The organism is Microvirga sesbaniae, assembly GCF_025460805.1.
Classification (GTDB): domain Bacteria; phylum Pseudomonadota; class Alphaproteobacteria; order Rhizobiales; family Beijerinckiaceae; genus Microvirga; species Microvirga sesbaniae.
Window position 1 is genome coordinate 1 of record NZ_JAMXFJ010000024.1, and the last position, 56,783, is coordinate 56,783.

A 56,783-nucleotide genomic window follows, 5' to 3' on the forward strand; every position below is an offset into this window, starting at 1 on the left:
GGCAGGTGGACCGCATCCGGTCGCGGGTCGCCATGGTGTTCCAGAGCTTCAATCTCTGGTCCCACATGACCATCCTGGAGAACGTCATCGAGGCGCCCGTGCACGTGCAGAAGCGCCCGAAGGCCGAGTGCATCGCCGAGGCCGAAGAGCTGCTGAAGAAGGTCGGCATCGTCGACAAGCGCAACCAGTATCCGTCCCACCTCTCCGGCGGTCAGCAGCAGCGCGCCGCCATCGCCCGCGCGCTCGCCATGCACCCCAAGGTGATGCTGTTCGACGAGCCGACCTCGGCGCTCGATCCGGAGCTGGTGGGCGAGGTCCTGCGCGTCATGCGCTCGCTCGCCGAGGAGGGCCGCACCATGCTGGTCGTCACGCACGAGATGGGCTTCGCCCGCGACGTATCGAACCGGGTGGTGTTCCTGCACAAGGGCGTCGTCGAGGAGAACGGTGCGTCGGCCGAGGTCTTCGGCGCTCCGAAATCCGAGCGCTTCAAGCAGTTCATCTCGAGCCATCGATAGACCGTAGTTGGCTCAAAGGGCGTCAGGGAAGGCGGCCTTCGTGCCTGCGCCTCAGGAGATCACGTTCCTGACGAAGCGAACCCGGACCTGCCCCAGATTCTCATAAGAATAGACCTGGGCCGTACCGTACACTGCGTAGGAGCCCGCCGGATAGTCCTTCGGCTGCCCTGAGAGAGTAAGGCGGAGAACTCCTTCGACCACATAGATCGACTCGTGCCAGCCCTCGGGATCCGGTTCGGCATCGTAGCGCTCGCCCGGCCCCAGGGACCAGAGCCACATCTGCGACTCGACCGAGGCTGGAGCCGAGCACAGCAGGACCGCTGAGCTCTCGGGAGACACACCACGCCAGGTGACCTCGTTGATGTCGGAACGGGACTCGCGCGTCGGGTCGCGGACAAGGTCGGCGAACCCAACACCGATGGCCGCTGCCAGCTTGTCGAGGCCGGACAGGCTGATATTGGCGTCGCCCGACTCGACGGAGACGATCGTGCGTCTGCTGATCCCGGAAGCCTGGGCAAGCGCGGTCTGGCTGAGGCCCACTGACTGGCGCAGGCGTCGCAGGTTCTCGGAGACATGTTCCAGGACAGTGCTGGGGGCTGGATTGTGCAATATTCTGCTCACTGTGCTTGACTGCGCAATATCTTGCGCATAGGGTCCGGTCAAATCAAGCAGGATTCCGGTTCAACGGCTCGGTGCGCGCGTCGCACTGGCGAGCGCGATCGAGAAGGCTTGCCCGACGCTCCGCACGGACGGTCGGCTGGAGAATGAGAATGCTGACACCTGTTACCTTCGACGAGGGTGCGATCGAGCGGGTTCTGCCTGATATCGATATCCGTGGCGCACTCGAGAACATGTTCCGTGCCCTGGCCGACGGCAAGGCCACCCAACCTCCGCAGACCCTGAGCCTGTTCCCGAACGGTGCCGGTGATTTCATCACCTATCTCGGCGTCCTGGCAGATGAGAAGGTCTTCGGCGCCAAGCTGTCTCCTTACATCCCCGGCGATGGGACTGCCCTCGTAACGGCCTGGACGCTGCTCATGTCGATGGAAACCGGGCAGCCATTGCTGCTGTGCGATTCCAAGCGGTTGACCACTGAGCGCACGGCGGCGACCACAGTGATCGCGGCCGACCTCCTGGCCCGAGACGATGCGAGGGTGCTGACGATCATCGGAACGGGCGCTGTCGGCCTGGCGCACCTGCGCTATGCCCAGACGATCCGCCCGTGGACCGAGGTGCGTCTGTGCTCGCCTCATATCCATGACAAGAGTGACCTGCCGACGTCGCTCTGCACCGGCTGTCCTGTCAGGCACTTCACGGATGCCGATGCCGCTTCCGCAGGTGCCGACGTGATCATGCTCTGCACCTCCTCGGGCACGCCGGTCATTGGAACGAATGATCTTGCCAGGGACGTCCTGATCACCTCGATCAGCACCAATGTCGCCCATGCTCACGAGGTGGATCCCGCTGCCTTGTCCGGCTTCGATGTCTACTGCGATTACCGTGCGACCACCCCGGCCTCGGCCGGCGAGATGAACCTCGCCATCGCCGCGGGGACGTGGAATGCCGACCGCCTGCTCGGCGACCTCCCGGAACTGCTGGCCGGCCGCGCGCCGAGGCCGAGCCGCGAGAGACCCGCTTTCTTCCGCTCGATCGGTCTCGGCCTGGAGGACATCGCCGCCGCCGTTGCCCTGCTCACCGTCGCCCGGGCCTGAGCCCTTAACCTCGAACCCAAAAAGGAATTGTCCGATGAAGATCCGTCATTTCGGCGTCGAGATCTGGATGAACCGCTACGAGACCAAGTGCGAGTGGAACCTTGCCGAAACCTGCGTCGAGTCCCTGACCGTCGCGGAACTCCTTGAGATGGCGGGCAAGACCAACACGATCCTCTCGGAGTTGCTGCCGCTCAAGCTGACCTATGGTGCGATCGAGGGCAGCGAGAGGCTGCGTGGACTGGTCGCGGGCCTGTACGCCCAACAGGCGATCGAGAACGTCACGATCACCCATGGTGCCATCGGTGCGAACGCGCTCGTGCATGAAACCCTCGTCGAGCCGGGCGACCGGGTCGTCTCCGTGGTACCGACCTACCAGCAGCACTATTCGATCCCCGAGAGCTACGGTGCCGACCTCCAGATCCTGAAGCTGTCCGAAGAGACGAACTTCCTCCCCGACCTGGATAAGCTGAAGCAGTTGGCGACTCCTGGCACGAAGCTCATCGCCATGACGAACCCGAACAATCCGACCGGCTCCCTGATGGATCGGGCCTACCTGGAAAAGGTCGTCGAGATCGCGCGCGCCTGCGGAGCCTGGCTCCTGTGCGATGAGGTTTACCGGGGCACCGATCAGGATGGGGAGGGTATGACGGCCTCGATCGCCGATCTCTACGAGAAGGGCATCAGCACAGGCAGCATGTCGAAGAGCTACTCCCTGGCAGGACTGCGCCTCGGCTGGATCGTGGCGCCCGCAGAGTTGATCCATGCCATCTCGATCCACCGCGATTACAACACCATCAGCGTCGGCATGCTGGATGATCATTTCGCGGCAATCGCCCTGGAGAACCGCGACAAGGTCCTCGCCCGCAGCAAGGACATCACCCGGACCAATCTCGCGATCCTGTCCGATTGGGTCGATGGCGAGCCGCTGATCTCCTGGGTCAAGCCCAAGTCGGGCACGATTGCGCTGCTCAAGTACGACCTGCCGATCTCCTCGGAGGAATTCTGCGTCAGGCTGCTGGAGAAAACGGGCGTGATGCTCACCCCGGGCAGCGCGATGGACATGGAGGGCTACCTGCGCATCGGGTACGCCAACAACGAGCACATCCTGCGTGAGGGCCTGAAGCGTCTCTCGCAGTTCCTGGCAGCGGAGCAAGCGGCAGCCGCCTGAGCCATGGTTAGACATCCTGCCGCCTCAAAATTCGAGGGGAAGTCCATGAACTCGTTCAAGCGTCTTGCCCTGGCCGCTCCCGGCCTGGCAATTCGGAAAAGTGGTTCAAGGTCGACCTGACGCCGCAGGGATGAACTCGGTCGACGCAGGGGCGGGGGACTTTCATGATGTGAGCGCCTCGCTCAAGAATCGGGGCCAGATCGATCGGGGAACTTGAAGCGATGACTCTTGACGAACACGTGGCGCGCGGTCGGGACGACCTTCGGCGCCTTGTCGCCATTCCCTCGGTCAGTGCCCGGGGCGAGGGGCTTGGGGAATGCGCCGAGACCGTCCGTGGCCTCCTCGAAGAGGCGGGGTTCCGGACGGAGGTTCATCCAGGCGAGATCGGCCCGTTCGTGATCGGCGAGATCGGCAGCGGACCCGTCGTCCTGATGGTCTACAACCACTACGACGTTCAGCCCGAGGATCCGGTGGCGTTGTGGGAGAGCCCTCCCTTCGAGCTCAGCGAGCGCGATGGTCGATGGTTCGGACGCGGCGTTGCCGACGACAAGGGCGAGTTCGCAAGCCGCCTGGCCGGCTGGCGGTTGTTCCGCGAACGCCAGCCGGGACCATTGCCCTTCAGACTGATCTGGGTCGTCGATGGCGAGGAGGAGATCGGGAGCCCTTCGCTCGAGGTCTTCCTCAAGCATCGCTTCGACGGGCAACGGGTCGATGCCTGCTGGTGGGAATACGGCGAGATCGACTCGGCAGGGCGGCCGATCATCCTGTGCGGGTTTAAGGGCGTGCTCGGATTGGAATTGAGGTGCCGGACCGCTCGTGCCGATCTTCACTCGAGTCTCGGAGCCGTCTTCGACAATCCCCTATGGCGGCTCGCCGCTGCAACGGCATCGATGCGGGATGCCGCTGGCCGGATCCTGATCGACGGGTTCTACACGTCGGTGCGCGCACCAAGGCCCGGCGAAATGGCCATGGCAGCAGACCCGCCGTTCACGTTCGAGAGCCTGATTGCGGCGACCGGTGGGCAGCGCCCACTGGAGGGCGTGGACGCCACGACATTCTTCCGTGCCATGAACTTCGAGCCCTGCTTCAACGTGAACGGTTTCGGAGGTGGCTACGAGGGTGAGGGAATGAAGACGGTCGTTCCGGCGGAGGGCTTCGTGAAGCTCGATTTCCGCCTGGTGCCGGATCAGGATCCCAAGCTGATCGTCCCACTGGTCCGGGCCCATCTCGATCGGAAAGGGTTTCAGGACATCGAGATCGTCGTCCATGACGATGTGGTGAAACCCGTTCGGTCTGCTCCGGATCATTGGCTCGTTGGGGAGGCCAGGACGCTCCTGGAAAGGCACTTCCGGCAACCTGTCATCGTCCAGCCGAGCTCTCCGGCCTCCGGGACCGCTCACCCGTTCGTGGAGCAGCTTGGAGCGGCCGTTATCGGCATCGGCCTGACTCATCACGGAGCCATGATGCACTCGCCCAACGAGAATATCGTCCGGGAGCATTTCGGTACGATGGTGTCGTTTTCTGCCGACTTCTTCGAGGCGATGGGACGGAAGGCGGCGGCGGCGTCTGAATGATCGTCAGCCGACATCCTAAGGCAGGGAAGCAACATGGCGTTACACTCTTCGCTTCAGGCACCTGTCGCGCCCAAGCTCGCCCCGCCTGCCTCTGCGCTCCTTGCCATGGCGTCCATCACGACCGGTGCCTCCTTCGCGAAGGGATTGTTCCCGGTTCTGGGCCCCGCGGGCACGGCCGCCGTGAGATTGGGACTTGCGGCATTGATCCTTGCCGGTCTCCTGCGTGTCTGGCGGGTCAGGCCGACCTTACGGTCTTTGGGATCCGGCGCCGTTTACGGATCGATGATCGCGGGCATGAACCTCCTGTTCTACATGGCCATCGCACGCATACCCTTGGGCGTCGCCATCGCGATCGAATTCATGGGACCGCTCGCCGTCGCGATCTTCGCCTCCCGACACAGGATGCATCTCATATGGGCTGCCTTGGCGTTGGCAGGTTTGTTGATGATCCTGCCGATACGGGCATCCGAGGGCAGCCTTGATCCTGTCGGTGTCCTGTACGCACTCGGCGCCGGGGCATGCTGGGCCGGCTACATCCTGGCGGGCCGACTGGCCGGAGCCGACCACGGGATCCAGGCTCCAGCGGTCGGGATGATCTTCGCAACAATCATCGTCCTCCCAGTCGGCATCGCCGATGCAGGATCGAACCTGTTGGGCCATGGAATCCTCGGCCCGGCAATGGCAATTGCAGTCCTCTCAAGTGCCTTGCCGTACACCCTGGAGATGTTTGCTCTCACGCGCATGTCGGCTCGGAGCTTCGGCATCCTCATGAGCTGCGAGCCGGCCATGGGAGCGCTCGTCGGGTTGATGCTTTTGGGAGAGCGCTTGTCCTTCATGACGTGCGTCGGAACAGGATTGGTGATCCTAGCGCATCGGACGGAAAAGTGGACCCGGTTTTCCGTCTCATCCGATGCGCCGGTCAAGAGAAGGAGCCTCGGATGACTCCCAAAAGTGGTGTCCACTTTTGGGTCCGAGGCTCTGACTTCATTCGGTACGCTCTCGGGCGAGCGGTCAGCATAGGTCTCGAGGTCTGAACATTCCTCGATCAATGTCAGTCATGCGTTCGCGCGCCGAAATCCGAGCGCTTCGGGCAATTCATCTCAAGCCATCGAACGGGTGTCATTCTCCTGGGTTCCCATTAGGCGCTCCAGTGATTCACTCAAGTAGAAATCAAGCCATCATTCAGCGTCCGTCCTGCCATTCCCGCCTTGCTTGAGATAGTTGTAGACGGTCGCGCGGCCCACTCCGAGAACCCTCGAGATGTAGGACGCCATGTTGCGTCCACCGAATGCTCCATCCCCGGCAAGGTCTGTGATGAGCTGCTGTTTCTCGCGCCGGCCCAATTCGGCAACGGACAGTCCGCGTTCCCGGGTCCAGGACTGGATGTATTCGTTGACCCGCTCATGCCAGTCATCCCTGAACAGCGACGCCGGCCTCTCCTGAGCCTGGGGCACCGAGACGAGGGCCTCCAAGGTGCTGATGGCGGTGTGGAAATGAGAGACATCCACGTTGATGCATAGAATGCCGATGGCCTTCTCGCCGGCCCGGATCACGGCGCTAACCGACTTGATGCGCCGGCCGTCCCAATTCACCTTCTCATAGGGTCCGATGATCCTGTCAGAGGGCTTGAAGTCGATCTCATGAATGAGCGACGGCTCGCCGAGTTCCCGCTTGGAGAAGGTGTTGGTCAGGTGCACGACCGTCTCGGTGGCGAGGTCGTGGAGAACGACCTCGGCATAGGGCTGCAACAGCAGCGCGATCGCATCGCAGATATGGGTATAAGCCGCGAGTTCCGGGACCAGTCCGGACTTGGCCGTTTGCCTGGCTTTTCTCATCTCGGCAGTCCGTCGCGCGTGGGGTGGAACATGCTGTCTCGCCTGGGCACGGGGTGCTTGGGGATCGTCCAAGACTGTCTCATGCCTGAAAGTGCAGGCAAGTGGCAACGCTCGAGGGGACAGGGCATGGATCGACCAGGAAAATATATGGACGGCAAAGTCTAAATTGGACTTGACTGTTCAACATGACGACTGCCATGTTGTCAACAATCAATCCTCCAACAAGGGAACACTGATGATGAAGAAGCTCGGTCGCCTGGCCCTGGCAGCCGTCGGCATGGCGCTGGCTCCGGCCCTCGCTCATGCTCAAGTCGGAAAGGTCACAAGCCTCAAGATCGCGACGGAGGGCGCCTATGTCCCCTGGAACTTCACGGGCCCGGGCGGCAAGCTCGAAGGCTTCGAGATCGACCTCGCCAACGACCTGTGCGCCCGCATGAAGGTCACCTGCGAGATCGTCGCCCAGGACTGGGACGGCATCATCCCGGCGCTGACCGCCAAGAAGTACGACGCCATCATGGCCGGCATGAGCATCACCGACAAGCGCCTGGAGACCATCGATTTCACCCGACCCTATGCTCAGGTGAGCAACGGAATCGTCGTCGCGAAGAACTCTGCGGAAGCGAAGGCGCTTGGTCCTGTTGCGCAGTTCAGCCTCGCCTCCCAGCCGGCCGAATCCGAAGCGGCTGTGGTCAAGATTCGCGAGGCCCTCAAGGGCAAGACGCTCGGTGTCCAGACCTCTTCGTCTCACTCAAACTTCACCGACAAATACCTTAAAGGGGCCGTCGAGATCCGCGAGTACAAGACGACGGAGCAGTACGATCTCGATCTCGCGGCCGGACGCATCGATGCAGTGATTGGTGACAAGACGGCCCTTCAGGGCACCCTGGACAAGCCGGAATTCAAGGATTTCGCAGTTGCGGGACCGGGCTTCTCCGGCGGTATCCTGGGTCGCGGCGTAGGAGTGGGCCTGCGTAAAGACAGCCAAGAGCTCAAGGCCATGTTCGATACCGCCATCGCCGCGGCCATTGCCGATGGCACCGTCAAGAAGCTGGCCGAGAAGTGGTTCAAGGTTGACGTGACGCCACAGGGCTGATGAGAGGTCGCGGCGGTTGCTCTTCGGAATGTCCTAAGAGCAACCGCCGCTATGAACCGTGCGTGATGCGCCGCCGCCCGACGAAGCCGTGATCCTGGTCGTTGCGCGAGCCTGCACTTCCGGGTTCCAGACCCTACCCCGATACCTTGACCGAAGCCGAGACCCGATGATGAACACTAGCGTCCTTGAATCAGCCGCCCGCTCCGTCCAGGCGCGGCGTCGCATCCGCAGCTACGTCTACGAGACGCCGCTGCTGCCTTCGCGCCAGATCGGCCGCGACACCAATTCCTCCGTCTCCTTCAAGGCGGAGAACTTCCAGCTCACCGGATCCTTCAAGATCCGTGGCGCGGCGAGCAAGATGACCGCACTCGGCCTCGACCAGGGCGTCATCACGGCATCCTCGGGCAATCATGGCATCGGGGCTGCGCAGGCCGCGAGCCTGATCGGCCAGAAGCTGACGGTTGTCCTTCCCGAAACCGTGTCGCCCGCGAAGCTCGCCAAGATCCGCTCCTTTGGCGTGGACGTGATCCTGCACGGGGCGGAGACCGGGTTGGCAGAGCAGCACGCGCAGAAGGAGTCCCAGAGTCGGAACCTCGTCTACGTCTCCCCGTACAACGACCCCGAGATCATTGCAGGGCAGGGCACGATCGCCCTGGAGATGCTGGAGCAGGCCGACCGGATTGACAACGTCTTCGTCGCCATGGGCGGAGGCGGGCTGATCAGTGGGATCGGTTCGGTCCTGAAGTGCTTCAGCCCGAACACGCGCGTGTTCGGTGTTTCCGCGCGGAATTCGGCCGCGTTGGCAGCCTCGATCGTGGCTGGCCGCGTCGTGGAGACGGAGCATCTCGATACCCTTGCGGACGCTGTCGCAGGTGGGGTCGACGATGACAGCATGACCTTGCCGCTGTCGAGCGCCGTCATCGACGAGGTCCTGACATGCACGGAGGCGGAGATCGCCGCCGCGCTTAAGGACATGGCGGTCAAGGAGAACCAGCTCGTCGAAGGAGCAGCAGCCCTTGCTCTCGCAGGCTTCTATCAGGTGGCGAAGCGCTGTGAGGGGCAGAACAACGTCGTGGTGCTCTGCGGGGCCAATTTCGACCATGACCGGATCATGGCCGTCGTGAACGGTTGAGGGCAAGACCCCATGGCAAGTCTCGAGATCGATTGGAACAGGCATGGCCGGCAGGCCTCCTACATCCAAGTGCCGAGCTCCACGAACCAGAGCGCATGGCAGAACCTGCGAATACCCGTGTTCGTCATCCGCAATGGCGTGGGCCCAACGACGCTGCTTCTCGGGGGCAGCCATGGCGACGAATACGAGGGACCGGTCGCCCTCTCGAAGTTCGCGCATTCGGTCGACCCGGACGGGATCAAGGGCACCCTCATCATCGTGCCGGCGATCAACCTGCCGGCCGTCCTGGCAGGGGCACGCCTGTCGCCGCTCGATGGCCTCAATCTCAACAGGGAGTTCCCCGGCAACGTGCGCGGGTCGGCGACCCAGCGCATCGCGCATTTCATCACCACGGAACTGGTGCCCAGGGCCGACAACGTCTTCGACATCCATTCGGGTGGCCGCTCCCTGCGCTTCGAGCTCTGCACATTCATCCATGAGCAGCCCGACCCCGAGCGGACCCGCAGTTTCCTGGCGGCCGCCGAGTCCTTCGGAGCCCCGCTGATCGTCGTGATCCGGGAGCCGCATGCGAGCGTAATGCTGGACGATGTCGTGGAGAGCTCGGGCAAGCTCATGCTCTCCAGCGAACTCGGCGGGAGCGGCATCATCACGGCCGAGACGGCACGCGTGAGCTACGAGGGGCTGTTAGGGGTCCTGCGTCATCTGGGTCACCTTGCCCCATCCGATCAGGACGGCGTCGAAGACCGCAAGAACTCGCGCCGCGTCTCGGTGCCGGGTTCGGATTACTATATCCATGCGGACGACGCCGCCTTGTTCGAACCTGTCCTGGACCTCGGCGCGCCGGTCGAGAAAGGGACAGTCATCGGCTACCTGCACTACGTGGACCGGGTGGAAAGGGCACCTACACCAGTGCTCTCGCCCCAGTCGGGCGTCCTGCTCTGCCTGCACGGGCAGGGTGTCGTTCACCGCAACGATACCCTGGTCGTCGTCGCCAGGGACTATACGCCGTAACGCCGCCTTGTACCCATCATCTGTTTCAAACCCGGAACTGAGACCTTGACCGCCATTACATTCCTCAATCCAGACGAGATCGAACAGCGCGTCGGAAACCTCGATGTCGTCGCCCTGATGGAGCAGGCATTCGCTGCCTTCTCCAAGGGAGAGGCCGTCATGCCCATGCCGGGCGAGCTTCTGATCGAGGATCCGCCGGGCGAGGTCCATCTCAAGTACGGGTACTTCAAGTCCGGTGATACCTACGTCATCAAGATCGCCTCGGGCTTCTGGAACAACCCCGCCAAGGGGCTGAGCAGCAGCGACGGGCTTCTCCTCGTCTTCAGGAAAGAGACGGGCGAGCTTGCTGCCGTTCTCAACGATCGCGGTCGCCTGACCGATTTACGGACTGCGGCCGCCGGGGCCGTGGCCGCCAAGCATCTGGCCTCGGCGGATGTGGACACGGTCGGGGTCATCGGGAATGGAATCCAAGCCGAGTTGCAGGTTCTGGCCCTTCAAGCCGTCCGTCCCTGCAAGAACATCGTGGTTTGGGGACGGAATCCCGAGCGCACGGCTGCCTACACCAGGCGCATGGAAGAGAACGGCTTTACGGTCCAAATCGCGCCATCGGCCTCCGACGTCGCTGCCCGCAGCCGCCTGATCGTTACCGCGACCGCAAGTCCGTCGCCATTGCTGCAATGGTCCGACATTCGGCCTGGTACCCACATCACTGCGATCGGGGCGGACAGCGCAGACAAGCAGGAACTGTCCGAGGCGATCATTCGCAATGCCGACGTCGTCGCGACGGACAGCCGGAGCCAGGCCATAACGCGCGGCGAGATCTTGCGTGCCTATGGAGACGACTCAGCCGCCCTGTCCAGGGTAGCCGAGATTGGTGAGATCGTTTCGGGGACTGCTGAGGGACGGACGAGCGAGACTCAGGTCACGGTCGCGACATTGTCAGGCCTTGCCGTCCAAGACATCGCCATGGCCTCAGCAGTGCTGGCAGGGTAGTCGGTATCCCATGTTCGAGGTCCGGCCCGGCAATCGATTGCCGGGCCCATGGCTTCTCCGTGGTTGCCTGCATGGTCATCGTCAGTTCGACGTCCTAAAGCATCGGACGTGAAAAGTGGACTTGCCCTTTTGGGATCCATCCGATGCTTTCTTCTTGAATGAGAGCATCGGTCAGAACGGACCCGGCGGGCCGCGCCAGCGAAAACCGGATCCACTTTTCGCTGGCGCGGCCCTTCGGGTCACTGGCGTGGCCCTCTGGGTCCGTCCGATGCTCTAGTCATCACCCTCCTCTCGCCGGCCATCCCGATGCGGTGAAGCGCCGTGCCTCAAGCAATCGGGATCACCGGGACAAGCCCGGTGATGACGCGGCGGGGGTGTGAGCGCGTGATGACAGCCTCCCCACGTCATGGCCGGCCTTGTGCCGGCCATCCCGATGCGGAAAAGCGCCGCGGCTCAAACAATCGAGATCACCGGGACGAGCCCGGTGATGACGTGGAGAAGGTGGTCAGGACCGGTGATGACGACCGGGTGACCATCCGGCCGAGCCGAGACAGGGTCCCGAACCGTGCGCCGCTTCAAGATGTTCGCCTCGGATCCGGTGCTCGAGGGGGGCCGCCTGAGAGCTGATCTCTCCTCCCGCCGCGCCCGGAGCGCGAGCGGACGAATGATCCCGCTGGCAAGGTCATCATGCCGGTCGGCGGCTGGCAGTTCCGTCGCCGCAGCCACGGGACCGCATCGCTCAAGATCCGCAAGTCTGAATCCGCAAGCCTGAATCGATCCCGGATCCGCATGCGATTCGCGGCTGAATTCTTCCGGGCGAGATCCGTGTTGCTGTGTCGATCGGGGTTCCGTCTGTAACAGAAGGTGCGCTCTCGCCAGTATGACTCGGCGAATGCTGGCTTCGCTGCAGTAAAAGCGGCATCCCACGTGAATCGAGCCGATGTCAATTCGTCAATGTCAGCTTTGGCTTGACTCGCCGGTTCTCCCCTGACGAATCGCCAATCCCCGGTTTCTTCAACAATTGTGTGGTCAGCCTTAACCAATTCTTACGGATCGACTCCACCCGCACGGCCGAATCGGACATCTCTGACGGCGTTACGAGACAATGGAGTTTGCACCGACGGCGCCCCGCGCGCCGCGGTCGTCAGCGCTTCCGAGAGGCCCCTCACGCGGCGGTCCTCCGGGAGGCTGATGCGCTTGGCATCCGGGATTCCCCATGTGGGTTCGACATCCACGCGAGGGGCTCAGATCGGCCGGCGCGCATTCCTCTGCGGTCCCGCAACGCTCTTCGAGCAGGAGATGACAGACGTGAACTGAGGCTAGGCAAAGCAAAAGGCCCACGAAGCGGGAACTTCGAGGGCCTTTGGAGTCACCGAGGGACGGCGACGGATTCGTTTGGCGACAATCCTTATGCCTCCCGACAAGCTGAGTGTCAACGACATCGGTTCCGGTGAACGCTCCCGCTTTGCCCTCACATGGGAGGGATGCGATGCAGCTTGCATCGTCTGGAGGCCGGCGGCTGAGACACGCTGCTTTGGCCGCGAGGAAGTTCGCGCTCGAAACCGGGCGCACTGTGACACGAAAGGAACTCTCGGCCTCGGCGCGCGAGGCCGAGAAGGCGCTCGGCCTGAGCGCGCCGCAGCGTCTGGTGTTGAGCCAGCTGGTGGCGTGCTGGGGCGAGCTCGAGATGGACCGGCTGCTGGTCTGGCCGTCCAATCAGCGTCTGATCTCCACGACGGGGCTGTCGGAGCGGGCGGTGCGCAACGCCGTTCGGGCCCTGATCGAATGCCAAGTGGTGATCCCCAAGGATTCAGCCAACGGCAAGCGCTACGCCGTGCGGGATGCCGCCGGCACGGTGGTGGACGCCTTCGGGTTCGATCTCACGCCCCTCTACGCCCGCCGTGGCGAGTGGATGGCGATCCTGTCCGACCAGAGGCGCCGGAAGGAGAGCCTGAAGCGCTCCTTCGACGAGATCACCATCTGCCGCCGCGCCGCCGAGGAGGCCCTGAGCGCGCTGGCCCAGTATCACCCCGGTGTTGATCGCGGCGGAATCGAGAGCGGCCTTTCCCTCCTGAAGGCCCGCACGCCCAGGCGCTCGGGGACGGCTCTTCCGGAGGGCCTGCTCGATGCGTGGAAAGACATCCGGCAACGTGCCGAGGATGCCTTCTACCAGGCGGGCTGTGGCGGCACGCAATGCCGACAATTAGAAGCAGAGAAAGGATCTCCGAGTGAGACTTGTGACAAGGGCATTCGGGTTGAAGCTCCGCCTGCCGATCCAATCCCGTCTCCGGGGCAGCCGCTGCTGCCGGCCCTGGTCGCCGAGGCCTGTCCGGTGGTGTCCGCGTGCGCTCATCCGATCAGGGATGCGGTCGACGTGGTCGCGGCTGGCCGCTTCCTCCGTGCGTCTCTCGGAGCCCACCCGAGCGCCTGGGACGAGGCCGTCGCGGCGATCGGGGCCGTCCGGGCGGCGACGGCCGTGATCTATGTCCTGCAACTCTACGACGACGACGTGTCGAGCGGCCGGAACCGGATCCGGAATCCGGGCGGCTATTTCCGATCCGTCGTGCGCATGATCGAGGCCGGTCGTCTCGATCTGGAGCCGGAACTGATGAGCTTGAGACGGCGCAGGATGGTCTGAGGGTTTGGAGGGATGGGCTTTGCACGCCCGGGCGCTTCGCGCTCGCCTGTGCCGGTCCTGTTGCCTATAAGGAAGTGACCACGACAAGCTGGAGAAAAGCATGAAGCTCGCCCGGGACCAAGTGTCCGATCCTGCCGACGCGGAGGCGCGCCGGAGCGTTGCCCCCGTCATCTGCTATCCGGTCGAAACCCTGCCGCGGCCCGATCTCGCGGCATACCGGGCGGCGCGTGAGGGCTGGGAGAAGGTGGACGAGGTCGTCGTCCCGCCGCGGGACGCGCGCTGCTTCAGCGTGCCCGCCGGCTGCTTCTTCCGGATCGTCAGTATCGAAGGCGCCCAGGTGGGCGACCTCAATCTCTGGGCGGCGGACGATCTCGACGAGCGCTTCTTCTCCGGCAAGACGCGGGCCCTCAACGGCACGCATGTGTCCACCGGGGACCAGCTCTGGTCGTCCCTGCCGCATCTGAGGCCGATGGCGACGATCACGCACGACACCCTCGACTGGTACGGTTTCGACCAGTATGGCGGTTCCGTGCACGACGTCATCGGCACCCGGTGCGATCCCTACACGCATCGTCTGCTCTCGGGCCAGGACTACCATTACTGCTGCCATTCGAACCTGACCCGCGCGCTCGCCCATCGGCTGGGCCGCCCGAAGAGCGAGGTCGAGCCGGCGGTGCACGACGTGCTCAACGTGTTCATGTGCACCGGCTTCACCCGCGATACGGGGCAGTACTTCATGAAGGCGAGCCCCGTCAGGCCGGGCGACTACCTGGAGTTCTTCGCCGAGATCGACCTGCTCGGCGCGCTCTCCGCCTGCCCGGGCGGCGATTGCAGCGCGGAGCATTCGAGCGACGCGGCGGTCTGCCATCCGCTGCTGGTGGAGGTCTACCGGCCCAAGGCGCCGCCCCGGGGCTGGACCTCGCCGGCGCGCAATGCCTACGGGCGGCAACACGGCGAGTGAACCGGCCGTCATCCGCGTGACGGTCCGGTGAAATGCAAAGGGGCTCCCTGCGGAGCCCCCTTCTTATCGCACCACGTTCAGCGGCTTCACCGCCGGCCCGGTGAAGCGGCCCGTCGCCAGGTCACCCGTGGGCTTGCTCGAGAAGCCCATGTGCAGGCTGGGCTCCGCCGACATGAGGGCGCTCAGCGCCGTCGGCGGCTTCTTCGCACCCGGGGGAGACTTCGCCTCCGGGGCGGCGGCAGGCTTTCCCTTCGCGACCTCTTTCGGGGTCGATCCGGTGACCGGGATATCGACCGGGCCCGCCGCGGCGACCACGATGGGACGCAGGTCGGGACGCGGCGGCGGGAGCGGGACCGCGGCCATCTCCACGGGCCCGCGCGGTTCGGGGGCCTCGGGGATCGGGTTCGTGGCGGCGAGCGAGCCCGGACGGGCCGGCGGGAGCGGGGCAGAGGCCAGCGCGAGGGTTCCGGCGACGGGCTCGAGCCCCGTGTCATCCGCATCGGGCCGCCTCGGCGGCATCGGGGCGAAGGCCATGCCCTTGGGGATGGACATCTCGGATTGCGCGTCCGGTCCCTGCTGCCAGGCGAGGGCCGGACCGGAGGCCGTCTGCACGGTGCTCGGCGCCCCGTTGATCCGGGTCGGCGGGAGGGGCGCGGAGGCCGGCGGGGTCAGGTCCTCACGCAGGGCCGGGGCGATCGCCGCCATGACGGCCGGAGCGGGCGGCTCGGGCCGCGGCTGGATCGCCACGGGGGCGCGGCGGACCGGCTCGGGCGCCTGCGCCGGCTGCAGCGCCGCATAGACCGACGCGTTGGAATCGCTGGCGTAGTAGTTCTGGGCCGGCTGCGGCTGCGGCTGCGGCTGACGGGACGCCATGATGGCGCGGCTGGGCCGCGAGGCGACACGGATCTCCTCCGCATCCTCGTTCTCGTCGTCGTCGAGACCGAACAGGGTGGCCCAGAAGCTCTTGCGGCGCGGCTGGGTGGCGACCGCCTCCTCGGCATCCGCATAGGCCGTGTAGCCGGCCACCGTGCCGCCCTTGGCGAGCACCTCGGCGCGGGCCTCGTCGTAGCCCGGCAGGGGCCGGCCGTCGGACGGGATGTGAACGGTCTTGCCGTCGGGGAAGATGCTCGCGAGCTGGGCGCGGGTCATGCGCGGCCAGGCGCGCACGCTGCCCACGTCGAGATGGACGAAGGGCGTATAGGCGTTGGGATAATAGCCGACACCGCCGTTCTGCAGCCGCATGCCGATGGCGCGCAGGCGCGCGGTCGATACGTCCGGCAGGTAGAAGTCCATGGCCTTGCCCTGCATGTGCTGACTGTTCTTGGCCACGACGCTCGAGCGCCGCCGGAGCATGGAATTGGTCTGCGGCGAGCGGTAGCCGGAGTTCACGTGCACCGGTTCGTTCGACCCGGACTCGCGGTAGACCTCCCACACCGTATCGAACAGGCGCGGGTCCATGCGGGTCGGCTCGTCGCGCCGCCAGTCGCGCAGGAACCAGTTGAGCTGCTGCAGGGCGCCCGAGTCGTACTGGCCGTTGCGCCGGAACGTGACGGTGAGGCTTTCCTTGGTGTTGTTGTTGTAGAGGCTCAGCGTGCGGGTATCGCCGTTGGCGACGGCATCCTGCGTGCCGCGCACCCCGCCCACCATGACGATCAGAATGGCTGCAAGACCGATGCCGGCGCGATACGCCAGAGCATCCGACCCGAAAGTGGACACCCATTTCGGGATCCACCTGACGCTCACTCCTTGGGCCGGCGCATCGTTCTTCGCGGAAAACCGGAGCCACTGTCCCGCACGATGCGCCCGGCGGTCCGTACGCAATACTCTCACTGTGATACTCGTCTTTACCGGGCCGCATCCGTGGATGCGGCGATCCTTATGGTGAAAGGATCTTTGCCGAGGACGGTTACCTTCGCGTTAAGTGAGGCCAGAATTTCGTTGAAAACGGAACAGGATCCGGGAGCTATTCGGACAGGTTGAGGGCGGCCCGGACCTTGCGGTCGAGACCGTAGATGTCGTCGAAGCGCTTTACCTCGCCCTTCTCGTCGACCGCGAGCGTGAAGTAGGTCAGGTGCACGGGCAGGGGATTGGTCAACTGCACGGTGCGCTCGCCCTTGCCGATGAGCCCGCGCAACCGTTCCTCGGTCCATTTGCCGTCCCGTCCCATGATCTCCTCTGCGAGTTCGAAGGGCTTCTCGACGCGCACGCATCCATGGCTGAAGGCGCGCTTGCTGGCCGAGAACAGGGTGCGGTTGGGCGTGTCGTGCAGATAGACCGCATGCTGATTGGGGAACATGAACTTCACGAAGCCCAATGCGTTGCGCTCGCCCGGCGGCTGCTGCACCACGATTCGGTCGCCCCGGCGGATGATCTTGTAGCCCTTGCGCGCTGCGTAATAGGGGTCGCTGGCAAGAGCGGGCAGGATCTCCTTCTTCATGATCGAGGGCGGGATCGTCCAGGACGGATTGATCACGAGATACTTCATGGTCTCGGAGAAGATCGGCGTCTGCGACTGCTCCTTGCCGACGATCACGCGGGTCTGGTGCACGATGGCGCGGCCGTCGACCACCTGCAGGCGGTATTCGGGCACGTTCACCATGATGTGCCGCTGCCCCAGATCCGCCGGCAGCCACCGCCAGCGCTCCATATTGGTGATCAGGTCCGACTGCCGCTGCGCCACCGATGGACCGGACAGAGCGGCGATCGTCTGCGCATTCAGAACGCCCGTGTCCGGCAGCCCCTTTTCCTTCTGGAAGGCCGCCACGGCCGAGGCCACGCGCTCGTCGTAGACCGTCTGGTCGTCCGGGTCCTTCACGAGGTTGAACCGTGCGCGGATCAGAGGCACGCGCGGATCCTTCATGCCCACGCGCAGGGTCGGGCCTCGCGGAAGCCGCACGCTCGGCTGCGACGGATGGCTTTCGCGCAGCTTCGCCAGTCGCTCCTTCAGGGCCTTGTAGCCGGGATGCGGCGGGTTGTAGGCCTCGAGCGCTCCACCCGCGTCTCCCGCGGAGGAAACCCGGCTCAACACGTCGGGTGCCGACGGCAGGTCGAGCTTCGGGGTCACCAGCGGCGACAGGCGGGCGAGATCGATGCGCCCCCCACGGGCGTCACGGGCATAACGGATCACGGACAGGGAGAGCTTCACGTCGGCCCTGGCCCATTGCGCCGGCGTCGCATCCTTGCGCAGGCCCCGGTCGGGCAGGGCGTAGTCGGCCGGATCGAGCCCGTCCTCGTCGGCGGCCTTCAGGCGTTCCATCACGCCGCGGGCGGCGGGCGACCAGGCTCCGTCCTGGGCCCAGACGAGAGGACGCTCGGCCTGTGCGTAATAGGCCGACAGGGCGTCCCGGTCCTTGCCGCTCACCCGCAGGTCGCGCATGGCGGCCTCGTCGGCGAACAGGCCTTCCACGGCCATGCGGAAGACGTCCGCTTGCATCAGGGCGGTGACGGGGGCCGCATCGGGCAACGGGATGTCGATGACGGGCGGGGCTTTGAGATCGGCCGCCTCGACGGTGACGGGCGCGGGCTCGAGGAGCGGAATGGCCTGGGATGCCGTGTCCTGTTCGGCCGGGGCGTCCGGAACGGCGGCATCGTGGAAGGAGGGTTCCGCGGGAGCGGTCTGGACGACGTCCGGCCGAGTGCCGGCGTCTTCGGCGAGGGCGGCAAGGGGGAGGAGTGAAACAGACCCGATGAGACCGAGCCAAAGTGCCGTCTTGCGCAAGCCACGCATGATCCTGCTCCTCGTCGCAATGAATGTGGAGGCTCGAAGGTCCTCCATCGAAAGGATTTCGTCAGTGTTCCCGCACACGTTCTGTTACGCTTAACGCACAAAACGCCGTGCGGCTTCATCGTCTAGGTCAAGTTCCTTCAATTTTCTGTAAAAAGCCCGCAGCCTGGCGAGCCTCGCGCCTCCTTGCGAACGATGCGCCCATCGCCTGGAAGGCCGTCGGGAGAGGCATGAAGAGGGATGAGGGGTCGAACCCGCGTGCGGGGTCGCCCGGGCGCTGCCGGGAGAGAAGGGTCAACCGGCCGTTGACGGGAGGCAGGCGTCGCCCCCTGGCCGAGGTGGGTTGATCCGCCGAGCGCCGCGGCCAATATGTGTGCAGGACCATTCCGTTAGACCGATCCCAAGCAGGCCATCGCCCGTGACCTCCCTGACATCCTCTCCCATGCATCATCCATCCACCGCCGGCGCCGCGCAGGCCGAACTCGGGCTGCTGCCCGAATGGAACCTCTCTCACCTCTATCCCGGCATGGACAGCGAGGCCTTCAAGCAGGATCTCGCGAAGGCCGAATCGGAGTGCAAGGCCTTCGCCGACGCCTATCGCGGCACGCTCGACGCGATGGCCAGAGGCGAGAGGGCGTCCGTGCGGCTGGACGAGGTGGTGAAGCGCTACGAGGCGCTCGAAGATCTGCTCGGCCGCCTCATGTCCTATGCCGGCCTCGTCTATTCCGGCGACACCACCGACCCGATCCGGGCGAAGTTCTACGGCGACACCCAGGAGCGCCTGACCGCCGCCTCGACGGAGCTGCTCTTCTTCGGGCTCGAACTCAACCGCATCGACGACCAGGTGCTCGACAAGGCCGTGAGCGAGGAGCCGCTCAGGCATTACAAGCCCTGGATCGAGGATCTGCGCAAGGACAAGCCCTTCCAGCTCGAGGACAAGATCGAGCAGCTCTTCCACGAGAAGTCGGTGACCGGCCGCTCGGCCTGGAACCGCCTGTTCGACGAGACCATCGCGTCGTTGCGCTTCACCGTGCGTGGCGAGGACCTGCCCATCGAGCCGACCCTGAACAAGCTGCAGGATCCGGACGAGGGCGTGCGCAAGGACGCCTCCGACGCCCTGGCCAAGACCTTCAAGGCCAATCTCCGCACCTTCACGCTCATCACCAACACGCTTGCCAAGGACAAGGAGATCTCCGACCGCTGGCGCGGCTTCGAGGACGTGGCCGATTCCCGCCATCTGGCGAACCGGGTCGAGCGCGAGGTCGTGGAGGCCATGGTGTCGGCCGTCCGGGAGGCCTATCCGCGCCTGTCGCACCGCTACTACGCCCTGAAGGCCCGGTGGTTCAAAAAGGACAAGCTCGACCATTGGGACCGCAACGCGCCCCTGCCGAAGGTCGAGCAGCGCACCATTTCCTGGAACGAGGCGAAGGATACGGTCCTGTCGGCCTATTCCGCCTTCTCTCCGCGCATGGCCGACATCGCGCAGCGCTTCTTCGACGAGGGCTGGATCGATGCGCCGACCCGGCCCGGCAAGGCGCCCGGCGCCTTCGCCCACCCGACGGTGCCCTCGGCCCACCCCTACGTGCTCCTGAACTACCAGGGCAAGCCGCGGGACGTGATGACCCTGGCGCACGAGCTCGGGCACGGGGTGCACCAGGTGATGGCCGGTCCCAATGGCGCTCTCATGGCGCCCACGCCCCTGACGCTCGCCGAGACGGCGTCCGTCTTCGGCGAGATGCTCACCTTCCGCCGCCTCCTCGACCAGACCAGCGATCCGGTCCAGCGCAAGGCAATGCTGGCCGCGAAGGTCGAGGACATGATCAACACGGTGGTGCGCCAGATCGCGTTCTACTCCTTCGAGCGCAAGGTGCATCTGGAGCGTCGGAACGGCGAGCTCACGGCCGACAAGCTGTGCGAACTCTGGATGTCCGTCCAGGACGAGAGCCTCGGGCCGGCGATCCGGCTCGGCCCGGGCTACGAGAGCTTCTGGACCTATATCCCCCACTTCATCCATTCGCCGTTCTACGTCTATGCCTATGCCTTCGGCGACTGCCTCGTGAACTCGCTCTACGGCGTCTACGAACGGTCCAACGAAGGCTTCGTGGAGCGCTATTTCGCGCTCCTCTCGGCGGGCGGCACCAAGCACTACTCGGAGCTGCTCGCGCCCTTCGGCCTCGATGCGGGCGATCCGGCCTTCTGGCAGATCGGCCTGTCGATGATCGAACGGCTGATCGGCGAGCTGGAGGCGATGGAGACCACGGCCGCGTAAGCATTCTGCCCGGCGGCCGGCCTCCCGGCCGCCGGGCCTGCACACGATAAGAATGGAACGAACACGGATGGGGCTGGACCGGGAGGGTCGACCATGGCGGTTCGTATCGGGAGTCAGGCTGAGGACCGGCTGAGCGGGACCGGCGCCGCGGACACGATCTACGGATACGATCCCAATGCCCGGACACCGCCCACGGCGGCCGCCACCATGATCGTGTCCGGCCTGGACAATCCTCTCTACCTGACCGCGGCCCCGGGCGATTCCCGGCACCTGTTCATCCTCGAGAAGCGCGGGCTTGTGAAGGTGTACGACACCTCCACCGGCCAGTCCCTCGGCGGATCCTTTCTCGACGTCTCGTCGCAGGTCGCGACCGCCGGGGAGCAGGGCCTCCTCGGGCTCGCCTTCGCGCCCGACTTCGCCACGAGCCGGACGTTCTACGTCTATCTCAGCACGACATCCGGCGACGTGGAGATCCGGGAATACAGGACCCAGGCGTCGAACCCGCTCGTTGCGGACCCCGGCAGCATGCGGCTCATCGACCGGATCGACTATCCCACGTCCACCAATCACCGCGGCGGGTGGATCGGCTTCGGACCGGACGGGTATCTCTACGCGGCGACCGGCGACGGCGCGAACGGAGGCAATGCGCAAAGCCTCGGCAACCAGCTCGGCAAGATCCTCAGGCTCGACGTCAAAGGCGACGCCTTCCCGTCCGACCCGATCCGGAACTATGCCCTGCCGCCGGACAACCCGTCGTCGATCGAGGGTATTGCCGGCAGCGCGGCGGGCACCGGCATCTACGCGGCCGGCCTGCGCAATCCCTGGCGCGTCAGCTTCGACCGGCTGACCGGCGAGATGCTGATCGGCGATGTCGGTCAGAACACCACCGAGGAGATCGATCTCGGGCGGGCCGGCGCCAATTACGGCTGGAGCGCCACCGAGGGCCCGTTCGATCCCCGGGCGTTTCCGAACTTCACGAACCCGATCTACGCTTACGGGCGCGATCTCGGGATCGCGGTCACGGGCGGCTATGTCTATCGCGGGCCGGAGCCGGATTTCCAGGGGGTCTATTTCTTCTCGGATTTCGGCACGGGCGGGATCTGGACCCTGCAGCGCGCCTCCGGGTCATGGTCGTTCAAGGATCTGACCGGGCAGGTCGCCGTCGGCGGCGGCCCGATCGGTTCCGTCTCGTCACTCGGGGAGGACGGATCCGGCAACCTCTACCTCGTCGATTACGGGGGCAGGATCTTCCGTCTGGATCTCAGGTCCGGCGCCGGTCCCGACGTGCGGGCCGACGCAGCAGACGTGCTCAGCGGCGGCGGCGGCAACGACCGCATCCTGGGCGGCGGCGGCGACGACTCGCTGTACGGCGGCGCCGGCAACGACACCCTGCGTGGCGGACCGGGTGCCGATCTCCTGTCGGGCGGCAGCGGCATCGATTATGCCGATTACCGCGATGCCTCCGGCCCCGTGCGCATCGACCTCGCGCGGAAGACCCAGGCGGGAAGCGATGCCGCAGGCGACCGCTTGGTCGGCATCCAGGGCGCCCTCGGCAGTCCGTTCGGCGACGTGCTCAAGGGCTCCGGGAGCCACGACACGCTCCGCGGCGGCGGCGGCGACGACAGCATCTCCGGCCATGCCGGCGACGACAGACTATCCGGCGATGCCGGACGGGATACCCTCGTCGGCGGCCCCGGAAAGGATTGGCTGTCCGGAGGGGCGGGGGGTGATGTGTTCCGGTGGTCATCGGCCGGGTCGGCCGGGCCGGATCTGGTCCATGCCGATGTGGTCGCCGACTTCAGCCGGAGCGCTCGGGATCGCCTGGATCTGGCCGCGATCGATGCCAACACCCTCCGCGGCGGCGATCAAGCCTTCGTGTTTATAGGCCGGGCCGACTTCACGGCGCCCGGGCAGGTCCGGTACGAGGTTGCAGGATCGGAAGCGCGGGTCCTGCTGAACACGGACGCGGATCATGATGCCGAGGGCGTCATCCGCCTCATGGCGATCCGCAGCCTGAAAGCCGGAGATTTCTTCCTGTAGCAGGCACGACCGACCCCGGTAAATGGCCGCGGAGGGCCGCCCTGGCGCTCCGCAGACCACGCCATATCTAAAGCTCTCCAGTTCCGAGCAAGAGATTCCACGTCATGGCCAATTCCGACCGCGAAGCGAACCGCTTCTCCGCGCGCGCCGCCCGCTACGCCCGCGTGGGCGCCAATATGGGCGGAGTCGCGGCCCGCATGGCCGGCGCCCGGCTGTTCGGCGGCGATGCGCGTGACGCCTCCAACGCGGCCGTGCTGGCGCAGGCGCTCGGCGGGCTGAAAGGGCCGATCATGAAGGTGGCGCAGCTTCTGGCCACCATCCCGGACCTGATCCCGCCGGAATACGCCGCCGAGCTGCAGAAGCTCCAGAGCGAGGCGCCGCCCATGGGGGCTGCCTTCGTGAAGCGGCGCATGCAGGCGGAGCTGGGACCGCAATGGCAGGGCCGGTTCGGCTCCTTCGATCTCAACCCGGCCGCCGCCGCGTCCCTCGGCCAGGTTCACCGCGCGACCACGAAGGAGGGCGAGCAGCTCGCCTGCAAGCTGCAATATCCCGACATGCAGTCGGCCGTGGAGGCGGACCTCAAGCAGCTGGAGCTCGTCTTCGCCCTCCACCGGCGCATGGATCCCGCCATCGACACCCGCGAGATCGCCAAGGAGATCGGCGAACGGGTGCGCGAGGAGCTCGACTACGAGCGCGAGGCCAAGCACGCGGCCCTCTACGCCCAGACCCTGGCCGATGTGGCGCAGGTCCGGGTGCCCCGGGTTCATCCGGACCTGTCCACCCGGCGGCTTCTGTCCCTCGAATGGCTCGAGGGCGAGAAGATCCTCGGCTTCACCGAGGCTCCGGTCGAGATCCGCAACCGGCTGGCGGTGGCCATGTTCAAGGCCTGGTGGCACCCCTTCAGCCATGCGGCCGTGATCCACGGCGATCCGCATCTCGGCAACTACACGGTGTTCTCCGAGGACGGGGAGGCGCAGGGCATCAACCTGCTCGATTACGGCTGCATCCGCATCTTCCATCCTCGCTTCGTGGGCGGTGTGGTCGATCTCTATCGCGGCCTTCAGACGGACGACCGGTCCCGGGTCGTCCACGCCTACGAGACCTGGGGCTTCAAGAGCCTGTCGAACGAGCTGATCGACATCCTCAACATCTGGGCGCGGTTCATCTACGCGCCGCTCCTCGACGATCGCGTCCGCACCGTGGCCGACGGGGTCAAGCCCGGCGAGTACGGCCGCCGCCAGGCCTTCGAGGTCCACAAGGCCCTGAAAGAGAAGGGGCCGGTCACCGTCCCGCGCGAGTTCGTGTTCATGGACCGGGCGGCCGTGGGCCTGGGCGCGGTCTTCCTGCACCTGAAGGCCGAGCTGAACTATCACCGGTTGTTCGAGAACGAAATCGACCGTTTCTCCCTGGACGGCCTGGAGCAGAAGCAGAAGGAGGCGCTGGCCGCGTCCGGTTTACCAAACCCGGTGTAATGAGGTTGCATTTTTCGCCGGTTGGCCTTACAGCCTAACGATAGGGTAGGGGCAACCGATGAAGATCGCTTTCGTTCACCAGAACTTTCCTGGCCAGTTCCTGCGCCTCGCCCGGACCTTCGTGGCCGAGGGGCATGAGGTCGTGGGGCTCGGGATGGTCAAGCAATGCGCCATCCCGGGCGTGAAGTATTTCTCCTACGACGCGGTGCCGGGGCCGGACGATGCGCCCTACCAGAACCGTTACTCCCCGGTCATTCCCCGCCTGCGGCGGGCCTATGGGGTCGCCTACAGGGCCAAGGCGCTGGCGAGCCAGGGCTTCGAGCCCAACGTGGTCGTGGTCAATACCGGCTGGGGCGAGAACCTGTTCCTGAAGGACATCTGGCCCAGGGCCCGCCATGTGGCCTATTTCGAATATTATTACCACGCCAAGGGCCAGGACCTGGATTTCGATCCCGAGTTCCCGGTCACCAACGAGGAGGTGATCTGGCGCCTGCGCCTGAAGAATTCCATGCAGCTCGGCGCTCTCGACGCCGCCGACTTGGCCGTGGCTCCGACCCGCTACCAGCGGGACACGTTTCCCACTTACCTGCGCGACCGGCTCGCCATCATCCATGACGGCATCGATACCCACAAGCTCCTGCCGGACCCGCAGGTCAGGATCCAGCTCGGCGAGGGCGGGCCGCAGCTCACCCGCGAGAAGCCCGTGGTCACCTATGTGACCCGCAACATCGAGCCGATGCGCGGCGCGCATGTAGTCTTCAAGAGCCTGCCTCATCTCCTCGACATCGATCCCGAGCTCAGGGTCGTCATCGTCGGCGGCCGGGGCACGAGCTATTCCGGCTCCGCGCCCGACGGGCAGTCGTGGTTCGACGTGTTCAAGGCCCGCATCGAGCGTCCGGTCGACTGGTCCCGGGTCCATTTCGTCGGAAACCTGCCCTATGACCAGTTCGTGAAGGTCCTGCAGGTCTCCTCGGCCCATGTCTACATGACCTATCCCTTCGTGCTGTCCTGGTCGTCCATCGAGGCCATGGCGCTCGAATGCCGGATCGTGGCCTCGGACACCGAGCCGGTGCGGGAGGTCATTCAGGACGGGGTGAACGGGCGCCTCTTCCCCTTCTTCGACGAGAAGGCCCTGGCCGAGCGGGTGCGTGAAACGCTCGCGGAGAAGGAGAGATCCGCCGCCATGGCGGCCGAGGCCCGCCGGATCGCGGTCGCGAAATATGATTACGAGACCGTGTGCCTGCCCCAGTGGCGCGCGTTTCTCGGGATCGCATGAGCGAGACGCCCTCGGGACCAGAGGCGGGCACCTTTCGGACCCGTCCGATGTTAATGATCCGAGTCTGCGCATCGCCGCATGCGGCGCGAAGCATTCATAAAGTTTTCGTTTGGAGCCATTCGAAAGATTGCGGCTCCTCACCGCATGCGCTAAACGCAGCAGTTAACAAGTGACGCTGAACAGGGCTTTGAAACATGGCCGATACAAAACATGCGCCGCACGGGGGCTACAGTCCGGATATGGACAGCCGCGCTCATGAGGCGACCTATCAGGGATTTGTCCAGTTTGCCGAAATCGCCACGGCGGTCATCATCTGCCACGTGCTGGCCCTCGCGGTCGGCGGCATCAAGCATGCCTGGCTGACGGCGATCTTCGGCGTGATCCTCTCCCTCGTGGCGGGCGGCATCGGCGCGATGGCTCCGTCCATCGGGGTCCGGGCTCCGGCGGCGGTCGGCGTCCTCCTCCTGCTGGCGCTCATCTTCTACTGAGCGGCTGACGATCGCCTGACAGAAACGAGACAAGAGCTTGTACCCAAGCCGTTGACCACATCTTAGGGGGCCTGCATGCGGATCGCCGTTCTCTCCGAAACCGATGGAGCGGAGACTCGCGTTTCCGCCACCCCCGAGACGGTCAAGAAATACAAAGGCCTCGGCGCCGACGTGGTCGTGCAGGCCGGGGCGGGAGCCAAGGCGGGCATCCCCGATGCGGACTTCGAGGCCGCCGGCGCTTCGATTGCCGGAACCGCCGGGGAGGCCCTGAAGGATGCCGACATCGTCCTCAAGGTCCGCCGCCCCGCCGAGGGCGAGCTGAAGGGCGCCAAGCCGGGCGCGCTCGTCATCGCCATCATGGATCCCTACGGCCAGGACGCGGCCCTCAAGGCCCTGGCCGACGCGCAGGTCTCCGCGTTTTCCATGGAGCTGATGCCCCGCATCACCCGCGCGCAGGTCATGGACGTGCTGTCCTCCCAGGCCAATCTCGCCGGCTACCGGGCGGTGATCGATGCCTCGGCCGAGTATGGCAAGGCGTTCCCGATGATGATGACCGCGGCCGGCACGGTACCGGCCGCGCGCATCTTCGTCATGGGCGCCGGCGTCGCCGGCCTCCAGGCCATCGCGACCGCCCGCCGCCTCGGCGCCGTGGTGACCGCCACGGACGTACGCCCGGCCGCCAAGGAGCAGGTCGAGAGCCTGGGCGCCAAGTTCGTCGCCGTGGAGGACGAGGAGTTCAAGCAGGCCGAGACCGCCGGCGGCTACGCCAAGGAGATGTCGGCCGAGTACCGGGCCAAGCAGGCCGAGCTGGTCGCCTCCCATATCGCCAAGCAGGACATCGTCATCACCACGGCCCTGATCCCCGGCCGGCCGGCGCCGAAGCTCGTGTCCCGCGCCATGGTGGAATCCATGAAGCCCGGCTCCGTGATCGTCGATCTGGCGGTGGAGCGCGGGGGCAATTGCGAGCTGGCCCAGCCGGGGCAGGTGGTGGAGCACAACGGCGTGAAGATCGTGGGCCATCTCAACGTGCCCGGGCGCCTCGCCGCCACGGCCTCCAGCCTTTACGCGAAGAACCTCTACGCCTTCGTCGAGACGCTGGTGGACAAGGAAACCAAGGCTCTGGCCGTGAAGTGGGACGACGAGCTGGTCAAGGCCACCTGCCTGACCCGTGACGGCGCCATCGTTCACACCGCCTTCCAGCCGACCGCTTGAACCGTCCAGGGGAGGACACCATGGCAACGCTTACGCCCGAACAGGCCGTCGAACAGGCCCGAGCGGCGGCAGAGGCTGCCCGCCGCTCGGCCGAAGCCGCTCAGACCATCGCCGATCAGGTGGCGGATGCGGCCGGGGCCGCCGCCGCGGCCGTCACCCACGGGGCCGTCGACCCGACGGTGTTCCGTCTCGCCATCTTCGTCCTGGCCATCTTCGTCGGCTACTACGTGGTCTGGTCGGTGACCCCGGCGCTGCACACGCCGCTCATGTCGGTCACCAACGCCATCTCGTCCGTGATCGTGGTCGGCGCCCTTCTGGCCGTCGGCGTGGACGTGGCGCCCGCCCTCGGCGAAGGGCCGATCTGGGCCCGGGTGCTCGGCTTCATCGGCCTCGTCCTGGCGTCCATCAACATCTTCGGCGGCTTCCTGGTGACCCAGCGCATGCTCGCCATGTACCGCAAGAAGGGGTGAGGCGATGTCGGCCAATCTAGCCTCGATCCTCTACCTCGTCTCGGGCGTCCTGTTCATCCTGGCGCTGCGGGGCCTGTCTCACCCGACCACGTCCCGGCAGGGCAACCTCTACGGCATGGTGGGCATGGGGATCGCCATCCTCACCACCCTGTTCGTATCCCCGCCGAGCGGGCTCAGTGGCTGGGCCCTGGTGATCCTGGGGTTGGCCATCGGCGGCGGCGTCGGAGCGGTGGTCGCCCGGCGCGTGCCCATGACCGCGATGCCCCAGCTGGTCGCCGCGTTCCACTCCCTGGTCGGTCTCGCGGCGGTCCTGGTGGCGGCGGGCGCGCTCTATGCGCCCCAGGCCTTCGGGATCGGCTCCGTGGGCACTATCCACGGCGGCTCGCTGTTCGAGATGGCGCTCGGCGTCGCGATCGGCGCCATCACCTTCACCGGTTCGGTGATCGCGTTCCTGAAGCTCGACGGGCGCATGTCCGGCAAGCCGATCCTGCTGCCGAGCCGCCACCTCATCAATATCGGCCTCGGCCTCCTGCTGCTGGTCCTGCTCGTCGCCTTCATCCGCACGGAGAGCCATGCGGCCTTCTGGCTGATCGTGCTCGTCTCCTTCGTGCTCGGCGTCACGCTCATCATCCCCATCGGCGGCGCCGACATGCCGGTGGTGGTGTCGATGCTCAATTCCTATTCCGGCTGGGCGGCCGCCGGCATCGGCTTCACCCTCGGCAATCTCGCGCTCATCATCACGGGCGCCCTGGTCGGCTCTTCGGGCGCGATCCTGTCCTACATCATGTGCAAGGGCATGAACCGCTCCTTCATCTCCGTGATCCTCGGCGGCTTCGGCGGCGAGACGGCCGCCGCCGCCGGCGGGGCTGTCGAGTCCAGGCCCGTCAAGCAGGGCTCGGCGGACGACGCCGCCTTCATCATGAAGAACGCCGCCAAGGTCATCATCGTGCCCGGCTACGGCATGGCGGTCGCCCAGGCGCAGCATGCGCTGCGCGAGATGGCCGACGAGTTGAAGGCCGAGGGCGTCGAGGTGAAGTACGCCATCCACCCGGTGGCGGGCCGCATGCCCGGCCACATGAACGTGCTCCTGGCCGAAGCCAACGTGCCCTACGACGAGGTGTTCGAACTCGAGGACATCAACGGCGAATTCCCGCAGGCCGACGTGGCCTTCGTCATCGGAGCCAACGACGTGACCAACCCGGCCGCGAAGACCGATCCGTCCTCGCCGATCTTCGGCATGCCGATCCTCGACGTGGAGCGGGCCAAGACCGTGCTGTTCATCAAGCGCGGCATGGGCTCGGGCTATGCGGGCGTCGAGAACGAGCTGTTCTTCCGCGACAACACCATGATGCTCTTCGGCGACGCCAAGAAGGTGGTTGACGAGATCCTGAAGAACCTCTGACGCATCCTGACCGCGAATGCTTCATGCCCGGCCCGGCGCCGGGCATGTTCGTGTCCTTGATCGGGATCACCGGCCTCGTGCCGGTGATCCCGATTGTTGGGAGCGCAGCGCCTCACCGCATCGGGATGGCCGGCACAAGGCCGGCCATGACCTGGAGGGTGTTGTCACCGGCCCTTGCCCCCTTCTCCACGTCATCACCGGGCTCGTCCCGGTGATCCCGATTATCTGGAACGCCGCGCTTCACCGAATCGGGATGGCCGGCGAGAGGAGGGTGATGACTGGCCGTCCATGATGGGAGAGGCGGCAGAACCGGAGGTGTCAGACGCCGCGCTCCGGCGCAGCGCCCCACCGCATCGGCCTAGCCGGGACGAGCCCGGCCGTGACGGGGAAAGTGAGGTCATGACGCAGGGGATGAAATCTGCTTTAACGCGAACCCCGATGCGTTTTGCCGGACCCTGACATGTCCCCGATTACCCTCCGCACCGCCCTTCCAGCCGACCGGGAGGCCGTCATCGAGCTCATCCACCAGCTCAACGTGTTCGAGGCCGACCTCGTCGGCGACCGGCGGCGCGACTACAAGGCTGCGGCGGAATATTACGACGAGCTGATGCAGCGTCTGTCCCGGCGCAACGGCCGCATCGTGCTGGCGCGGGCGGAAGGGGCGACGGTCGGCGCCATGGGCTTCTCCCTCGACCAGGACGCCGCCTATGTGGCCGACGGCTTCCGCAATCACGGAACGGTCACGGACCTGATCGTGCACAACGACTGGCGTGGCCGCGGCATCGGCCAGATGCTGCTCAAGGAGGCCGAGCGCCTGACCAAGGAAGCGGGGCTCAAGCGGCTCTTCATCGGCGTCCTGGTGGCCAATGAGAGGGCGGACCGCACCTACCGGGCCTTCGGCTTCGAGCCTTATGTCTCGATCCTGTCCAAGGAGGTGTGAGGATCGGGATAGGCCTCCTCCCAGGTCTTGAGCATCGTCGGCTTCGGCCAGCGGGCCGCCCACGCCTTTGCCCGGATGCGTTCCCGGTCAACGTCCATCTTGAGTGCGAAGGCCGGCGTCGGCCGCACGATCGGATCCAGACGATCCTGCCGGCGCCGATCCGGGCATCGGGAAGCCCGAGACCCTCCACATGCGAAAGAAGCGCATGCAGGCCCGCATGCGCTTCGAGACGATTTTGGATGTCGGCGATGGTGCGCGCAGGGGAGGGGCCGGGTTCACGCCGCCTCCCGCGACGGCCCTTACGAGCGGAACAGGCCTGCCACGCCGCCCTGCAGCCGGGAGCTGCCCTGGCGGGCGACGCTGTTGCTGTTGTCGAGCGCGAGAGCGCGCTGGTAGCTCTCGAGAGCCTGGCTCCGGTCGCCCTTGCGCTCGAGGGCCACGCCGCGCCAGGCCCAGGAATCGGCGTCCTTGTTGTTCACGTTGAGGGCCGCGTTGAAGTCCTCGATGGCCTTGTCGTACTGGTTCGTCGCCACGAAGCTCTGGCCGCGGGCCGCGTAGGGCGCGCCGACGAAGGGATTGCGGTCGATGGTGGCGTCGAAGTCGAGGATGGCCTGGGGGTGCATGCCCTGGCGCTGGTAGAGCAGGCCGCGCGAGTGGAGCGCCTCGGCGGATTCGGGCAGCAGGCGGGTCGCCATGTTCAGGTCGCTGAGGGCTTCCTGGTACTGGTTCTGGGCGCGGTACAGGTTGGCGCGTCCGATATAGGCCGGGCCATAGTTCGGATCGGCCTGAATGGCCCGGCTGAAGTCGGCGAGCGCCTGGTCGTTGCGGTTCGTCTGCCGCAGGGCGAGGGCGCGGTTGGTGTAAGCCGGTGCATAATTCGGATCGAGCTGCACCGCCTTGGAGAAGTCGGCCATGGCGCTGCTGTAGTTCCCCACGCGCGCATAGGCGGCGCCGCGGGTGTTGTAGGCGCTCGGATCGTTCGGGTTGCGCTGGATCACGTCCGACAGGGACGAGATGTTGACCGTGCTCGTCCCCTGCGTGTCCTCTTCCACGACGGCAATGCGCTGGCTGGGTCCGCCGCCCGTGGTGGTGCAGGCCGCGAGGCTAAGGGCAACGAGGGTCAGGCTCAGGGGGGCTAAACGGCGAATCGATGGGGCGAACACCTTCGTCTCCAGCTTGTTTACTCACGGTACCAGGGAGCGGCACTCTGGCGGGAAATCCTTAACAGCCGTGAAACAAGGCATCAAAAAGGCGCCGATGCAAGAGATAATGCAACTGAGTTCGCTCCGGGCAAAACGAGCCCCAGACATGCAAACAGCGCCCCGCTTGCGCGACGGGCGCTGGTTCACAACCGGTCGGCGAGGCCTTTTTCGAGGCCTGCTCGAAGAGCTTAGCGGGTCGGACGGGGCTTGGAAGGCAGCAGGCCTTCGCGCTGCATGCGCTTACGGATCAGCTTGCGGGCGCGGCGAACGGCCTCAGCCTTCTCGCGGGCCTTCTTCTCGGACGGCTTCTCGTAGTGACCGCGAAGCTTCATCTCGCGGAAGATGCCCTCACGCTGCATCTTCTTCTTGAGAGCGCGGAGCGCCTGATCGACGTTGTTATCCCGGACAAGAACCTGCACGCGAATTCCTCGTGTTTGAACCGTTTCGATTGTGACAAAAAAACAATGAGGCGCGTCATGCGCACCTCTATCTGGTCGGCGTCGATACCAGAAGAAGCCTTGCCTGTCCAGGGTTGCTTCTCAAGAAAAGCGCCGGTCCAGGGGGACAACGGCCCCGGTCTCGAATGGTTCAGCCCCGGTCCGGGAAAACCCGGGTGACATGTCCCATCTTGCGGCCCGCGCGGGCCTCCGTCTTGCCGTAGAGGTGCAGATGAGCCCCCGGCTCGGCCAGGATCTCCTCCCAGGCATCGGCGTCGTGCCCGATCAGGTTCCTCATCTCGACCCGTCCGAGGCGGGCGGTTTCCCCCAGAGGCCAGCCGCAGACCGCCCGCACATGCTGTTCGAACTGCGAGGTGGCGGCGCCCCCCAGGGTCCAGTGGCCGGAATTGTGCACCCGGGGGGCGATCTCGTTCACCACCAGGCGCTCGGATCCGTCCCCGGTGACGAGGAACAGTTCGACGGCGAGAACGCCCACGTAATCCAGGGCCTCGGCGATCGACCGGGCGATCCGGACCGCCTGCTCCTCCGTGTCGGGCGAAACGCCGGCCGGAACCGCCGTGGTGTCGAGGATATGGTTGCGGTGCTCGTTGGCGCACAGATCATAGGCCGCGAACGCGCCGGACGCCGTTCGCGCGGCGACCACCGAAACCTCCCGCTCGAAGGGCACGAAACCCTCCAGGATCGAGGCGGCGCGCCCGATCTCGTCCCAGGCCGCGACCGGGTCGGTCTCGGGGCCGATCTTCACCTGGCCCTTCCCGTCATAGCCGAAGCGGCGGGTCTTGAGCACGGCGGGCCGGCCGATGCGCTCGACGGCTTCGGCCAATTCCGCCTCGCTGGACACCGGCGCGAAGGGCGCGACCGCGATGCCGAGGCCGGCGATGAAGCTTTTCTCGAGGAAGCGGTCCTGCGACACGGCCAGGGCCTGGGCGTTGGGGGCCAGCAGGGCATGGGCGCTCAAGGTGGCGGCCGTTTCGCTCGGCACGTTCTCGAATTCGTAGGTCACCACGTCGACCGCCCTGGCGAAGCGCACCAGGTTCGCCTCGTCCTCATAGGCCGCAATGGTGGTTTCGGTCGCGACCTCGAAGGCCGGGCTGTTCTCCTCCGGCGCGTAGACATGCGTCCGCAGGCCCAGCTGCGCCGCCGCCATGGCGATCATGCGGCCAAGCTGGCCGCCGCCGAGGATGCCGAGGGTGCAACCGGGACGGATCATCGGTGTCTCAGCCTTCGTTGGAGGGGCGCTCGGCCACGCTTTCGCTCTGGCGTGCCCGCCAGGCGTCGAGGCGCTCGGCGAGAGCGGAATCGTGCAGGGCCAGCACGGCCGCGGCCAGCAGCGCCGCGTTCACTGCGCCGGCGCGTCCGATGGCGAGCGTGCCCACCGGAATGCCGGCCGGCATCTGGACGATGGAGAGCAGGCTGTCCTGGCCGGACAGGGCCTTGGATTCGACCGGGACGCCGAAGACCGGCAGGGGGGTCATGGCGGCCGCCATGCCGGGCAGGTGGGCGGCCCCTCCGGCGCCCGCGATGATGACCTGGAAGCCTTCCGCCCTGGCGCCCTTGGCGAAGGAGAAGAGCCGGTCCGGCGTGCGGTGGGCGGACACGATGCGGGCATCGTAGGCGATTCCGAGCGCATCGAGCGTCTCGGCCGCGTGGCGCATGGTGGCCCAGTCGGACTGGCTGCCCATGATGATGGCAATGGGAGGATGCGCCATGGCGTGGCTCCGGCTTCGAGGCCTTCAAGTCTTCAGCCGGAATAGCGAAGCCGCCCCGGGCAGGCAAGGCCGTTCCCGCGAAGGCGCTGGATTCTCACGCGATAATGTCGGGGGTGAGCTGATCCTCGAGCCGGATGATCTGATCCTTGAGGGAAAGCTTGCGCTTCTTGAGGCGCTGGACCTGAAGCTGATCGCCGGCGACCATGCTCTCCAGGGCGTCGATGGCCATGTCGAGGTCGCGGTGTTCCTGCTTCAGACGGGCCAATTCCGCTTCAAGTTCAGCCAATTCGGTCATTGAAATTACCTAGAGCCACGGACCCAAAATGGATTCCACCGGCGGGATCGATCCGATGCTCAATCCCTCCAGCGGCGCATCGTTGGGCGCGGACCCAGCGGGCCGCGCAAGCGAAAACCGGGTCCACTTTTCCGTCCGATGCGCTAGAGCCTCGGACCCAAAAGTGGACACCACTTTTGGGATTCATCCGAGGCTCCTTCTCTTGACCGGCGCATCGGATCAGGCGGACCCAGCGGGCCGCGCAAGCGAAAGCCGGGTCCACTTTCCGCTGACGCGGCCCTCTGGGTCCGTCCGATGCGCTAGATGCCCGGCCGACTTGCCTTTGGGCCAAGAGGGGCGGAAGTATGCTCTCGGGCCCTGTGGAGAGCAAGATCGCCCAGGCATCTTCTACTCTCGATTCTTCGAATTTCGCCTTCGACTCGCCACACTCTGTCTGCCACAATCGGCCTGTCAGTAGATCGAATAGGAGGAACTGACATGCCGCTGCAGAATCACCTGACGGAACTGGAACGGAAGCACCGCGCCCTCGAGCGCGAGATCCAGGACACCCTCAACAGACCGTCGGCGGATGACATGAGGCTGGCAGAACTCAAGCGCAGGAAGCTTCAGCTCAAGGACGAGATCATGCGACTGAGAAGCTCCGAATCGGCGTTGCACTAGCCGTAGAATTCCCTGCAATTTCCCACCTGAAGAAGCCGTCGCTTCACCCAACGAGCGGCGGCTTTTTCATGGGCGCCTCACAGATACGCGGCGACGCCGTCATAGATCAGCTTGGCGCCCACCAGGATCAGCAGGACATAGACGGCCGTATAGAACGCCTGGCCGGAGACGCGGCGCACCAGGAGGACGCCGGCCCAGGTCGACGCGATGGCGACCGGAAACAGGGCGCCCGCCGTCGTCATGTTCTCCGTGGTGAACTGTCCGAGCGCCAGATAGGGCGGCACCTTGATCCAGTTGACGAGCGCGAAGAGCACGGCCCCCGTTCCGACGAAGATGTCGCGCGGCAGGCGCTGGGGCATGACATAGATCTGGAAGGGCGGGCCGCCCGCATGGGCGACCATGCTGGTGAAGCCGGTCACCCAGCCCCAGAAGATGCCGCGCGGCACGTCGGCCGGCGCGGGCTTCGGCGGGGTGGCCCGGCGTTCCACCACCATGCGGCGGACAGCGAAGGCCACCGAGATAACCCCGACCGCCAGCTTGACCGCCGCATCCGAGACCTGGGCGGCCAGGAGATAGCCCGTGACGATGCCCGAAATGGCCCCCAGGAGCAGGATCACCACGTTGCGCCGGTCCCAGGCGTGCCGGTAGGCCCAGACGGACACCACGTCCTGGACGATCAGGATCGGCAGGGTGATGGCGGCCGCCTGGACGGGCGAGACCACGAGGGCCATCAGGGGAAGCGAGAGGGCGCCGAGCCCCGAGAAGCCGCCCTTGGCGAGGCCGAGCAGGATCACCGCGGGAATGGCGGCGGCATAGAAGAGAGGATCGGTAATCACGACAGCACTCGCCGAAAGTCGACTCACCGAAAGTCGCCCCTGACCACGGCTTGGGGGCCTGCTACCACAGCAGGCGCTCGAAGTCTCATGCACTGAACGCAACGGGGAACGCCATGCCATCCGCCCAGAGCCGCTATCATGAGGTCTATGCCGGCTGGAAGGCCGATCCGGTGGGTTTTTGGGAAGAGGCGTCCCGGGAGATCGACTGGATCAAGCCCGCCGAAGCGGTGTTCGACCCGCAGGCGGGCGTTTACGGCCGATGGTTCGTCGGGGCCGAGTGCAACACCTGCTACAACGCCGTCGACCGGCACGTAGCCACGCGCGGCGACCAGGCGGCGATCATCTACGACAGCCCCGTCACCGGCACCAAGCGCAGCATCACCTATGCCGAGCTGCAGGACGAGGTCGCGACTCTCGCGGCCGTCCTGCAGGACATGGGCGTCACGAAGGGCGATCGGGTCGTCATCTATATGCCGATGATCCCGGAAACGAGCTTCGCCATGCTGGCCTGCGCGCGCATCGGGGCCATTCACTCCGTGGTCTTCGGCGGTTTCGCCGCCAAGGAGCTCGCGACCCGCATCGACGACGCCCGGCCGAAGATCATCCTGTCCGCGTCCTGCGGCATCGAGGGCGGGCGCATCATTCCCTACAAGCCGCTCCTGGACGAGGCGATCGCCCTGTCCTCGTCCAAGCCGGAGGCCTGCCTCGTCTTCCAGCGGCCGCAGCTCGCCTGCGACCTCGCCGAGGGCCGCGACCGGGACTGGGCCGGCGCGGTCGCGGCAACCAGGGCCCAGGGCCGGGAGGCCGACTGTGTTCCCCTGGCCGCGACCGACCCGCTCTACGTGCTCTATACGTCGGGCACCACCGGCATTCCGAAAGGGGTGGTGCGCGACAACGGCGGCCATATGGTCGCGCTGAAATGGTCCATGGGCCATTTCTTCGGCGTGCAGCCCGGCGAGGTGTTCTGGGCGGCTTCCGACGTGGGCTGGGTGGTCGGCCATTCCTACATCGTGTACGGGCCGCTGCTTCACGGCTGCACGGCCATCCTCTACGAGGGCAAGCCGGTGGGCACGCCCGACGCGGGCGCCTATTGGCGGGTGATCTCGGATCATGGGGTCGTGACCCTCTTCACCGCGCCGACCGCCTTCCGGGCGATCAAGAAGGAGGATCCGAAGGCGGAGCTCCTGAGAAACTATGATCTCTCGTCCTTCCGGGCCCTGTTCCTGGCCGGCGAACGGGCGGATCCGGATACGGTCAAATGGGCTGAGGACATCCTGCAGGTTCCGGTGATCGACCATTGGTGGCAGACGGAGACCGGTTGGCCCGTGGCCGGCAATCCCCTCGGGCTCGGCGCGCTTCCCGTCAAGCATGGTTCGCCCACGGTGCCGATGCCGGGCTACACCCTCGAGGTGCTGGACGAGGGCGGCAAGCCGGTCGGGCCCAACACCATGGGGGCCATCGTGATCAAGCTGCCGCTGCCCCCAGGCGCCCTGCCGACCCTGTGGCAGGCGGACGGGCGCTTCCGGGACTCGTACCTGTCGGTCTATCCCGGCTACTACAACACCTCGGATGCGGGCTATCTCGACGAGGACGGCTACATCTGGGTCATGGGCCGCACCGACGACATCATCAACGTGGCGGGCCACCGCCTGTCGACGGGCGGCATGGAGGAGGTGCTGGCCTCCCATCCGGCGGTGGCGGAATGCGCGGTGATCGGCATGAAGGACGCCCTCAAGGGCGAGGTGCCGTGCGGCTTCGTGGTGCTCAAATCCGGCATCGACCGGCCGCCGGAGGAGATCGAGGCCGAGCTGGTGGCGCTGGTGCGCGACAGGATCGGGCCCGTGGCCGCCTTCAAGCTCGCGATCACCGTGGCCCGCCTGCCCAAGACCCGTTCGGGCAAGATCCTGCGCGGCACCATGAAGAAGATCGCCGACGGCGATTCGTGGTCGACGCCCGCGACCATCGACGACCCGATGATCCTGGCCGAGATCGGGGACGCGCTGCGGGCGAGGGGGCTTTCCGTCTGAAAGGAACCCGAGGATGCCGAATTCAGCCGAGGACGAGCAGGCGCGTTTCGAAGCCCTGCTGGCGCAGGCCCTGGGTGAGGACGACAAGGCCCTCAAGCATCGGACCCAAAAGTGGACTTGCACTTTTGGGATCCATCCGATGCTTTCTTCTTGGATGAGAGCATCGGTCCGATGCTCTAGCCCACCGTGCGGCCAAGGATCTGCGCGGCGAGGCGCGGCACGATGCCGTCGGGGCGAAAGCGAGCTTCGAGCGTCAGCGCGACAGGCCCGCGAAGCCGCGCCGGCGGCTGCGCCGCCGGGAGGCCGCGCCGCCGGGAGGCGGTCAGGAGTGAGTCGACGCCCCCTCAAGGAAAAGGCCCGGATCGCTCCGGGCCTTCCGTCTCGAAATCCTACTCCTACTCCTCGTCCTCGTCGTCGCGCCTGAGCTGCTTCAGCTTGGCGAAGACCGAGTTGACGTCGATGTTCTCTTCCTGCGCGGGCTTCGGGCGGCTCATGTCGGCGAACGGGTCGACCCGCTCGGGTGCCGTGGAGATCTCCGCCGGCATCAGGGTGCCGCCATGCTCCTGGGTCTCGACCTGCGGCCGGTCCTTGGCGGCGCGCTGGACCTCGAAGTCGAGGTCGATCTGCGAGCAGAGGCCGAGCGTCACCGGGTCCATGGGCGAGAGGCTCGCCGAGTTCCAGTGCGTGCGGTCGCGGACCTGCTGGATCGTGGTCTTGGTGGTGCCCACGAGGCGCATGATCTGCGCGTCCTTCAGCTCGGGATGGTTGCGCACGAGCCAGAGGATCGCGTTCGGGCGATCGTGGCGGCGGGACACCGGGGTGTAGCGCGGCCCCTTCTTGACCCGCTTCTGCTCAGGCAGCTTCACCCGCGTCTCGGCGAGGCGCAGGCGGTGGTTCGGGTTGTCCTGAGCCTTCTCGATCTCCTCACGGGTCAACTGGCCCGTGGTCACCGGGTCGAGGCCCTTGATGCCTGCCGCGACCTCGCCGTCGGCGATGCCCTTCACCTCGAGCGGGTGAAGCTTGCAGAAATCGGCGATCTGGTCGAACGACAGCGATGTATTCTCGACGAGCCAGACGGCTGTCGCCTTCGGCATCAACGGTCCCTGGGACATGAATGTGAACCTCCTTCAGGCCGGGCGCCGGATGTCGGCGCCGCACGGCAAAACTCTCTCGCGCTCCGAACCGGCCCGGCCGGAGCATCTCGTCTCACGATGTGAGGGAAACGAGATGATTATAGGGATCGTGCCGGGATGTTGCAAATTTTAAAGGGTCAGCACGATCTTGCCGATGTGCTCGCCCCCGTCCATCCGGGCATGGGCCTCGGCCACGTCCTCGAAGGCGAAGCGCGAGTCCATGACCGGCCGGCACCGGCCCTGTGCCAGGAGCGGCCAGACCCTCTCCTCGAGCGCCTCGGCGATCTCGGCCTTTTCCGCCGGGGACCGCGGGCGCAGGGTCGAACCCGTATGGGTGAGCCGCTTGACCATCAGGCGGCGGAAGTCGACTTCGGCTTTCGGGCTCCGGAGGAAGGCGATCTGCACGACCCGGCCGTCCTGGGCGGCAGCCTCGTAGTTGCGGGGGATGTAGTCGCCGCCGACCATGTCGAGGATCACGTCCACGCCCCGGCCCCCTGTGGCGTCCTTGGCGGCCGCCACGAAATCCTGGTTCCGGTAGTTGACCGCCACATCGGCTCCGAGGCGCAGGCACGCGTCGCATTTGTCCGCCGATCCGGCGGTCGCGATCACCGTGGCGCCGAAGGCCTTGGCGAGCTGGATCGCCGTGGTGCCGATGCCGGAGGTTCCGCCATGGACGAGCAGCGTCTCGCCCGATCGCAGACGCCCCCGGTCGAACACATTGGTCCAGACGGTGAAATAGGTCTCCGGGATGGCGCCGGCCTCCTCGAAGGAGAGACCTGGGGGAATCGGCAGGGCATTGCCCTCATGGACCACCGCATAGTCCGCATAGCCCCCGCCGGGGACCAGGGCCATGACCGGGGCGCCGACGGCAAATCGTGCGGCGTCGGGGCCCGCGGCCGCGACCTCGCCGGCAATCTCGAGCCCGAGGATGTCCGGAGCGCCGGGCGGCGGCGGGTAGCCGCCCTGGCGCTGGATCACGTCGGGGCGGTTCACGCCGGCGGCCTTCACCTGGACCAGGATCTCGCCTTCCTTCGGCACGGGAACCGGACGCTGGACGATCCTGAGAACCTCCGGCCCGCCGCTCCCTTCGGCGACGACGGCGCGCATCATCTGCGGGATCTGCCGCATTTTTCCCTCCTTTGGTCAACAAGCTCCCGGGATATAGGCCCCGTTGGCAAGGAATACATGCCGGATTAACGTTGACGACGAACAGAAGGAGAATGCCATGGCCCTCGATCCCTTCGCCGATGAGCCTCGCCAGATCATGAGCGGGCACGAGATCGGCCAGGATCTCTCGATGCTGTCCATCGACGAGCTCGACGAACGCGTCGAGATGCTGGAGCAGGAGATCGCCCGCCTCAAGGAGGCGAGGGACCGGAAGGAGAATTCCCGTGCGGCGGCGAGCGCCTTCTTCAAGCTCGGCCAGGAGTAGGGCCGGAATCGAGGTCCATGCAACGAAGGAACGTCCTTAACGGCGCGTTAACCATTGCCGGTTTAGGAATCAGGCATCCGGGCCTCGTCCTGGATGCCGAGTGGCTTTGAAGCCCACTCTGTTCGACGCTTCCCTGTGAGACTTGAAGAGCCGCCCCGAGCGGCTCGATTTTTGTGGTCGGCGCCTTAACCTTAAGAAGAGGTTACCGAGGCAAGACCCGCGGGACCGTCCTATACTCATCTCAACAGGTCGCAACCTCCGTCCCTCGGCGCGGAGGGCAGGTTTTTGGGAGATGTGCGTGAACGAGCCCGACGTGATCCAGCTCGATGTCGATCCTGTCCGGTTCGGGCAGAGTTTCGTGGGGTCCGAGGCCTTCAAGGCCCTCTTCCAGGAGGGCATGGAGCTCATCGAGGAAACCGCCGCTTATCTCGACGGCCCCGGCCGCGAGGAGTCCCGGAACCTGCCGCGTCAGGAAAGCCTCGTCTATGCCAGCGAGAGCATGCGCCTCACCACCCGCCTGATGCAGATCGCCTCATGGCTGCTGCTGCAGCGCGCGGTGGCGGAAGGGGAGATCTCTCCCGACCAGGCGCAGCTGGAGAAGAACCGGGTCCGCCTGAGCTCCCAGGACACCGCCACCACGGTCTCCGAATACGAGTCGCTTCCCGCGCGCCTGCGGGAGCTGATGGGCCTGGCAACCCGGCTCCACGCCCGGATCCTCCATCTCGAGCGCCTCATCGCCGAGGCGGGAGCCCCCTCGCAAGCTCCGGTTCCCAACCCGGTCGCGACCCAGCTCGGCATGCTCCAGCGGGCTTTCGGCCTGACGGAGTAGCGGCTTCGGCCCGGATCCGTCATCGCCGGGACAAGCCCGGCCATGACGGACCCGGCCATGCGGCCCTCCCTGCGAGAGCAAGCGGACGAGCAAAGAAAAAGCCCCGCCGAAGCGGGGCTTTCGCGTTCTGGTGACGTCACCAGCGCAGGGCGCCGGCTTACTTCTTGGCGCCGAGGCCCAGGCCGCCGAACTTCGAGTTGAAGCGCGACACGCGGCCGCCACGGTCGAGCAGCTGCTGCTGGCCGCCGGTCCAGGCCGGGTGGGTGTTCGGGTCGATGTCGAGGTTGAGGGTGTCGCCCTCTTTGCCGTAGGTCGAGCGGGTCGTGTACTCGGTGCCGTTGGTCATGACCACTTTGATGAAGTGGTAGTCGGGATGATCGGTTTCTTTGCGCGCCATTGCCATAGTCCTTGTTGCGGCCAGCCAGATCTGGTCAGCCCGCAATGTTGAGATCGAGCCTGAATTGATGAATGCGCGCCTATACCTCACTTAAGACCTTGAAACAAGCCGGGCTAGAGCATCGGACCCAAAAGTGGACCCACTTTTGGGATCGGATCCGATGCTCCCCGCCTCAAGGGGCGCATCGTCCGGGACCTGACCACCTTCTCCACGTCATCACCGGGCCTGTCCCGGTGATCCCGATTCCGAGAGGCGCCGTGCTCAAGACAATCGGGATGGCCGGCACAAGGCCGGCCATGACTTGCGGAGGGTGTTCGCACCGGCCCTGACCATCTTCTCCACGTCATCACCGGGCTCGTCCCGGTGATCCCGATTGTCCGATGCTCCCCTCTTGGCTGGCGCACCGTTGACCGCGAAAAACCGGGTCCACTTTTTCGCACGGTGCGCTAAAGGTGCTAAACCGCCCGGTGTCACAATTCCCGAAGACGTAAGGTGTCATGGCCGACCATTCCCAAGGGCAGAACCGCCCCAAGGCTGCGCTGAGCGCCCTGAAGCCGCTCATTCCCTACGGCTTGGCTTACAAGGGGCGGATCGCGGCGGCGCTGGTTGCCCTCGCCATGGCGTCGGCGGCGACCCTGGTGGTGCCGATCGCGGTCAGGCGGGTCATCGATTTCGGCTTCTCCGAGCAGGGCCGGGCCTACATCAACGCCTATTTCGCCCTGCTGGTCGTGGTGGTGGGCGTGCTCGCCGTGGCGAGCGCCCTTCGTTACTACTGCGTCATCACCCTCGGCGAACGGGTCGTGGCGGACCTGCGCTCCGCCGTGTTCCGGCACCTGACCTCCCTCGACCCGGCCTTCTTCGACCAGACCAAGAGCGGCGAGATCGTCTCCCGGCTCACCGCCGACACCACCCAGGTCAAGGCGGCCTTCGGGGTCAGCATCTCGATCGCCCTGCGCAATCTCTTCCTCTTTCTCGGGGCGACCGTCCTCATGATCATCACGAGCCCGAAGCTCTCGGCGCTCGTGCTTCTGGCCATCCCGGTCATCGTCCTGCCTCTGGTCTTCTCGGGCCGGGCCGTGCGGCGACGCTCCCGGGCCGCCCAGGACCGCCTCGCGGATGCTTCCGCTTATGCCGCGGAGGCGATCGGCGCGGTCAGGACCATGCAGGCCTTCGGCATGGAGAGCCTCACCGCCGCCCGCTTCGCCACGGCCGCCGAGGACGCCTTCGACGCGGCCAGGCTGTCGACCACCATGCGGGCCTTCCTGACCGGGGCCGGCATCTTCCTGGTTTCGGCGAGCGTGGTCGGCGTGCTCTGGTACGGCGCCCAGGACGTGCTGGCCGGGCAGATGACCGGCGGGCGCCTGTCGCAGTTCGTGCTCTATGCGGTCTTTGCCGCAAGCTCGCTCGGCCAGCTTTCGGAGGTCTATGGCGAACTCGCCCAGGCGGCCGGCGCCGCGGAGCGCCTCGGCGAGATCCTCTCCGCCAAGCCCGCCGTGGAGCGTCCGCTTCACCCGAAGCCTCTGCCGGAGCCGCCACTCGGCACCGTGGCCTTCGACCATGTTCACTTCGCCTACCCGACCCGGGCCGACCAGCGCGCCATCCACGGGCTGAGCTTCGCCGTGGGATCCGGCGAGCGGGTCGCCATCGTCGGGCCCTCGGGGGCCGGCAAGAGCACGGTCCTGCAGCTGCTGCTGCGCTTTTACGATCCGCAGAGCGGCACGATCCGGGTCGACGGGGTGGCGGTCCACGAGACGGATCCCTTCGCCCTGCGCGCCCGCATGGCCCTCGTGCCCCAGGAGCCGACGATCTTCGCCGCCTCCGTCCTCGACAACATCCGCTACGGCCGCCCGGACGCCACGGAGGAGGAGGTGCGCCGCGCCGCCGAGCTCGCCTCCGCGGACGGATTCATCCAGGCCCTGCCGGAGGGCTACCGATCCATGATCGGGGAGCGCGGCGTCACCCTGTCGGGCGGCCAGCGCCAGCGTCTGGCCATCGCCCGCGCGATCCTGAAGGACGCCCCGATCCTGCTCCTCGACGAGGCGACCTCCGCGCTCGACGCGGAGAGCGAACGCAAGGTCCAGACCGCCCTCGACCGGCTGATGGAAGGCCGCACCACCCTGGTCATCGCCCACCGCCTGGCCACCGTGCGCTCCGCCGACCGCATCCTGGTCATGGACAAGGGCGTGATCGTGGAAGAGGGCACTCACGAGACGCTCCTCGCTCAGGGCGGTCTCTATGCGCGCCTGGCCCGGCTCCAGTTCACGAGCGCCGACGAGCATCACGAGGCGGCCGAATAAAATCTCCATCCGACCCATGTTTGCCATGCTTTCATGGGAGACAGGACCCACACAGGCGATTCGTCCGGCCGGGAGGACGGCATGGTGGTCAGCAGGAGGCACCCTCAGGATTCCCCCCGCATCAACGTCCTCGAGCCGTGGGATCTCCAGTACTGGTCCGACCGCTGGAACGTCCCGCGCCAGCAGGTCGTCGAGACCATCCGCCGCGTCGGCGATCAGGTCCACGACGTCGCGCTGGCCTTGGGCAAGCGGTAACTTTACCGCTCCGTGAGCTTCAGCTCGATGCGGCGGTTGCGGGCATAGGCCTCTTCCGTGGTGCCGTTGTCGAGGGGCTGGAACTCGCCGAAGCCGGCCGCCACGAGATGCTGGGGCTGGACGCCGCGGGCGACCAGCGCCTGCACCACCGCGATGGCGCGGGCCGAGGACAGGGCCCAGTTCGACGGGAACTGCGAGGTGGCGATGGGCCTCTGATCCGTGTGGCCGTCGACGCGGATCACCCAGGGGATATCGGGCGGAACCTGGCGCTCCAGCTCGATGAGGGCGCTGGCGATGCGGTCGATCTCGCCGGAGGCCTCGGGCCGCAGGAAGGCCTGGCCGGCCGGGAAAAGCACCTCGGACTGGAACACGAACCGGTCGCCGACGATGCGCACGTCGGGCCGGCTGCCGAGGATCTGCCGCAGGCGGCCGAAGAAGTCGGACCGGTAGCGGGCGAGCTCCTGGACCCTCTGGGCCAGGGCCACGTTGAGGCGGCTGCCGAGGTCGGCGATCCGGGCCTGGCTTTCCTTGTCGCGGTTTTCGGACGCGGACAGGGCGTCCTCCAGGGCGGCCAGCTGGCGGCGCATGGCGGCGATCTGCTGGTTGAGGATCTCGACCTGGCTCAGCGCCCGGCCGGTGGCCTGGCGCTCAGTCTCGAGCTGGGTGCCCAGCTCCTGCGCCTGGGCCTGCGCGGCGCCGCCGCTGTCCAGAAGGCTCTGCAGGCGCGCCCGCTCGGCCTCGTTGGCCCGCAGGGTGGTCTGCAGGGACGTGACCGTGTCCTCGATGGTGCGCCGGTTCGAGCGCTCGAGGGAGAGAAGGTCGGTCAGTTCCGAGATCTGGCGGTTCAGGCGGTCGAGCACCGTGTCGCGGCCCGACAATTCGCGGGACAGGAAGAACTGGCCCACGGTGAAGACCGAAATCAGGAAGATGATCGCGAGCAGCAGCGTCGACAGGGCGTCGACGAAGCCCGGCCAGTAATTGATCTGGCCTGAGCGCCCGCGCCGGCGGCCTCCTGCGCTCGAGGCCGGCATCAGGGCAGCCTCTCACGGGACAGACGGTCGAGCACCTGCTTGAGCTCCTTCTCGCGGGCCGCCTGAGCCTCGACCCAGTCGCGGATCATCTGCTGCTCGGCGCGCATGTGCTGCACGAGGCCCTGAACGCCCTCGGCCAGGTTGGCCATGGCCTGGGTCGCGGCCCGGCCGCCGGCGCCATCGTTCACGGCGGCGGTAAGCCGGTTCAGCGCCACCGTCAGGTCGTGCGAGGTGGCGCCGGCGCGCAGGGACGTATCGGCGGGCGTGTCCATGGTGGAGGTGGCGAGCCAGTCCTCCAGCTCCGTGTAGAAGCGGCTCTGGGCCTGGCCGGCCTGAAGATCGAGGAAGCCGAGGACCAGGGAGCCGGCGAGGCCGAAGAGCGACGCCGAGAAGGACAGGCCCATGCCCTGCAGGGGGCCGGCGAGCGAATTCTTCAGCTCGTCGAACAGGACCGCCGTGTCCTGGCCGGTGCGCAGCGACGAGATGATGCGCCCGACGGAGCCCACCGTATCGATCAGGCCCCAGAAGGTGCCGAGCAGGCCGAGAAACACCAGCAGGCCGGCGAGATAGCGCACGATCTCGCGGCTCTCGTCGAGGCGGGCCCCGATGGAATCGAGCACCGAGCGGGTCGCGGCGACGGAAAAGCCCGCCTGACCGGGCCGGTTGCCGAGGAGAGCCGCCAGCGGCGCGAGCAGGACCGGCGGGGAGGGGGCGACGAGCCCATCCTCGGATTGCCGCAGGGTGTTGACCCACCGCACTTCGGGAAAGAGCCGCCAGACCTGCCGGATCGCCAGCACGATGCCGATGAACATGACGCCCAGGATCAGCGCGTTGAGGCCGGGATTGGCCTGGAACGCCTCCCAGATCTGCCGGTACAGAATGAAGGCGACGAACCCTGCCAGAACCAGGAAGACCGCCATGCGGATCAGATAAATCCGCGGTGGGGTAAGGGGTTGGTCCGCCATCGCTATCCTGTGCGTTCGTGCTTCGGGCCTGCTCTCGAGCCTCGGACGTGAAAAGTGGAATCCACTTTCGGGATCGATCCGATGCTCCTTCCCTGAAGCGGCGCATCGTTCCCTGCGGAAAACCGGGGCCACTTTTCCGCACGATGCCCCAATGTGACCGCGCCCGTCCGAAGGATCAAGCGCGACCATGGTCCCCCTCGGCCGGCACGAACAGAAATATCGCCGGCGGAAAGACGAGAGCTGTTTCCACTGGTGTGGAATCACCTCTCCTCTCGGCTGTGCCGCATGTTCGACGGCGAACCGGATCCACTTCGCCGAAAAGGGCTCTAGCCTTTGCCTTTTTTCAGGAGCTTGAGCAGGTCGCGGTGCATGACCTCGTTGCCGCAGGCGATCGAGCCCTTGGCCATCGGGTCGCTGCCCCCGTCCGCGTCCGACACGAAGCCGCCCGCCTCGCGGACCATCAGGATGCCGGCCGCCATGTCCCAGGTGTTCAGGCCGCGTTCCCAGTAGGCGTCAAAGCGCCCGCAGGCCACGTAGGCCAGGTCGAGGGCGGCGGCGCCCCAGCGGCGCATGCCGCCCACATAGCCCATCACGGCGGCGGTCTCGCGCAGGAAGAGGCCGTGATCGCCCCGGCCGATATGGGGCAGGCCGCAGGCCACGACGGCATCGGCGAGATCGCCGCGGGCCGCCACGCGGATGCGGCGGTTGTTGAGATAGGCGCCCTTGCCGCGCTCGGCGATGAAGAGTTCGTCCTTGGCCGGGTCGTAGATCACGCCGGCGACGATCTGACCGTCCCGCTCCAGTCCGACCGAGATGGCGAATTGCGGCAGGCCGTGCAGGAAGTTCGTGGTGCCGTCGAGCGGGTCGATGTGCCAGCGATGGCTCGGGTCGGTGCCCTCGACCACGCCTTCCTCCTCCATGACGAAACCGTAGCCGGGGCGCGCCTTCTCGAGCGCCTCGCGCAAAATCTTCTCCGCCTTGCGGTCGGCCGCCGAGACGAAGTCGCCCGGGCCCTTGCGGGAGACCTGCAGGTTCTCGACCTCGCCGAAATCGCGCTTGAGCGAGCGCGAAGCCTTCATCACAGCATCGGTCATGACGGTCATGAGGGGCGAACGGATCATCGGGCAGGTCCTGGCAAAGAGCGAACATCAAAAGAAGATGTGGTCGATGGACCACGGGGCGAGTGGCGTCAAGCGGTGGTCAACCGGGCCGGGACGCAAATGATCCCGCGTCTGCGGCATTTCATGCACTCAGCGCATGCCGAGGCGCTCCGCGGCCAGCTTCTCGGCGCGCTTGCGGTCCTCGGCGCCCATGTCCTTGAGCGCGTCGTCGAGCCAGGGGTCGGCGAGGCCCTGGGCGGCCGCCAGGATATGCCAGGCCGCCGCATCGACCTTGTTGGCGGGCACGCCGCGACCGGCGACCAGGAGGCGGGCCAGACGGTTCTGCGCGATGGCGTTGCCCTTGGCGGCGGCGCGGCGGAAATAGCGCGCGGCCTGGGATTCGCTGGCCGGAACTCCGTCGCCGTTGAAGAGCAGGATCGCATATTCCACTTCGCCGACCGAGCTGCCGTTGCGGGCGGCACGCTCGAACAGCCGGGCCGCTTCCGAGGGATCCCGCGCGACGCCCCGGCCCTTGAGGTAGAGCACGCCGAGGGCATGCTGCGCGTCCGGGATCTCCGCGGCCGCGGCCTTCTTCAAGAGTTCGACGGCCTTCTGCAGGTCCGCGTCGTTGCCGCTGGTGAGCAGGAGCAGGGCGAGATTGTGGGAGGCCAGCGGATTGCCCTTGGCGGCGGCCTCTTCGAGCCAGGCGCGGCCCTGTGCGGCATTCTTGGCCATGCCGCGGCCGTCGAGGGCCATCAGCCCCAGGGACGCGAGCGCATTGGCGTCGCCTCGCTGCGCCGCCAGGCGGTACCATTCGGATGCCTTCTTGGGATCCATGGCGATCCCGAGGCCCTGATTGTAGAGCTCGCCCAGAAGGGTCATGGCCGCGGCATCGTTGTTGTTCTTCTCCAGCCGCAGGGTCGCCTCGCGGAAGGCCGTCCCGTAGAGGCCGCGCTGATAGGCCCCGTAGGCGAGATCGAGCTCCTTGGCCGGGCTTGCGGTTGCGGAAGCCGCCAGCAGGACGCCGCCGATGATCCAGGACAGCCGCATCAGCGCGAGGCCTCCTGCCGGTCCAGGATCTCCAGGGCTGCCGTCACGGCCGCCGCCGGACCGTCGGGATGAGACCAGACGGCCTCGCCCAAGGCGATGAATTCCGCCTGCGTGGCCGCCAGGGGCCCGACCGCGTCGAGGCTCGGCGCATAGGCCACGCAGGGCGTCTCGAAGATCTCGGCCCACCAGGACGCCCTGTCGATCACGCTCTCCAGGGAGGGCACGGACCCGTCCGGACGGGGCTCGCCGAAGAGAAGGTAATCGGCCCCGGCCTCGCCCAGGGTCATGGCGTCATCCTTGGTGCGGATCGCCCCGGCCCCGATGGCGCGGTCGGATTTCAGGCGGTCTCGCAGGTCCCGCAGGCGGGCCGGATCGCCCGGAACATGCACACCGTCGGCGCCGCCCCGAGCCGCGACGGTCGCGAGATCCGCCTCGCCCTCGGCCGAGACGAGCACGGCCGCGCCATGCTCCTGCGCGGCCGGGGCGAGGGCCTTGACCTGATTGATCAGGCTCCGCTCGTCGGCTGAAGCCAGCCGCAGCAGGACGGCCGCCACGGCTCCGGCGGCGCAGGCCTCGGCGAGGCGCGGCGCGAAGGAGGCGTCCGTCAGGACAGGGGTGATGAGGTAGAGGCGGGCGGCGGTATCGGCCATGGATGTTCGAGGTCACGAAAGAGGACAGACGGGATTCCATAACGAAAACGGGGCCGTCTTGCGAGGCCCCGCTTGTCGATCATGATTGCGGCGAAAGCCTGATCGATGAATGGCGTCTCCACCTCCGTCATGGCCGGGCTTGCCCCGGCCATCCCGATACGCAAAGACGCTGCGCCTCGACCGGTCGGGATCACCGGCACAAGGCCGGTGACGACCGGGAGGGTCGATCGAGGCTTCCGATCCCGCTTACTCGGCCGCCTGCCGGCTCGTGCCGAAGGTCGGGTCGAGCTCGCCGGAGGCGTAGCGCTTGGCCATCTCGGCCAGGGTGAACACGCGCTTGATCTTGGAGGCCTGGCCGGCGGTGTTGAACTCCTGCAGGCGCTGCTTGCAGAGCTTCGTCATCGCCTCCATGGCGGGCTTCAGATACTTGCGCGGGTCGAACTCGCCCGGGTTCTCGGTCAGGACCTTGCGGATCTGGCCGGTCATCGCCATGCGGTTGTCCGTGTCGATGTTGATCTTGCGCACGCCGTGCTTGATGCCGCGCTGGATCTCCTCCACGGGCACGCCCCAGGTCGGCTTCATCTGGCCGCCGTACTGGTTGATGATGTCCTGGAGATCCTGCGGCACCGAGGACGAGCCGTGCATCACCAGGTGGGTGTTGGGGAGCTTCTTGTGGATCTCCTCGATCACGTGCATGGCGAGGATCGCGCCGTCCGGCTTGCGGGTGAACTTGTAGGCGCCGTGCGAGGTGCCCATGGCGATGGCAAGCGCGTCGACCTTGGTCTCGGCCACGAACTTCACGGCCTCGTCGGGGTTCGTCAACAGCTGGTCGTGCGAGAGCTTGCCCTCGGCGCCGTGGCCGTCCTCGGCCTCGCCTTCGCCGCTCTCGAGCGAGCCGAGCACGCCGAGCTCGCCTTCCACCGAGATGCCGCCGAGATGAGCCATCTCGACCACTTTCCGGGTCACGCCCACATTGTAGTCCCAATCGGCCGGGGTCTTGCCGTCGGCCTTGAGGGAGCCGTCCATCATCACCGAGGTGAAGCCGGCCTGGATGGCGGTCATGCAGGTGGCGGGCTCGTTGCCGTGGTCGAGATGCACGCAGACCGGAATGTGCGGATAGATCTCGGTGACCGCATCCATCATGTGCTTGAGCATGACGTCGTTGGCGTAGGAGCGCGCACCGCGGCTCGCCTGGATGATCACCGGCGCATCGACTTCGCCGGCTGCCGCCATGATCGCGAGCGCCTGCTCCATGTTGTTGATGTTGAAGGCAGGCACGCCATAGCCTTGCTCGGCGGCGTGATCCAGAAGCTGCCTCATGGTGATGCGTGCCATCTCGTCCTCCTTATGGGGCGCGTTCTTCTAAGCGCGCCGAAACTGAACCTTAGCTTAAGCGAATTGTGGAGCACGTTCCCCGCGCGGGAAGGGATGTCCCCGCCGGAGAACGGTCCTTCAGGCTCTCAGCGCTTCCACGCCGGGCAGCGACTTGCCCTCGAGCCATTCGAGAAAGGCGCCGCCTGCCGTCGATACATAGGTGAAGTCGTCCGCAACGCCAGCATGGTTGAGGGCCGCCACCGTGTCGCCGCCGCCCGCCACGGAGACGAGCTTGCCTTCCTTGGTGCGCTGGGCAGCGTGGCGGGCGGCCGCCACCGTGCCCTGGTCGAAGGGCGCGATCTCGAAGGCGCCGAGCGGACCGTTCCACACCAGCGTGGCCGCGTCGTTGATCGCCGCCGAGACGCGCTCGACCGATTGCGAGCCCACGTCGAGGATCATCTGGTCCTCGGGGATCGCGTCGATGCCGTAGGTGTGGTTGGGCGCGCCCGCCTTGAACTCGTAGGCGCAGACGCCGTCGACGGGCAGGATGATGGCGCAGTTGGACGTGCGGGCCTTGTCGATGATGCGCAGGGCGGTGGCCGCCAGATCCTTCTCGGCGAGCGACTTGCCGACGCCGAGGCCCGTGGCGTGCACGAAGGTGTTGGCCATGCCGCCACCGATGACCAGGGCGTCGACCTTGGTGACGAGATTCTCGAGCAGGTCGATCTTGGTCGACACCTTGGCGCCGCCCACGATGGCCACGACCGGGCGCTTGGGCGCCTCCAGGCCCTTGGTCAGGGCGTCGAGCTCCGCCTGCATGGTGCGGCCCGCGTAGGCCGGCAGGACGCGGGCGAGGCCCTCGGTCGAGGCATGGGCGCGATGCGCGGCCGAGAACGCGTCGTTCACGTAGAGGTCGCCGAGCTTCGCCAGATCCTGCACGAAGGCCGGATCGTTCTTCTCCTCGCCCGCGTGGAAGCGGGTGTTTTCGAGGAGCAGCACGTCGCCGTCCTTGAGGGCGGCGACGGCCTTGGCCGCGGCCTCGCCGATGCAGTCGTCGGCGAAGGCCACGGGTTTCTTGAGATGCGTCGAGACCGCTTCCGCGACCGGCTTCAGGGATTCCTTGGGATCGCGTCCCTTCGGGCGGCCGAAATGGGCGAGAAGGATCACCTTTCCTCCCTTTTCGGCGATCTCCCGGATGGTGGGCAGCACGCGCTCGATGCGCGTCGCGTCCGTCACCCGGCCGTTCTCCATCGGGACGTTGAGATCGACCCGGACGAGAACGCGTTTTCCCTTGACCTCGGCCTGGTCGAGCGTGCGGAAGGCGGTCATGAAGCGGCCTCCCTTAGATGAGCTTCGCCATGGCGACGGCGGTGTCCGCCATGCGGTTCGAGAAGCCCCACTCGTTGTCGTACCAGGACAGCACGCGCACGAAGTTGCCCTCCATCACCTTGGTCTGGTCGAGGTGGAACACGGAGGAGTGCGGATCGTGGTTGAAGTCCGACGAGACGTTCGGCTGGTCCGTGGTGCCGAGGATGCCCTTCAGCGGCCCGGCGGCGGCGGCCTTGATCGCCGCGTTGATCTCTTCCTTCGTGGTGTTCTTCTTGGCCACGAACTTGAAGTCGACCACGGACACGTTCGGGGTCGGCACGCGGATCGACGAGCCGTCGAGCTTGCCGTTCAGGTCGGGCAGCACGAGGCCCACCGCCTTGGCGGCGCCCGTCGAGGTCGGGATCATGTTCAGGGCCGCCGCGCGGGCGCGGTAGAGGTCCTTGTGCATCTGATCCAGCGTCGGCTGGTCGTTGGTGTAGGAGTGGATCGTGGTCATGAAGCCCTTCTCGATGCCCACCGCCTCATGAAGCACCTTCGCCACCGGGGCGAGGCAGTTCGTGGTGCAGGAGGCGTTCGAGATGACCATGTGGTCCTTCGTCAGCTTGTCGTGGTTGACCCCGTAGACGACCGTGAGGTCGGCCCCGTCGGCCGGAGCCGACACGATGACCCGCTTGGCGCCGGCGGTCAGGTGCGCCGAGGCCTTCTCCTTCGAGGTGAAGATGCCGGTGCATTCCATGGCGATGTCGACGCCGAGCTCCCGGTGCGGCAGGGTCGCCGGATCCTTGATGGCGGTCACGCGGATCTTCTGGCCGTTGATGACGAGGAACTCGCCGTCGACCTGCACGTCGGCCGGGAAGCGGCCATGGACGGAGTCGAAGCGGAGCAGGTGAGCGTTCGTCTCGACCGGCCCGAGATCGTTGATGGCAACCACCTCGATGTCCTTGCGGCCGCTCTCCACGATGCCGCGGAGGATGTTGCGTCCGATGCGACCGAATCCGTTGATCGCGACCTTCACCGTCATAGTCTTAGCTCCCTTGTGTAGCGAGGCCTCAGGTCTTCTCGAGCCTCAGAGATTGTGTGTCCGGAGGACCTTCTCGGCCACGGCTTCGGCCGTGATGCCGAAGTGCTTGTAAAGGTCCTTGTAGGGCGCGCTGGCGCCAAACCCATGCATGCCGACGAAAATTCCGTCCGGGCCGATGACCGAATCCCAGCCGAAGCGCACGGCCGCCTCGACCGCGACCTTGATCGGCGCATCGCCGATGATGCGGGCGCGGACCTTCTCGGGCTGGGCCAGGAAGAGGTCGAGCGAGGGCACCGACACCACGCGGACGGCGAAGCTCTGCTCGTCGAGAAGCTTCTGGGCCGCCAGGGCGATCTCGACCTCGGAGCCGGACGCGAAGATGGTCGCGCGGGCCTTGCCGTTCGCCGGCGAGAGCTCGTAGGCGCCGGTGGCCGAGAGATTGGCGGCGCCGCCCTCCTTCCGGACCTGCGGCAGGTTCTGGCGGGTGAGGGCCAGGGTGCTCGGCCCGTCCGTGCGCTCGAGGGCGAGCTGCCAGGCTTCCGCCGTCTCGATGGCGTCCGCCGGGCGGAACACGCGCATCTTCGGCATGGAGCGCAAAGCCGCCAGATGCTCCACGGGCTGGTGGGTCGGACCGTCCTCGCCCAGCCCGATCGAGTCGTGGGTCATCACGTAGACCACCGGGATGCCGGCGAGCGCCGCGATGCGCATGGCGGGACGGGCATAATCGGTGAAGACCAGGAAGGTCGCGCCGGCCGGCACGTAGCCGCCATGGAGCGCAAGACCGTTCATGGCCGCCGCCATCCCGTGCTCGCGGATGCCGTAGTGGATGTAGCGGCCCGCGTAATGGCCGGGCGAGATGGCCGTGAGGTTCTTGGTCTTGGTGTTGTTCGAGGGGGTCAGGTCGGCCGAGCCCAGGACCAGCTCCGGCACCGCCTCGGTGATCACCTCGAGGGCAAGCTCGCTCGCCTTGCGGGTGGCCACGGCCTGCGGCTCGGCGACGAGCCGGTCCTTCAGCCGGGCGACGGCGTCGGCCAGGCCTTCGGGGCGCACGCCCTTCACGCGGCGCTCGAACTCCGCCCGCTTCTCGGCGGGCAGGGCCTTCAGGCGGTCGGTCCAGGCCTTGCGCTGCCGGCGGCCCTTCCTGCCGGCCTTGGCCCAGGCGTCCCGGATGTTGTCCGGGATCTCGAAGGGCGCGTGGCTCCAGCCGTAGGCGGCCTTGGCGCCGGCCAGCTCCTCGGCGCCGAGGGGCTCGCCGTGGGCCTTGGAGGTGCCGGCCTTCTTCGGGGCGCCGTAGCCGATGGTGGTCCGGCAGGCGATCAGGGTGGGCTTGTCCGACTTCTGGGCCCGCGCGATGGCGCGCTGGAGAGCCTTCGGGTCGTGGCCGTCGACGCGCACCGCGTTCCAGTTGCAGGCCTGGAAGCGCTTCACCTGGTCGACGGAATCCGAGAGCGACAGCGGTCCGTCGATGGAGATCTGGTTGTCGTCCCACAGGACGATCATGCGGTTCAGCTTCAGGTGGCCGGCGAGCGCGATCGCCTCCTGGCTGATGCCCTCCATGAGATCGCCGTCGGAGGCGAGCACGTAGGTGTGGTGGTCGACCAGATCGTCGCCGTATTCGGCGTTCAGCATGCGCTCGGCGAGCGCGAAGCCCACGGCCGTGGCGATGCCCTGGCCGAGGGGACCCGTGGTCGTCTCGACGCCCGGGGTCATGAAGTTCTCGGGGTGCCCGGGGGTCTTCGAGTCGAGCTTGCGGAAGTTCCTCAGCTCCTCGATCGTCATGCCCTTCACGCCCGTCAGGTGCAGGAGCGAATAGAGCAGCATCGAGCCGTGGCCCGCGGAGAGGATGAACCGGTCGCGGTCGGGCCAAGTCGGGTCGGCGGCGTCGTATTTCAGGAACTTGGTGAACAGCACCGTGGCCATGTCGGCGGCGCCCATGGGCAGGCCCGGATGGCCGGATTTGGCTTGTTCGACGGCGTCCATGGCGAGGACGCGCACGGCGTTCGCCAGATCGGAATGGGTGACGCGATCGACGGGGACGGTATCTTGCACGGCGAGATCCACAAGTCTTGAGGGCCCCGCAACGGGGCGGTCTGTCCGGAAAAGGTCCGGGCTCCTTAACACGCGGCCAGGGCGAGTCAAAGGCTGGAACGGCGTAATCCCCTCGAGTCCCCCCGGCCCCGCCGCCTGCGAAATCGGGTGCCCTGCCTCCTCACGACGCGCATCGGGCCGAAAACCGGGTCCACTTTTGACGCACGATGCGCTCGAGCATCGGACCCGAAAGTGGACCCACTTTTGGGATCGATCCGATGCTCAATTCCTTGAGCGGCGCATCGTTCGGTGCGGAAAACCGAGTCCACTTTTCCGCACGATGCGCTAGTGTCGTGCCCGATTCAGGAGGCATGATGGCGCCGACACTCGAGGAAGCGATGAAGCGGCTGGACATGGCCTTGGGACTTCTTGAGGCATCCGTGTCCCGTCGTCTGGAGGCCGACAGGCGCCGCGGCGGCCTGGAAACCGAGCTCCAGATCATGCAGGACGACCGGGCCCGCCTGGCCGTGGAGCTCGATGGTGCGCTCACCCGGCTCCACCGTTTCGAGGCGGCGACGGACGATGTCGGCCGGCGGGTCCGCCGGGCCATCGGGGCCGTCCAGACCGTTCTGGACCAGGCCGGCCAGCTCGAGCCGGAGGAGGGGTAGGCCATGCCCCAGGTGACGGTGACGATTGCCGGACAGACCTACCGCATGGCCTGCGGCGAGGGCGAGGAGGGGCATCTCGAGGGCCTGGCGGCCGCCTACGATGCCCGGATCGAGGACATGCGCCTTGCCTTCGGCGAGATCGGCGACCTGCGCCTCCATGTGATGGCGGCCATCGCCCAGGCGGACGAGCTGCACGAGACCAAGCGGCGGGTCGACGCCCTGGAGGCCGAGGTGGCGACGCTCAACAGCATCAATGCCTCGCGGGACGAGCGCCTCGAACGGATCGAGGCGAGGCTCGCCGAGGGCGTGCAGATGGCGGCCGAGCGGATCGAGGAGCTGGCGCGCAGCCTCAACGGGGCGGGGCAGGGCTGAGAGAAATCCTTTTGTCTCGCGGCCCGACGAGAAAGATTGCGGGCCGCCCCACTTTTCCCCTTCCCCCGGACCGCCCCGATCCCTACATAGGGAAGGCGGGGCTGCGGGGCGCGTTAGGAGTTCATATTCCCCGGGGCCTTATCGATCCTGAAGGGAGCTGTCCCTGACCCGGTCCCTGGACCGGGACATACGGCGCCCACCTACTTTGTAGGTTCCCGGGATCGCTTCTCCGACGGCTTTTCGTGGCTCCGCACCTTATGCAATCCCTTCCCCCCTCCGAACTGAAAGAACGCGTCCGCAGCGAGGTCTTCGCGCGGCGCGATGGCCTCGACAAACACTTCCGCCACGCGGCTGCGCAGGGCATCGCCGACCGCGCTCTCGCCTTCGCAGAGTTGAAGGACGTCACCCCGGTCGGAGGCTATTGGCCGATCCGCAGCGAGGTCGATCCGCGTCCGCTCATGGAAGCGCTGCTCGCGCGGGGCCACGACGTCGCCCTGTCCCAGATCCTCCACCCCCATCTGAGCTGGCGCCTGTGGCAGCCCGGCGACGTGCTGGTCAAAGGCGGCTTCGGCGTGCGCGAGCCCGGCCCGGATGCCCCGGAGGTATTCCCCAAGGCTCTCCTCGTGCCCCTCGTGGCGTTCGACCGCCGAGGAGGGCGCATCGGCTACGGCAAGGGCCATTTCGACCGGGCCATCGCGGCGCTGGAAGCGCAGCATCCGGTCTTGACGATCGGGCTGGCCTATGCGGTTCAGGAGATCGACGAGGTTCCGGTCGAGCCCCATGACCGGCTCCTCGACGTTATCGTCACCGAAGCCGAACTCATCCGGACGGCATCCTAGTCAAGGACCCATCATGCGTCTTCTCTTCCTCGGCGACATCGTCGGGCGGCCCGGCCGCAACGCGGTGATCGAGCGCCTGCCCGGGCTCAGGGACCGATGGCAGCTCGACTGCGTGGTGATCAATGGCGAGAACTCCGCCGGCGGCTTCGGCATCACCGAGGCGATCTGCGACGAGATCCTGGCCGCCGGCGCCGATGCGATCACCCTCGGCAACCATTCCTGGGACCAGCGCGAGACGCTGGTGTTCATCGAGCGCCAGCCCCGGCTGCTGCGGCCGGTGAACTACCCGCCGGGCACGCCCGGGCGCGGTGCCAATCTCATCGACACCCGCTCGGGCGCCCGGGTCCTCGTCGTCAACGTGATGGGCCGCCTGTACATGGACGCGCTCGACGACCCGTTCGCGGCCGTGGACCGGGAGCTCGAAACCTGTCCGCTGGGACAGGTGGCCGATGCGGTCATCGTCGACGTGCACGCGGAGGCGACGAGCGAGAAGGAGGCCATGGGCCACCATCTCGACGGCCGGGCGAGCCTAGTCGTCGGGACCCACACTCATGTGCCCACCGCCGACCATCGGGTTCTGCCGGGTGGCACCGCCTACATGTCGGATGCGGGCATGTGCGGCGATTACGATTCCGTTCTCGGCATGCAGAAGGAGGAGGCGATCCGCCGGTTCCTTCAGAAGACGCCCGGCACGCGCCTCGAGCCGGGCCTGGGCGAGGGCACGCTCTCGGGTGTCGCGGTCGAGACCGACGACCGAACGGGCCTCGCCCGGCGGGTGGCGGCGGTGCGCCTCGGGCCGAACCTGGAGGAGACCTGGCCCCGGTTCTGGGATTGAGCGGCGGCGTCCGGCGTCAGGAGCCGGGTGACGCCGTGGATACGCCCGCACGGGAAGCGCTCGACAGCGCCGCTCTCTTGGCGGGTCTCTTGGCGGGGAGCGTCGCCATTCCCATCTCTCCCGTCA

Annotated in this window: 52 protein-coding genes and 1 other RNA gene; 31 read left to right on the forward strand and 22 right to left on the reverse strand. The window is 66.5% G+C overall.

The window, feature by feature from the left end:
- On the forward strand, positions 1-515 hold a 515-nt coding region (locus OCW50_RS24060), incomplete at its 5' end, for an ATP-binding cassette domain-containing protein (RefSeq protein ID WP_262299261.1).
- 51 nt (positions 516-566) lie between these two features.
- On the opposite strand, the gene OCW50_RS24065 is transcribed toward OCW50_RS24060, so the two are convergent.
- On the reverse strand, positions 567-1,124 hold the full coding sequence (locus OCW50_RS24065; protein ID WP_262299262.1) for a helix-turn-helix domain-containing protein: 558 nt from the start codon (positions 1,122-1,124) through the stop codon (positions 567-569).
- A 161-nt stretch (positions 1,125-1,285) separates the two neighbouring features.
- Between OCW50_RS24065 and OCW50_RS24070 the strand changes: the two genes are divergently transcribed.
- From OCW50_RS24070 to OCW50_RS24085, 4 genes are all read left to right on the forward strand, one after another.
- Positions 1,286-2,227, forward strand: a complete 942-nt coding sequence (locus tag OCW50_RS24070; RefSeq protein WP_262299263.1) for an ornithine cyclodeaminase family protein — start codon at positions 1,286-1,288, stop codon at positions 2,225-2,227.
- 34 nt (positions 2,228-2,261) lie between these two features.
- A complete protein-coding gene (locus tag OCW50_RS24075; protein ID WP_262299264.1) occupies positions 2,262-3,395 on the forward strand; it encodes an aminotransferase in 1,134 nt (377 codons plus the stop codon).
- A 221-nt stretch (positions 3,396-3,616) separates the two neighbouring features.
- On the forward strand, positions 3,617-4,969 hold the full coding sequence (locus tag OCW50_RS24080) for a M20/M25/M40 family metallo-hydrolase (protein WP_262299265.1): 1,353 nt from the start codon (positions 3,617-3,619) through the stop codon (positions 4,967-4,969).
- A 33-nt stretch (positions 4,970-5,002) separates the two neighbouring features.
- Entirely contained in the window at positions 5,003-5,911 is a 909-nt protein-coding gene (locus tag OCW50_RS24085) for an EamA family transporter (RefSeq protein ID WP_262299266.1), read from the forward strand.
- A gap of 236 nt (positions 5,912-6,147) precedes the next feature.
- Here the strand turns inward: OCW50_RS24085 and OCW50_RS24090 are convergent, their stop codons facing one another.
- The gene (locus tag OCW50_RS24090; protein WP_262299267.1) at positions 6,148-6,804 is read right to left on the reverse strand and encodes a helix-turn-helix transcriptional regulator; all 657 of its coding nucleotides are present in this window, start codon (positions 6,802-6,804) and stop codon (positions 6,148-6,150) included.
- A 238-nt stretch (positions 6,805-7,042) separates the two neighbouring features.
- On the opposite strand from OCW50_RS24090, the gene OCW50_RS24095 reads away from it, so the two are divergent.
- From OCW50_RS24095 to OCW50_RS24120, 6 genes are all read left to right on the forward strand, one after another.
- A complete protein-coding gene (locus OCW50_RS24095) occupies positions 7,043-7,897 on the forward strand; it encodes a lysine/arginine/ornithine ABC transporter substrate-binding protein (protein ID WP_262299304.1) in 855 nt (284 codons plus the stop codon).
- A gap of 169 nt (positions 7,898-8,066) precedes the next feature.
- Entirely contained in the window at positions 8,067-9,029 is a 963-nt protein-coding gene (locus tag OCW50_RS24100) for a pyridoxal-phosphate dependent enzyme (RefSeq protein ID WP_262299268.1), read from the forward strand.
- Between the two features lie 12 nt (positions 9,030-9,041).
- Complete coding sequence (locus tag OCW50_RS24105) at positions 9,042-10,040, forward strand: succinylglutamate desuccinylase/aspartoacylase family protein (protein WP_262299269.1); 999 nt, start codon at positions 9,042-9,044, stop codon at positions 10,038-10,040.
- 45 nt (positions 10,041-10,085) lie between these two features.
- Positions 10,086-11,033, forward strand: a complete 948-nt coding sequence (locus OCW50_RS24110; protein ID WP_262299270.1) for a Rossmann-fold NAD(P)-binding domain-containing protein — start codon at positions 10,086-10,088, stop codon at positions 11,031-11,033.
- A gap of 1,489 nt (positions 11,034-12,522) precedes the next feature.
- Positions 12,523-13,671, forward strand: coding sequence for a plasmid replication protein RepC (repC, locus tag OCW50_RS24115; RefSeq protein WP_262299271.1), 1,149 nt, complete (start codon positions 12,523-12,525; stop codon positions 13,669-13,671).
- A gap of 100 nt (positions 13,672-13,771) precedes the next feature.
- Positions 13,772-14,632: an urea carboxylase-associated family protein gene (locus OCW50_RS24120; protein ID WP_262299272.1), complete on the forward strand. Its 861-nt coding sequence runs from the start codon at positions 13,772-13,774 to the stop codon at positions 14,630-14,632.
- A 63-nt stretch (positions 14,633-14,695) separates the two neighbouring features.
- On the opposite strand, the gene OCW50_RS24125 is transcribed toward OCW50_RS24120, so the two are convergent.
- Together OCW50_RS24125 and OCW50_RS24130 are read right to left on the reverse strand one after the other, a co-directional pair.
- On the reverse strand, positions 14,696-16,348 hold the full coding sequence (locus tag OCW50_RS24125; protein ID WP_262299273.1) for a peptidoglycan L,D-endopeptidase MepK: 1,653 nt from the start codon (positions 16,346-16,348) through the stop codon (positions 14,696-14,698).
- Positions 16,349-16,595: 247 nt separating this feature from the next.
- Positions 16,596-18,359: a L,D-transpeptidase family protein gene (locus tag OCW50_RS24130; RefSeq protein ID WP_262299274.1), complete on the reverse strand. Its 1,764-nt coding sequence runs from the start codon at positions 18,357-18,359 to the stop codon at positions 16,596-16,598.
- 439 nt (positions 18,360-18,798) lie between these two features.
- Here OCW50_RS24130 and OCW50_RS24135 point away from each other — a divergent pair, with 439 nt between their 5' ends.
- From OCW50_RS24135 to OCW50_RS24180, 9 genes are all read left to right on the forward strand, one after another.
- On the forward strand, positions 18,799-20,625 hold the full coding sequence (locus OCW50_RS24135; RefSeq protein ID WP_262299275.1) for a M3 family oligoendopeptidase: 1,827 nt from the start codon (positions 18,799-18,801) through the stop codon (positions 20,623-20,625).
- Positions 20,626-20,718: 93 nt separating this feature from the next.
- Positions 20,719-22,665, forward strand: a complete 1,947-nt coding sequence (locus tag OCW50_RS33250) for a PQQ-dependent sugar dehydrogenase (RefSeq protein ID WP_315974467.1) — start codon at positions 20,719-20,721, stop codon at positions 22,663-22,665.
- A 104-nt stretch (positions 22,666-22,769) separates the two neighbouring features.
- On the forward strand, positions 22,770-24,137 hold the full coding sequence (locus tag OCW50_RS24150; protein WP_262299276.1) for an ABC1 kinase family protein: 1,368 nt from the start codon (positions 22,770-22,772) through the stop codon (positions 24,135-24,137).
- Between the two features lie 58 nt (positions 24,138-24,195).
- On the forward strand, positions 24,196-25,413 hold the full coding sequence (locus OCW50_RS24155; RefSeq protein ID WP_262299277.1) for a glycosyltransferase: 1,218 nt from the start codon (positions 24,196-24,198) through the stop codon (positions 25,411-25,413).
- A gap of 194 nt (positions 25,414-25,607) precedes the next feature.
- Positions 25,608-25,901 carry an aa3-type cytochrome c oxidase subunit IV gene (locus tag OCW50_RS24160; RefSeq protein WP_262299278.1) on the forward strand — a complete coding sequence of 98 codons (294 nt, stop codon included), beginning with the start codon at positions 25,608-25,610 and terminating at the stop codon, positions 25,899-25,901.
- 75 nt (positions 25,902-25,976) lie between these two features.
- The gene (locus OCW50_RS24165) at positions 25,977-27,113 is read left to right on the forward strand and encodes a Re/Si-specific NAD(P)(+) transhydrogenase subunit alpha (RefSeq protein ID WP_262299279.1); all 1,137 of its coding nucleotides are present in this window, start codon (positions 25,977-25,979) and stop codon (positions 27,111-27,113) included.
- Positions 27,114-27,133: 20 nt separating this feature from the next.
- Entirely contained in the window at positions 27,134-27,583 is a 450-nt protein-coding gene (locus OCW50_RS24170) for a proton-translocating transhydrogenase family protein (RefSeq protein ID WP_262270349.1), read from the forward strand.
- Positions 27,584-27,587: 4 nt separating this feature from the next.
- Entirely contained in the window at positions 27,588-28,985 is a 1,398-nt protein-coding gene (locus tag OCW50_RS24175) for an NAD(P)(+) transhydrogenase (Re/Si-specific) subunit beta (protein WP_262299280.1), read from the forward strand.
- Between the two features lie 460 nt (positions 28,986-29,445).
- The gene (locus OCW50_RS24180; RefSeq protein WP_262270347.1) at positions 29,446-29,925 is read left to right on the forward strand and encodes a GNAT family N-acetyltransferase; all 480 of its coding nucleotides are present in this window, start codon (positions 29,446-29,448) and stop codon (positions 29,923-29,925) included.
- 299 nt (positions 29,926-30,224) lie between these two features.
- On the opposite strand, the gene OCW50_RS24185 is transcribed toward OCW50_RS24180, so the two are convergent.
- From OCW50_RS24185 to OCW50_RS24205, 5 genes are all read right to left on the reverse strand, one after another.
- A complete protein-coding gene (locus OCW50_RS24185) occupies positions 30,225-31,088 on the reverse strand; it encodes a tetratricopeptide repeat protein (protein ID WP_262270345.1) in 864 nt (287 codons plus the stop codon).
- A gap of 227 nt (positions 31,089-31,315) precedes the next feature.
- A complete protein-coding gene (rpsU, locus tag OCW50_RS24190) occupies positions 31,316-31,546 on the reverse strand; it encodes a 30S ribosomal protein S21 (protein ID WP_009763401.1) in 231 nt (76 codons plus the stop codon).
- A 169-nt stretch (positions 31,547-31,715) separates the two neighbouring features.
- The gene (locus tag OCW50_RS24195; protein WP_262299281.1) at positions 31,716-32,795 is read right to left on the reverse strand and encodes a 5-(carboxyamino)imidazole ribonucleotide synthase; all 1,080 of its coding nucleotides are present in this window, start codon (positions 32,793-32,795) and stop codon (positions 31,716-31,718) included.
- A 7-nt stretch (positions 32,796-32,802) separates the two neighbouring features.
- Positions 32,803-33,294: a 5-(carboxyamino)imidazole ribonucleotide mutase gene (purE, locus tag OCW50_RS24200; protein WP_262299282.1), complete on the reverse strand. Its 492-nt coding sequence runs from the start codon at positions 33,292-33,294 to the stop codon at positions 32,803-32,805.
- A 94-nt stretch (positions 33,295-33,388) separates the two neighbouring features.
- The gene (locus OCW50_RS24205) at positions 33,389-33,589 is read right to left on the reverse strand and encodes a YdcH family protein (RefSeq protein WP_036355000.1); all 201 of its coding nucleotides are present in this window, start codon (positions 33,587-33,589) and stop codon (positions 33,389-33,391) included.
- Positions 33,590-34,066: 477 nt separating this feature from the next.
- Here OCW50_RS24205 and OCW50_RS24210 point away from each other — a divergent pair, with 477 nt between their 5' ends.
- Positions 34,067-34,249 (forward strand): YdcH family protein, encoded by a 183-nt coding sequence (locus tag OCW50_RS24210; protein WP_262270343.1) that lies wholly within the window; start codon positions 34,067-34,069, stop codon positions 34,247-34,249.
- A 77-nt stretch (positions 34,250-34,326) separates the two neighbouring features.
- Here the strand turns inward: OCW50_RS24210 and OCW50_RS24215 are convergent, their stop codons facing one another.
- Positions 34,327-35,085, reverse strand: coding sequence for a sulfite exporter TauE/SafE family protein (locus OCW50_RS24215; protein ID WP_262299283.1), 759 nt, complete (start codon positions 35,083-35,085; stop codon positions 34,327-34,329).
- Between the two features lie 113 nt (positions 35,086-35,198).
- On the opposite strand from OCW50_RS24215, the gene OCW50_RS24220 reads away from it, so the two are divergent.
- A complete protein-coding gene (locus OCW50_RS24220; protein ID WP_262299284.1) occupies positions 35,199-37,112 on the forward strand; it encodes a propionyl-CoA synthetase in 1,914 nt (637 codons plus the stop codon).
- A gap of 395 nt (positions 37,113-37,507) precedes the next feature.
- Here OCW50_RS24220 and OCW50_RS24225 read toward each other — a convergent pair whose 3' ends face one another.
- Both OCW50_RS24225 and OCW50_RS24230 read right to left on the reverse strand, forming a co-directional pair.
- Positions 37,508-38,224, reverse strand: coding sequence for a DUF1013 domain-containing protein (locus OCW50_RS24225; protein WP_262270339.1), 717 nt, complete (start codon positions 38,222-38,224; stop codon positions 37,508-37,510).
- 150 nt (positions 38,225-38,374) lie between these two features.
- Positions 38,375-39,373: an NAD(P)H-quinone oxidoreductase gene (locus tag OCW50_RS24230; protein WP_262299285.1), complete on the reverse strand. Its 999-nt coding sequence runs from the start codon at positions 39,371-39,373 to the stop codon at positions 38,375-38,377.
- 97 nt (positions 39,374-39,470) lie between these two features.
- On the opposite strand from OCW50_RS24230, the gene OCW50_RS24235 reads away from it, so the two are divergent.
- The gene (locus OCW50_RS24235) at positions 39,471-39,677 is read left to right on the forward strand and encodes a DUF1192 domain-containing protein (RefSeq protein WP_262299286.1); all 207 of its coding nucleotides are present in this window, start codon (positions 39,471-39,473) and stop codon (positions 39,675-39,677) included.
- A 298-nt stretch (positions 39,678-39,975) separates the two neighbouring features.
- A complete protein-coding gene (rcdA, locus tag OCW50_RS24240) occupies positions 39,976-40,506 on the forward strand; it encodes a protease adaptor protein RcdA (protein ID WP_262299287.1) in 531 nt (176 codons plus the stop codon).
- 157 nt (positions 40,507-40,663) lie between these two features.
- Here rcdA and rpmE read toward each other — a convergent pair whose 3' ends face one another.
- Positions 40,664-40,903: a 50S ribosomal protein L31 gene (rpmE, locus tag OCW50_RS24245; RefSeq protein WP_262270336.1), complete on the reverse strand. Its 240-nt coding sequence runs from the start codon at positions 40,901-40,903 to the stop codon at positions 40,664-40,666.
- Positions 40,904-41,400: 497 nt separating this feature from the next.
- Here rpmE and OCW50_RS24250 point away from each other — a divergent pair, with 497 nt between their 5' ends.
- Together OCW50_RS24250 and OCW50_RS24255 are read left to right on the forward strand one after the other, a co-directional pair.
- Complete coding sequence (locus OCW50_RS24250) at positions 41,401-43,200, forward strand: ABC transporter transmembrane domain-containing protein (RefSeq protein ID WP_262299288.1); 1,800 nt, start codon at positions 41,401-41,403, stop codon at positions 43,198-43,200.
- 81 nt (positions 43,201-43,281) lie between these two features.
- A complete protein-coding gene (locus OCW50_RS24255; protein ID WP_262270335.1) occupies positions 43,282-43,455 on the forward strand; it encodes a DUF3606 domain-containing protein in 174 nt (57 codons plus the stop codon).
- 2 nt (positions 43,456-43,457) lie between these two features.
- On the opposite strand, the gene OCW50_RS24260 is transcribed toward OCW50_RS24255, so the two are convergent.
- The 9 genes from OCW50_RS24260 to tkt form a co-directional block, all read right to left on the reverse strand.
- Positions 43,458-44,486: a peptidoglycan -binding protein gene (locus OCW50_RS24260; RefSeq protein WP_262270333.1), complete on the reverse strand. Its 1,029-nt coding sequence runs from the start codon at positions 44,484-44,486 to the stop codon at positions 43,458-43,460.
- Positions 44,486-45,451, reverse strand: a complete 966-nt coding sequence (locus tag OCW50_RS24265; protein ID WP_262299289.1) for a flagellar motor protein MotA — start codon at positions 45,449-45,451, stop codon at positions 44,486-44,488. The genes OCW50_RS24260 and OCW50_RS24265 overlap by 1 nt, the downstream gene beginning before the upstream one ends.
- Positions 45,452-45,777: 326 nt before the next feature.
- A complete protein-coding gene (locus tag OCW50_RS24270) occupies positions 45,778-46,572 on the reverse strand; it encodes an inositol monophosphatase family protein (protein WP_262299290.1) in 795 nt (264 codons plus the stop codon).
- 129 nt (positions 46,573-46,701) lie between these two features.
- Positions 46,702-47,601: a tetratricopeptide repeat protein gene (locus OCW50_RS24275; protein WP_262299291.1), complete on the reverse strand. Its 900-nt coding sequence runs from the start codon at positions 47,599-47,601 to the stop codon at positions 46,702-46,704.
- Complete coding sequence (locus OCW50_RS24280) at positions 47,601-48,251, reverse strand: thiamine phosphate synthase (protein ID WP_262299292.1); 651 nt, start codon at positions 48,249-48,251, stop codon at positions 47,601-47,603. The genes OCW50_RS24275 and OCW50_RS24280 overlap by 1 nt, the downstream gene beginning before the upstream one ends.
- Before the next feature lie 246 nt (positions 48,252-48,497).
- Positions 48,498-49,586, reverse strand: coding sequence for a class II fructose-bisphosphate aldolase (fba, locus tag OCW50_RS24285; protein ID WP_173948031.1), 1,089 nt, complete (start codon positions 49,584-49,586; stop codon positions 48,498-48,500).
- 117 nt (positions 49,587-49,703) lie between these two features.
- Positions 49,704-50,894 (reverse strand): phosphoglycerate kinase, encoded by a 1,191-nt coding sequence (locus tag OCW50_RS24290; RefSeq protein ID WP_262299293.1) that lies wholly within the window; start codon positions 50,892-50,894, stop codon positions 49,704-49,706.
- A 13-nt stretch (positions 50,895-50,907) separates the two neighbouring features.
- Positions 50,908-51,915 carry a type I glyceraldehyde-3-phosphate dehydrogenase gene (gap, locus tag OCW50_RS24295; protein ID WP_262270328.1) on the reverse strand — a complete coding sequence of 336 codons (1,008 nt, stop codon included), beginning with the start codon at positions 51,913-51,915 and terminating at the stop codon, positions 50,908-50,910.
- A 45-nt stretch (positions 51,916-51,960) separates the two neighbouring features.
- The gene (tkt, locus tag OCW50_RS24300) at positions 51,961-53,964 is read right to left on the reverse strand and encodes a transketolase (RefSeq protein ID WP_262299294.1); all 2,004 of its coding nucleotides are present in this window, start codon (positions 53,962-53,964) and stop codon (positions 51,961-51,963) included.
- A 353-nt stretch (positions 53,965-54,317) separates the two neighbouring features.
- Between tkt and OCW50_RS24305 the strand changes: the two genes are divergently transcribed.
- From OCW50_RS24305 to OCW50_RS24325, 5 genes are all read left to right on the forward strand, one after another.
- Positions 54,318-54,611 (forward strand): DUF4164 domain-containing protein, encoded by a 294-nt coding sequence (locus OCW50_RS24305; RefSeq protein WP_262270326.1) that lies wholly within the window; start codon positions 54,318-54,320, stop codon positions 54,609-54,611.
- 3 nt (positions 54,612-54,614) lie between these two features.
- Positions 54,615-54,983 carry a cell division protein ZapA gene (locus tag OCW50_RS24310; RefSeq protein ID WP_262270325.1) on the forward strand — a complete coding sequence of 123 codons (369 nt, stop codon included), beginning with the start codon at positions 54,615-54,617 and terminating at the stop codon, positions 54,981-54,983.
- Between the two features lie 95 nt (positions 54,984-55,078).
- Positions 55,079-55,236: non-coding RNA, 6S RNA (ssrS, locus tag OCW50_RS24315), on the forward strand.
- A gap of 4 nt (positions 55,237-55,240) precedes the next feature.
- Entirely contained in the window at positions 55,241-55,822 is a 582-nt protein-coding gene (locus tag OCW50_RS24320; protein WP_262299295.1) for a 5-formyltetrahydrofolate cyclo-ligase, read from the forward strand.
- Between the two features lie 13 nt (positions 55,823-55,835).
- Positions 55,836-56,657, forward strand: coding sequence for a TIGR00282 family metallophosphoesterase (locus tag OCW50_RS24325; RefSeq protein WP_262270323.1), 822 nt, complete (start codon positions 55,836-55,838; stop codon positions 56,655-56,657).
- Positions 56,658-56,783: the final 126 nt, after the last annotated feature.

Bases quoted from the DNA above. Each gene is read 5' to 3' on its own strand.
- OCW50_RS24320 (WP_262299295.1), top strand. From the start codon at position 55,241: ATGCAATCCCTTCCCCCCTCCGAACTGAAAGAACGCGTCCGCAGCGAG.
- OCW50_RS24260 (WP_262270333.1), bottom strand. From the start codon at position 44,486: ATGCCGGCCTCGAGCGCAGGAGGCCGCCGGCGCGGGCGCTCAGGCCAG.
- OCW50_RS24095 (WP_262299304.1), top strand. From the start codon at position 7,043: ATGAAGAAGCTCGGTCGCCTGGCCCTGGCAGCCGTCGGCATGGCGCTG.
- OCW50_RS24275 (WP_262299291.1), bottom strand. From the start codon at position 47,601: ATGCGGCTGTCCTGGATCATCGGCGGCGTCCTGCTGGCGGCTTCCGCA.
- rpmE (WP_262270336.1), bottom strand. From the start codon at position 40,903: ATGGCGCGCAAAGAAACCGATCATCCCGACTACCACTTCATCAAAGTG.
- fba (WP_173948031.1), bottom strand. From the start codon at position 49,586: ATGGCACGCATCACCATGAGGCAGCTTCTGGATCACGCCGCCGAGCAA.
- OCW50_RS24105 (WP_262299269.1), top strand. From the start codon at position 9,042: ATGGCAAGTCTCGAGATCGATTGGAACAGGCATGGCCGGCAGGCCTCC.
- OCW50_RS24150 (WP_262299276.1), top strand. From the start codon at position 22,770: ATGGCCAATTCCGACCGCGAAGCGAACCGCTTCTCCGCGCGCGCCGCC.
- OCW50_RS24155 (WP_262299277.1), top strand. From the start codon at position 24,196: ATGAAGATCGCTTTCGTTCACCAGAACTTTCCTGGCCAGTTCCTGCGC.
- purE (WP_262299282.1), bottom strand. From the start codon at position 33,294: ATGGCGCATCCTCCCATTGCCATCATCATGGGCAGCCAGTCCGACTGG.
- OCW50_RS24325 (WP_262270323.1), top strand. From the start codon at position 55,836: ATGCGTCTTCTCTTCCTCGGCGACATCGTCGGGCGGCCCGGCCGCAAC.
- OCW50_RS24170 (WP_262270349.1), top strand. From the start codon at position 27,134: ATGGCAACGCTTACGCCCGAACAGGCCGTCGAACAGGCCCGAGCGGCG.
- OCW50_RS24265 (WP_262299289.1), bottom strand. From the start codon at position 45,451: ATGGCGGACCAACCCCTTACCCCACCGCGGATTTATCTGATCCGCATG.
- OCW50_RS24080 (WP_262299265.1), top strand. From the start codon at position 3,617: ATGACTCTTGACGAACACGTGGCGCGCGGTCGGGACGACCTTCGGCGC.
- OCW50_RS24220 (WP_262299284.1), top strand. From the start codon at position 35,199: ATGCCATCCGCCCAGAGCCGCTATCATGAGGTCTATGCCGGCTGGAAG.
- OCW50_RS24280 (WP_262299292.1), bottom strand. From the start codon at position 48,251: ATGGCCGATACCGCCGCCCGCCTCTACCTCATCACCCCTGTCCTGACG.
- OCW50_RS24290 (WP_262299293.1), bottom strand. From the start codon at position 50,894: ATGACCGCCTTCCGCACGCTCGACCAGGCCGAGGTCAAGGGAAAACGC.
- OCW50_RS24160 (WP_262299278.1), top strand. From the start codon at position 25,608: ATGGCCGATACAAAACATGCGCCGCACGGGGGCTACAGTCCGGATATG.
- OCW50_RS24070 (WP_262299263.1), top strand. From the start codon at position 1,286: ATGCTGACACCTGTTACCTTCGACGAGGGTGCGATCGAGCGGGTTCTG.
- OCW50_RS24305 (WP_262270326.1), top strand. From the start codon at position 54,318: ATGGCGCCGACACTCGAGGAAGCGATGAAGCGGCTGGACATGGCCTTG.
- OCW50_RS24255 (WP_262270335.1), top strand. From the start codon at position 43,282: ATGGTGGTCAGCAGGAGGCACCCTCAGGATTCCCCCCGCATCAACGTC.
- OCW50_RS24180 (WP_262270347.1), top strand. From the start codon at position 29,446: ATGTCCCCGATTACCCTCCGCACCGCCCTTCCAGCCGACCGGGAGGCC.
- OCW50_RS24090 (WP_262299267.1), bottom strand. From the start codon at position 6,804: ATGAGAAAAGCCAGGCAAACGGCCAAGTCCGGACTGGTCCCGGAACTC.
- OCW50_RS24130 (WP_262299274.1), bottom strand. From the start codon at position 18,359: ATGCGTGGCTTGCGCAAGACGGCACTTTGGCTCGGTCTCATCGGGTCT.
- OCW50_RS24270 (WP_262299290.1), bottom strand. From the start codon at position 46,572: ATGATCCGTTCGCCCCTCATGACCGTCATGACCGATGCTGTGATGAAG.
- OCW50_RS24195 (WP_262299281.1), bottom strand. From the start codon at position 32,795: ATGATCCGTCCCGGTTGCACCCTCGGCATCCTCGGCGGCGGCCAGCTT.
- OCW50_RS24210 (WP_262270343.1), top strand. From the start codon at position 34,067: ATGCCGCTGCAGAATCACCTGACGGAACTGGAACGGAAGCACCGCGCC.
- OCW50_RS24135 (WP_262299275.1), top strand. From the start codon at position 18,799: ATGCATCATCCATCCACCGCCGGCGCCGCGCAGGCCGAACTCGGGCTG.
- OCW50_RS24235 (WP_262299286.1), top strand. From the start codon at position 39,471: ATGGCCCTCGATCCCTTCGCCGATGAGCCTCGCCAGATCATGAGCGGG.
- OCW50_RS24225 (WP_262270339.1), bottom strand. From the start codon at position 38,224: ATGTCCCAGGGACCGTTGATGCCGAAGGCGACAGCCGTCTGGCTCGTC.
- OCW50_RS24205 (WP_036355000.1), bottom strand. From the start codon at position 33,589: ATGACCGAATTGGCTGAACTTGAAGCGGAATTGGCCCGTCTGAAGCAG.
- OCW50_RS24250 (WP_262299288.1), top strand. From the start codon at position 41,401: ATGGCCGACCATTCCCAAGGGCAGAACCGCCCCAAGGCTGCGCTGAGC.
- repC (WP_262299271.1), top strand. From the start codon at position 12,523: ATGCAGCTTGCATCGTCTGGAGGCCGGCGGCTGAGACACGCTGCTTTG.
- OCW50_RS24085 (WP_262299266.1), top strand. From the start codon at position 5,003: ATGGCGTTACACTCTTCGCTTCAGGCACCTGTCGCGCCCAAGCTCGCC.
- OCW50_RS24120 (WP_262299272.1), top strand. From the start codon at position 13,772: ATGAAGCTCGCCCGGGACCAAGTGTCCGATCCTGCCGACGCGGAGGCG.
- gap (WP_262270328.1), bottom strand. From the start codon at position 51,915: ATGACGGTGAAGGTCGCGATCAACGGATTCGGTCGCATCGGACGCAAC.
- OCW50_RS24075 (WP_262299264.1), top strand. From the start codon at position 2,262: ATGAAGATCCGTCATTTCGGCGTCGAGATCTGGATGAACCGCTACGAG.
- OCW50_RS24165 (WP_262299279.1), top strand. From the start codon at position 25,977: ATGCGGATCGCCGTTCTCTCCGAAACCGATGGAGCGGAGACTCGCGTT.
- OCW50_RS24100 (WP_262299268.1), top strand. From the start codon at position 8,067: ATGAACACTAGCGTCCTTGAATCAGCCGCCCGCTCCGTCCAGGCGCGG.
- OCW50_RS24175 (WP_262299280.1), top strand. From the start codon at position 27,588: ATGTCGGCCAATCTAGCCTCGATCCTCTACCTCGTCTCGGGCGTCCTG.
- OCW50_RS24230 (WP_262299285.1), bottom strand. From the start codon at position 39,373: ATGCGGCAGATCCCGCAGATGATGCGCGCCGTCGTCGCCGAAGGGAGC.
- OCW50_RS24310 (WP_262270325.1), top strand. From the start codon at position 54,615: ATGCCCCAGGTGACGGTGACGATTGCCGGACAGACCTACCGCATGGCC.
- OCW50_RS33250 (WP_315974467.1), top strand. From the start codon at position 20,719: ATGGCGGTTCGTATCGGGAGTCAGGCTGAGGACCGGCTGAGCGGGACC.